General features: G+C 50.5%; 61 protein-coding genes (1 of these 61 only partly in view). 37 read left to right on the top strand and 24 right to left on the bottom strand.

The genetic code is table 11. The annotated features are described in order from the left end of the window. From ACTHRH_RS14875 to ACTHRH_RS14865, 3 genes are all read left to right on the top strand, one after another. Nucleotides 1-810 carry the 3' end of a heavy metal translocating P-type ATPase gene (locus tag ACTHRH_RS14875; RefSeq protein ID WP_440416293.1) on the top strand. It extends 1,620 nt beyond the left edge of the window, so the window shows 810 of its 2,430 coding nt (coding positions 1,621-2,430); its start codon lies off the left edge, out of view; the stop codon is at nt 808-810. 115 nt (nt 811-925) lie between these two features. Continuing rightward, nucleotides 926-1,939 (top strand): Gfo/Idh/MocA family protein, encoded by a 1,014-nt coding sequence (locus tag ACTHRH_RS14870; protein ID WP_440416291.1) that lies wholly within the window; start codon nt 926-928, stop codon nt 1,937-1,939. A 246-nt stretch (nt 1,940-2,185) separates the two neighbouring features. After that, nucleotides 2,186-2,407, top strand: a complete 222-nt coding sequence (locus ACTHRH_RS14865; RefSeq protein ID WP_379288639.1) for a DUF2905 domain-containing protein — start codon at nt 2,186-2,188, stop codon at nt 2,405-2,407. Nucleotides 2,408-2,450: 43 nt separating this feature from the next. Here the strand turns inward: ACTHRH_RS14865 and ACTHRH_RS14860 are convergent, their stop codons facing one another. Both ACTHRH_RS14860 and ACTHRH_RS14855 read right to left on the bottom strand, forming a co-directional pair. Continuing rightward, nucleotides 2,451-2,627, bottom strand: coding sequence for a hypothetical protein (locus tag ACTHRH_RS14860; protein ID WP_379288636.1), 177 nt, complete (start codon nt 2,625-2,627; stop codon nt 2,451-2,453). Nucleotides 2,628-2,894: 267 nt separating this feature from the next. Continuing rightward, nucleotides 2,895-3,341 (bottom strand): Hsp20/alpha crystallin family protein, encoded by a 447-nt coding sequence (locus ACTHRH_RS14855; protein ID WP_440416288.1) that lies wholly within the window; start codon nt 3,339-3,341, stop codon nt 2,895-2,897. Between the two features lie 326 nt (nt 3,342-3,667). On the opposite strand from ACTHRH_RS14855, the gene ACTHRH_RS14850 reads away from it, so the two are divergent. From ACTHRH_RS14850 to ACTHRH_RS14830, 5 genes are all read left to right on the top strand, one after another. Next, a complete protein-coding gene (locus ACTHRH_RS14850; RefSeq protein ID WP_144932086.1) occupies nt 3,668-3,895 on the top strand; it encodes a spore germination protein in 228 nt (75 codons plus the stop codon). Further along, the gene (locus ACTHRH_RS14845; protein WP_144932084.1) at nt 3,892-4,095 is read left to right on the top strand and encodes a spore germination protein GerPB; all 204 of its coding nucleotides are present in this window, start codon (nt 3,892-3,894) and stop codon (nt 4,093-4,095) included. Before ACTHRH_RS14850 ends, ACTHRH_RS14845 begins: the two co-directional genes overlap by 4 nt. 72 nt (nt 4,096-4,167) lie before the next feature. Continuing rightward, entirely contained in the window at nt 4,168-4,770 is a 603-nt protein-coding gene (gerPC, locus tag ACTHRH_RS14840) for a spore germination protein GerPC (protein ID WP_440416285.1), read from the top strand. Next, complete coding sequence (locus ACTHRH_RS14835) at nt 4,767-4,946, top strand: spore gernimation protein GerPD (protein WP_144932080.1); 180 nt, start codon at nt 4,767-4,769, stop codon at nt 4,944-4,946. The genes gerPC and ACTHRH_RS14835 overlap by 4 nt, the downstream gene beginning before the upstream one ends. A 5-nt stretch (nt 4,947-4,951) precedes the next feature. Next, nucleotides 4,952-5,314 (top strand): spore germination protein GerPE, encoded by a 363-nt coding sequence (locus tag ACTHRH_RS14830; protein WP_440416283.1) that lies wholly within the window; start codon nt 4,952-4,954, stop codon nt 5,312-5,314. A 122-nt stretch (nt 5,315-5,436) separates the two neighbouring features. Here the strand turns inward: ACTHRH_RS14830 and ACTHRH_RS14825 are convergent, their stop codons facing one another. Continuing rightward, complete coding sequence (locus ACTHRH_RS14825) at nt 5,437-5,709, bottom strand: hypothetical protein (protein ID WP_150959546.1); 273 nt, start codon at nt 5,707-5,709, stop codon at nt 5,437-5,439. Nucleotides 5,710-5,860: 151 nt separating this feature from the next. On the opposite strand from ACTHRH_RS14825, the gene hisJ reads away from it, so the two are divergent. The 7 genes from hisJ (at nt 5,861) to ACTHRH_RS14790 (ending at nt 15,842) form a co-directional block, all read left to right on the top strand. Next, nucleotides 5,861-6,706: a histidinol-phosphatase HisJ gene (gene hisJ / locus ACTHRH_RS14820; RefSeq protein WP_440416281.1), complete on the top strand. Its 846-nt coding sequence runs from the start codon at nt 5,861-5,863 to the stop codon at nt 6,704-6,706. Between the two features lie 204 nt (nt 6,707-6,910). Further along, the gene (locus tag ACTHRH_RS14815; protein ID WP_440416279.1) at nt 6,911-7,927 is read left to right on the top strand and encodes a LacI family DNA-binding transcriptional regulator; all 1,017 of its coding nucleotides are present in this window, start codon (nt 6,911-6,913) and stop codon (nt 7,925-7,927) included. A 178-nt stretch (nt 7,928-8,105) separates the two neighbouring features. Continuing rightward, nucleotides 8,106-9,710, top strand: a complete 1,605-nt coding sequence (locus tag ACTHRH_RS14810; RefSeq protein WP_440416277.1) for an ABC transporter substrate-binding protein — start codon at nt 8,106-8,108, stop codon at nt 9,708-9,710. Nucleotides 9,711-9,834: 124 nt separating this feature from the next. After that, on the top strand, nt 9,835-10,740 hold the full coding sequence (locus tag ACTHRH_RS14805; protein ID WP_260981920.1) for an ABC transporter permease: 906 nt from the start codon (nt 9,835-9,837) through the stop codon (nt 10,738-10,740). Nucleotides 10,741-10,754: 14 nt separating this feature from the next. Continuing rightward, nucleotides 10,755-11,648: a carbohydrate ABC transporter permease gene (locus tag ACTHRH_RS14800; protein WP_144932070.1), complete on the top strand. Its 894-nt coding sequence runs from the start codon at nt 10,755-10,757 to the stop codon at nt 11,646-11,648. Between the two features lie 15 nt (nt 11,649-11,663). Then, on the top strand, nt 11,664-14,690 hold the full coding sequence (locus ACTHRH_RS14795) for a heparinase II/III domain-containing protein (protein ID WP_440416275.1): 3,027 nt from the start codon (nt 11,664-11,666) through the stop codon (nt 14,688-14,690). A gap of 93 nt (nt 14,691-14,783) precedes the next feature. Beyond that, complete coding sequence (locus ACTHRH_RS14790; protein ID WP_144932066.1) at nt 14,784-15,842, top strand: Gfo/Idh/MocA family protein; 1,059 nt, start codon at nt 14,784-14,786, stop codon at nt 15,840-15,842. Nucleotides 15,843-17,135: 1,293 nt separating this feature from the next. On the opposite strand, the gene ACTHRH_RS14785 is transcribed toward ACTHRH_RS14790, so the two are convergent. After that, nucleotides 17,136-17,417, bottom strand: a complete 282-nt coding sequence (locus ACTHRH_RS14785) for a hypothetical protein (RefSeq protein ID WP_144932064.1) — start codon at nt 17,415-17,417, stop codon at nt 17,136-17,138. Between the two features lie 171 nt (nt 17,418-17,588). Between ACTHRH_RS14785 and ACTHRH_RS14780 the strand changes: the two genes are divergently transcribed. The 4 genes from ACTHRH_RS14780 to ACTHRH_RS14765 all read left to right on the top strand — a co-directional run bounded on the left by ACTHRH_RS14780 (nt 17,589) and on the right by ACTHRH_RS14765 (nt 21,158). Beyond that, a complete protein-coding gene (locus ACTHRH_RS14780; RefSeq protein ID WP_440416272.1) occupies nt 17,589-18,890 on the top strand; it encodes an enolase C-terminal domain-like protein in 1,302 nt (433 codons plus the stop codon). Between the two features lie 235 nt (nt 18,891-19,125). Next, entirely contained in the window at nt 19,126-19,794 is a 669-nt protein-coding gene (locus tag ACTHRH_RS14775) for a tetratricopeptide repeat protein (protein ID WP_440416270.1), read from the top strand. A 200-nt stretch (nt 19,795-19,994) separates the two neighbouring features. After that, on the top strand, nt 19,995-20,420 hold the full coding sequence (locus ACTHRH_RS14770; protein WP_150959554.1) for a DUF86 domain-containing protein: 426 nt from the start codon (nt 19,995-19,997) through the stop codon (nt 20,418-20,420). 87 nt (nt 20,421-20,507) lie between these two features. After that, on the top strand, nt 20,508-21,158 hold the full coding sequence (locus ACTHRH_RS14765; RefSeq protein WP_144932056.1) for a helix-turn-helix transcriptional regulator: 651 nt from the start codon (nt 20,508-20,510) through the stop codon (nt 21,156-21,158). Between the two features lie 121 nt (nt 21,159-21,279). Here the strand turns inward: ACTHRH_RS14765 and ACTHRH_RS14760 are convergent, their stop codons facing one another. Together ACTHRH_RS14760 and ACTHRH_RS14755 are read right to left on the bottom strand one after the other, a co-directional pair. After that, nucleotides 21,280-22,056 carry an MBL fold metallo-hydrolase gene (locus ACTHRH_RS14760; RefSeq protein WP_440416267.1) on the bottom strand — a complete coding sequence of 259 codons (777 nt, stop codon included), beginning with the start codon at nt 22,054-22,056 and terminating at the stop codon, nt 21,280-21,282. Beyond that, entirely contained in the window at nt 22,049-22,717 is a 669-nt protein-coding gene (locus ACTHRH_RS14755; RefSeq protein ID WP_440416265.1) for a bifunctional 4-hydroxy-2-oxoglutarate aldolase/2-dehydro-3-deoxy-phosphogluconate aldolase, read from the bottom strand. The genes ACTHRH_RS14760 and ACTHRH_RS14755 overlap by 8 nt, the downstream gene beginning before the upstream one ends. Nucleotides 22,718-22,988: 271 nt before the next feature. Here ACTHRH_RS14755 and selD point away from each other — a divergent pair, with 271 nt between their 5' ends. The 8 genes from selD to ACTHRH_RS14715 all read left to right on the top strand — a co-directional run bounded on the left by selD (nt 22,989) and on the right by ACTHRH_RS14715 (nt 30,167). Then, complete coding sequence (gene selD / locus ACTHRH_RS14750; RefSeq protein WP_440416263.1) at nt 22,989-24,038, top strand: selenide, water dikinase SelD; 1,050 nt, start codon at nt 22,989-22,991, stop codon at nt 24,036-24,038. A gap of 26 nt (nt 24,039-24,064) precedes the next feature. Next, a complete protein-coding gene (gene mnmH / locus ACTHRH_RS14745; protein WP_440416261.1) occupies nt 24,065-25,135 on the top strand; it encodes a tRNA 2-selenouridine(34) synthase MnmH in 1,071 nt (356 codons plus the stop codon). Nucleotides 25,136-25,433: 298 nt separating this feature from the next. Next, nucleotides 25,434-25,880 (top strand): DUF948 domain-containing protein, encoded by a 447-nt coding sequence (locus ACTHRH_RS14740; protein WP_440416259.1) that lies wholly within the window; start codon nt 25,434-25,436, stop codon nt 25,878-25,880. A 14-nt stretch (nt 25,881-25,894) separates the two neighbouring features. After that, nucleotides 25,895-26,254 carry a YtxH domain-containing protein gene (locus tag ACTHRH_RS14735; protein WP_144932044.1) on the top strand — a complete coding sequence of 120 codons (360 nt, stop codon included), beginning with the start codon at nt 25,895-25,897 and terminating at the stop codon, nt 26,252-26,254. A 161-nt stretch (nt 26,255-26,415) separates the two neighbouring features. Then, nucleotides 26,416-26,838 carry a disulfide oxidoreductase gene (locus ACTHRH_RS14730; RefSeq protein WP_440416257.1) on the top strand — a complete coding sequence of 141 codons (423 nt, stop codon included), beginning with the start codon at nt 26,416-26,418 and terminating at the stop codon, nt 26,836-26,838. Between the two features lie 73 nt (nt 26,839-26,911). Beyond that, nucleotides 26,912-27,922 carry a polysaccharide deacetylase family protein gene (locus ACTHRH_RS14725; RefSeq protein ID WP_440416255.1) on the top strand — a complete coding sequence of 337 codons (1,011 nt, stop codon included), beginning with the start codon at nt 26,912-26,914 and terminating at the stop codon, nt 27,920-27,922. 157 nt (nt 27,923-28,079) lie between these two features. Then, nucleotides 28,080-28,889 carry a glutamate racemase gene (gene racE / locus ACTHRH_RS14720; RefSeq protein WP_150959561.1) on the top strand — a complete coding sequence of 270 codons (810 nt, stop codon included), beginning with the start codon at nt 28,080-28,082 and terminating at the stop codon, nt 28,887-28,889. 75 nt (nt 28,890-28,964) lie between these two features. After that, entirely contained in the window at nt 28,965-30,167 is a 1,203-nt protein-coding gene (locus ACTHRH_RS14715; RefSeq protein ID WP_144932036.1) for a M14 family metallopeptidase, read from the top strand. A 10-nt stretch (nt 30,168-30,177) separates the two neighbouring features. On the opposite strand, the gene ACTHRH_RS14710 is transcribed toward ACTHRH_RS14715, so the two are convergent. The 3 genes from ACTHRH_RS14710 to ACTHRH_RS14700 form a co-directional block, all read right to left on the bottom strand. Then, nucleotides 30,178-30,516 carry a L,D-transpeptidase gene (locus ACTHRH_RS14710; protein ID WP_379288594.1) on the bottom strand — a complete coding sequence of 113 codons (339 nt, stop codon included), beginning with the start codon at nt 30,514-30,516 and terminating at the stop codon, nt 30,178-30,180. 87 nt (nt 30,517-30,603) lie between these two features. Further along, entirely contained in the window at nt 30,604-31,011 is a 408-nt protein-coding gene (locus ACTHRH_RS14705) for a DUF3054 domain-containing protein (RefSeq protein WP_144932032.1), read from the bottom strand. Between the two features lie 57 nt (nt 31,012-31,068). Beyond that, complete coding sequence (locus ACTHRH_RS14700) at nt 31,069-31,563, bottom strand: MarR family winged helix-turn-helix transcriptional regulator (RefSeq protein WP_144932030.1); 495 nt, start codon at nt 31,561-31,563, stop codon at nt 31,069-31,071. 259 nt (nt 31,564-31,822) lie between these two features. Between ACTHRH_RS14700 and ACTHRH_RS14695 the strand changes: the two genes are divergently transcribed. Then, the gene (locus ACTHRH_RS14695; RefSeq protein WP_144932028.1) at nt 31,823-32,068 is read left to right on the top strand and encodes a hypothetical protein; all 246 of its coding nucleotides are present in this window, start codon (nt 31,823-31,825) and stop codon (nt 32,066-32,068) included. A 9-nt stretch (nt 32,069-32,077) separates the two neighbouring features. On the opposite strand, the gene ytvI is transcribed toward ACTHRH_RS14695, so the two are convergent. After that, nucleotides 32,078-33,163, bottom strand: coding sequence for a sporulation integral membrane protein YtvI (ytvI, locus tag ACTHRH_RS14690; RefSeq protein WP_440416251.1), 1,086 nt, complete (start codon nt 33,161-33,163; stop codon nt 32,078-32,080). A 170-nt stretch (nt 33,164-33,333) separates the two neighbouring features. On the opposite strand from ytvI, the gene ACTHRH_RS14685 reads away from it, so the two are divergent. The 7 genes from ACTHRH_RS14685 to ACTHRH_RS14655 all read left to right on the top strand — a co-directional run bounded on the left by ACTHRH_RS14685 (nt 33,334) and on the right by ACTHRH_RS14655 (nt 38,658). Beyond that, a complete protein-coding gene (locus ACTHRH_RS14685; protein WP_150959564.1) occupies nt 33,334-33,636 on the top strand; it encodes a HesB/IscA family protein in 303 nt (100 codons plus the stop codon). A 23-nt stretch (nt 33,637-33,659) separates the two neighbouring features. Further along, nucleotides 33,660-33,887, top strand: a complete 228-nt coding sequence (locus ACTHRH_RS14680; protein ID WP_144932022.1) for a DUF1450 domain-containing protein — start codon at nt 33,660-33,662, stop codon at nt 33,885-33,887. Nucleotides 33,888-34,222: 335 nt separating this feature from the next. Further along, the gene (lepB, locus tag ACTHRH_RS14675; protein ID WP_440416248.1) at nt 34,223-34,744 is read left to right on the top strand and encodes a signal peptidase I; all 522 of its coding nucleotides are present in this window, start codon (nt 34,223-34,225) and stop codon (nt 34,742-34,744) included. 204 nt (nt 34,745-34,948) lie between these two features. Then, nucleotides 34,949-35,641, top strand: coding sequence for a BclA C-terminal domain-containing protein (locus ACTHRH_RS14670; protein ID WP_440416246.1), 693 nt, complete (start codon nt 34,949-34,951; stop codon nt 35,639-35,641). Nucleotides 35,642-35,911: 270 nt separating this feature from the next. Next, on the top strand, nt 35,912-36,730 hold the full coding sequence (locus tag ACTHRH_RS14665; protein ID WP_150959568.1) for a DUF2935 domain-containing protein: 819 nt from the start codon (nt 35,912-35,914) through the stop codon (nt 36,728-36,730). A 99-nt stretch (nt 36,731-36,829) separates the two neighbouring features. Next, nucleotides 36,830-37,516 carry a response regulator transcription factor gene (locus tag ACTHRH_RS14660; protein ID WP_150959569.1) on the top strand — a complete coding sequence of 229 codons (687 nt, stop codon included), beginning with the start codon at nt 36,830-36,832 and terminating at the stop codon, nt 37,514-37,516. 2 nt (nt 37,517-37,518) lie between these two features. Then, nucleotides 37,519-38,658 (top strand): sensor histidine kinase, encoded by a 1,140-nt coding sequence (locus ACTHRH_RS14655; protein WP_379288584.1) that lies wholly within the window; start codon nt 37,519-37,521, stop codon nt 38,656-38,658. On the opposite strand, the gene ACTHRH_RS14650 is transcribed toward ACTHRH_RS14655, so the two are convergent. From ACTHRH_RS14650 to ACTHRH_RS14615, 8 genes are all read right to left on the bottom strand, one after another. Then, complete coding sequence (locus tag ACTHRH_RS14650) at nt 38,642-39,859, bottom strand: DUF418 domain-containing protein (RefSeq protein ID WP_440416243.1); 1,218 nt, start codon at nt 39,857-39,859, stop codon at nt 38,642-38,644. The two genes, ACTHRH_RS14655 and ACTHRH_RS14650, sit on opposite strands and share 17 nt — an antisense overlap. Before the next feature lie 103 nt (nt 39,860-39,962). After that, the gene (locus tag ACTHRH_RS14645; protein WP_440416339.1) at nt 39,963-40,697 is read right to left on the bottom strand and encodes an ABC transporter permease; all 735 of its coding nucleotides are present in this window, start codon (nt 40,695-40,697) and stop codon (nt 39,963-39,965) included. A 2-nt stretch (nt 40,698-40,699) separates the two neighbouring features. Further along, a complete protein-coding gene (locus ACTHRH_RS14640) occupies nt 40,700-41,413 on the bottom strand; it encodes an ABC transporter permease (protein ID WP_144932008.1) in 714 nt (237 codons plus the stop codon). Further along, complete coding sequence (locus tag ACTHRH_RS14635) at nt 41,410-42,324, bottom strand: ABC transporter ATP-binding protein (protein WP_144932006.1); 915 nt, start codon at nt 42,322-42,324, stop codon at nt 41,410-41,412. The genes ACTHRH_RS14640 and ACTHRH_RS14635 overlap by 4 nt, the downstream gene beginning before the upstream one ends. A 153-nt stretch (nt 42,325-42,477) precedes the next feature. Continuing rightward, on the bottom strand, nt 42,478-43,845 hold the full coding sequence (locus ACTHRH_RS14630) for a HAMP domain-containing sensor histidine kinase (protein ID WP_379288578.1): 1,368 nt from the start codon (nt 43,843-43,845) through the stop codon (nt 42,478-42,480). Then, nucleotides 43,842-44,516, bottom strand: a complete 675-nt coding sequence (locus tag ACTHRH_RS14625; RefSeq protein WP_440416240.1) for a response regulator transcription factor — start codon at nt 44,514-44,516, stop codon at nt 43,842-43,844. The genes ACTHRH_RS14630 and ACTHRH_RS14625 overlap by 4 nt, the downstream gene beginning before the upstream one ends. Nucleotides 44,517-44,694: 178 nt before the next feature. Continuing rightward, nucleotides 44,695-46,833 (bottom strand): DNA topoisomerase III, encoded by a 2,139-nt coding sequence (locus ACTHRH_RS14620; protein ID WP_440416238.1) that lies wholly within the window; start codon nt 46,831-46,833, stop codon nt 44,695-44,697. A 922-nt stretch (nt 46,834-47,755) separates the two neighbouring features. Further along, on the bottom strand, nt 47,756-48,931 hold the full coding sequence (locus ACTHRH_RS14615; RefSeq protein WP_150959575.1) for a THUMP domain-containing class I SAM-dependent RNA methyltransferase: 1,176 nt from the start codon (nt 48,929-48,931) through the stop codon (nt 47,756-47,758). Between the two features lie 121 nt (nt 48,932-49,052). On the opposite strand from ACTHRH_RS14615, the gene ACTHRH_RS14610 reads away from it, so the two are divergent. Further along, nucleotides 49,053-49,688: an O-methyltransferase gene (locus tag ACTHRH_RS14610; protein WP_144931996.1), complete on the top strand. Its 636-nt coding sequence runs from the start codon at nt 49,053-49,055 to the stop codon at nt 49,686-49,688. A gap of 143 nt (nt 49,689-49,831) precedes the next feature. Here the strand turns inward: ACTHRH_RS14610 and ACTHRH_RS14605 are convergent, their stop codons facing one another. Next, entirely contained in the window at nt 49,832-49,981 is a 150-nt protein-coding gene (locus tag ACTHRH_RS14605) for a hypothetical protein (RefSeq protein ID WP_186328131.1), read from the bottom strand. 238 nt (nt 49,982-50,219) lie between these two features. Continuing rightward, the gene (locus tag ACTHRH_RS14600; protein ID WP_144931994.1) at nt 50,220-51,434 is read right to left on the bottom strand and encodes an MFS transporter; all 1,215 of its coding nucleotides are present in this window, start codon (nt 51,432-51,434) and stop codon (nt 50,220-50,222) included. A 248-nt stretch (nt 51,435-51,682) separates the two neighbouring features. Here ACTHRH_RS14600 and ACTHRH_RS14595 point away from each other — a divergent pair, with 248 nt between their 5' ends. Further along, nucleotides 51,683-52,729: a spore coat protein gene (locus ACTHRH_RS14595; RefSeq protein WP_440416235.1), complete on the top strand. Its 1,047-nt coding sequence runs from the start codon at nt 51,683-51,685 to the stop codon at nt 52,727-52,729. A 139-nt stretch (nt 52,730-52,868) separates the two neighbouring features. On the opposite strand, the gene ACTHRH_RS14590 is transcribed toward ACTHRH_RS14595, so the two are convergent. The 4 genes from ACTHRH_RS14590 to ACTHRH_RS14575 all read right to left on the bottom strand — a co-directional run. Further along, a complete protein-coding gene (locus ACTHRH_RS14590; RefSeq protein WP_440416233.1) occupies nt 52,869-53,840 on the bottom strand; it encodes an ABC transporter ATP-binding protein in 972 nt (323 codons plus the stop codon). A gap of 45 nt (nt 53,841-53,885) precedes the next feature. Continuing rightward, nucleotides 53,886-54,677 carry an ABC transporter permease gene (locus tag ACTHRH_RS14585; protein ID WP_440416231.1) on the bottom strand — a complete coding sequence of 264 codons (792 nt, stop codon included), beginning with the start codon at nt 54,675-54,677 and terminating at the stop codon, nt 53,886-53,888. Beyond that, on the bottom strand, nt 54,674-55,450 hold the full coding sequence (locus tag ACTHRH_RS14580) for an ABC transporter permease (protein WP_144931986.1): 777 nt from the start codon (nt 55,448-55,450) through the stop codon (nt 54,674-54,676). The genes ACTHRH_RS14585 and ACTHRH_RS14580 overlap by 4 nt, the downstream gene beginning before the upstream one ends. A 443-nt stretch (nt 55,451-55,893) precedes the next feature. Further along, the coding region (locus ACTHRH_RS14575; protein WP_440416229.1) for a hypothetical protein at nt 55,894-56,424 on the bottom strand (531 nt) is incomplete at its 5' end.

Here is a 56,424-nt window from a genome sequence, read left to right as displayed (position 1 = left end):
TCGGAGCATCCCTTGGCGGAAGCCATCGTGGCGGGAATTTCCGAGCAAGGGATAGCGATGCCGGAGGCACAGCAGTTCGAAGCGGTTCCCGGATACGGGATCCGTGCCAAGGTCGAAGATCGAGACCTTCTGGTCGGGACTGTGAAACTGATGGATCGGTTCGGCATATCCATTCCTTCCGAAGCGATAGAGGAGAAGGAAAGAATGGAGAACACCGGCAAGACAGTCATGCTTGCAGCCGCAGATGGACGTTATGCGGGCATGGTGGCAGTGGCCGATACGCTCAAGGAGACCTCGCGGGAGGCTGTAGCGCGGCTGCGGGAGATGGGGCTCACCGTCATTATGCTCACAGGCGATAACGAGAGAACGGCTCAAGCGATTGCCAAGCAGGCAGGGATAGACCGCGTCCTGGCCGAAGTGCTGCCTGAGGAGAAAGCAGAGCAGGTGAAGAAGCTTCAAGCAGCCGGGGAGAAAGTCGCTATGGTCGGGGATGGCATCAACGATGCTCCGGCATTGGCGACAGCGGATATCGGCATGGCTATCGGGACCGGAACGGATGTCGCTATGGAAGCTGCGGACGTAACGTTAATGAGAGGCGATCTGAGGAGCATACCAGACGCCATCTATATGAGCCGCAAAACGATGAATAATATCAAGCAGAATCTGTTCTGGGCATTGGCCTACAATTCACTCGGCATCCCGATTGCGGCAGCGGGTTTCCTCGCGCCATGGGTAGCCGGAGCCGCCATGGCACTTAGCTCGGTATCCGTAGTATTAAATGCTTTAAGATTGCAGAGGGTAAAGCTGTAACCAAACTCGGGAATAAAATAATCAAAATCTTTTAAGCCGGTCTCCATATAGGGGATCGGCTTTTTTTCCAACTTATGCTACTATGTAATGGAAATCTGATGCAGGGGGGATAAGTATGTTGAAAATCGGAATGGCCAGCTTCTGGCATGTGCATGCCGAGGATTATGCCCGCCAGGTAGAAAACCATCCTCATACGCAAATAGCTGCTGTCTGGGACGAAAATCCAAAGAGGGGCCAAGCGGCAGCGAATGCCAAGGGAGTCCGGTTTTACGAACGTTATGAAGACATGCTGGCACAAGTGGATGCGGTTGTTGTGGATGCGCCTACGACCATGCACAAAGAGGTAATTGTTGCCGCTGCTGAAGCCGGCAAACATATTTTTACCGAGAAAGTCATTGCCCCGACCTGGCAGGAAGTGAAAGCCATTCTGGAAGCGGTCCGGGCTAACGACGTGAGGCTGATGGTTTCTCTGCCGAGGTTATATTTCGGATATACCTTGGCTGTCCGCGAGTTGGCGGCACAGGGGCTGTTCGGCCAAGTGACGCTGGTCCGTTCCCGCTTATCCCACAACGGTGCTATTCCTACGAATCAATCCGCGACAGGCTGGCTTCCCGCCCATTTCTACAGCAAAGAGGAGTGCGGGGGAGGAGCCATGATCGATTTAGGCTGCCACCCGATGTATTTGACCCGTCTGCTGCTAGGAATGCCGGAGACCGTCGGCGCCACCTACGGGTACATAACCGGAAGGGAAGTGGAGGATAATGCCGTCAGTGTCCTGCAGTGCGGCAACGGAGCCATCGGGATCGTCGAAGCGGGCTTTGTTAACCGCTTCTCCCCGTTCGCTCTGGAGGTTCACGGAACCGAAGGCAGTTTGCTTTATTCTTCCCATGACGGGAAAATGATGTTTCGCAGCAGCGTTAAGGGGGAAGACTACGCTAAGGAATGGCAAATCCGCGAATCGATCCCTCAGGATGCCCCGACGGCATTCGATCAATGGATTGAGCATATCCACAAGGGAACCGATGCGGAGGAGAATATTCAACTGGCCGTTGATCTAACCAAGCTGATGGAGGCGTCGAACCGGTCTGTACAGGAAGGTAGGCCGATTGCAATCCGCGATTTGAATTGACAAGGGTTTTATAGCACGGTCAAATATTCGTGAGAACTTGGCCAGGCAACCTGCATTCGTTAACTCCCCCCGAAGCGGCCAAACCATTCAGACCCAAATTCGGGCCGTTTCAGGGGGAGGTCCCTTATCGATGTTGTTAGGGAAAGTCATCTATGCATAAACGGGCCAGAACGAAGGAAACAAGAAGCAGCGTAACCGTCCCTGGTCGAATTTTCAACACACTATGTTATGAAAGGAGCGCTACCGATGAATCCGGCAGCCAAATGGATGATTATTGGCGGTATAATCCTGATTGTATTGGGCTTGCTTTGGCAAGTCGGGGGGCGTTATTTGAATCTGGGCAGGCTTCCTGGAGATATCGTCGTGGAGAAAGAAAACTTCAAATTTTATTTTCCGGTTGTCACCTGTCTGCTAATAAGCGCGGCGGGCTCTCTCATTCTGTATCTGATCCGCATGTTTAACAAATAAAGATCGCTTCCCGTTCAAATAAAAAAAACGGATTGCCCGTACTTCAGTCGGACAATCCGGGTCTGCATTCCGTCCCTTCCTCGCTTCTCGTATAGGCGATGAGATGAACATGCTCCCCCATCCGGCCCCGGATTTTGTCTTCCAGCTTTATCAAATCGTTCAGAAGCTCGTCATGCCCGTCGAAATCGGTAAGCATATATTCTTTATTGTTCTCTGTCATTGAATGGTTCAACTCCTTACGGAAGAATTGTTTTTTTCTTACAAAAGGATTGTTATTGGCACGATAAACTTCCTCTAATACCGTATTCTTCTTTTTTGCCACATTAGAAAGCTTAAGTTCATTAAAGCATTAAAATGGAACAAACTTTCTAATTGGCATAAAAAGCCACCTCTAATACCGGGTTATTCATCTTCGAAGAGGCTTCGTTAGGAGCTTTTTTTATTGTCGCCCCCGATTTCTTCAATTATTCTGATTGCCCGTAGAATTTTAACGGATGCGGATTCGGATTTCATTAAAGAAGTCCCCTTCATAGTCCTTGGGCATGCGCACCTGCAGCACTCCTTTTTTAAGGACGGCCTTGGCGGATTCCCCTATCACACTTTTGGGAAGGCGGACTACTCGGCTTTTGGCAGATAAGCCGTTGAGCTTTAATGAATTATGGCCGACGAATAGCTTTAGGTTACGCGGGTTAATATGGTCCGGTATTTTAATTTTGACGATAAGGTCGTCTTGGGATTCCACCAATTCATGCTCCAGTCCGTTTTGGCTTTTAATTTTTCCCGGTCCTTTCAGGATTTGCTTAACATAGTTCTCCACCCAAGAGGACTCTGCTTGCGCCCGTTGTTTTAAAGCTTCCGCCATGAATGGAAGAGGCCCCCCGAATAACTTCTCCAGCGACTTCCAGTCGAACGAACCGGAGTTTCTATCGCTCATTTCCGTATTCTCCTTTCTGTCCGTATATTGATTTCCTGAGCAAATCGTACACCAGGCAAACTTGGGTCTAGGCGGAGGAAGCTGATCACTGCAGCCTCATCATTCTTCTAATCAGTATACGGGCTTGATGCCCAAAAGGGCACTTAATGGTTAACGCCTAACGCTTTTTTTTCTGGGATAGATTGCCGGTTTAAGGTGTTCTCCTTCGGATTGCAGCGGCAAGGCAATTATATGAACCTCTGGGTATTTATCTACATACAATAGGTTATATGCAAATGACTTCTTCAGGGAACCGTTCCAATTGAGCCGAAAAGGAGGTCAAATCCGTGCCTTCCATCGTCGGAAACGTTAAAATACTAAGCGTTGACTCGGGAGGGATAGTCCAATTCGGTGATGCTGTCTTTCTGTCACCCGTCAGCACATCAAAAACATTTGCCGGTGCAGGCTCCTTCATAACGGGCGATCTTCCATTAACCAACAGCGGAATAAGCGCTACGAATACCAATGATCCTGATTTGGTCGATACGTCTTCGGCGAAGGCGGGATCGGGATGAATTTGACTGTTCATCAGAATATAACTATTCATACGATTCGAATCGGGGCGGTTACTAATTCTTCAGTCCTGCAAATAGGCAGTGCGGGAGTGATTAAGTCGCTGTCCAATCTGTACAACACCGGGGGATTTACCAAGCCCGCTCCGGAAGTGAGTGCGGTATCCTCCGTTTCTCTAGTCCCTCTGCCCGGGCCTTCATGACGGGGTAGGTTCGTTCAGAGGCATGGCCTGTTCCATGTACCGCATACATTAAATAAACGGGAGGTGTGCGGGATGTATAACGATCCTCGGCTCATGAGGTGGCTTCAGGATGTATATAATTTCTTGGCCCGGCAGCAGGAGAAAATGGAGCGCATGGAAGAGATGATTATCGAGATTCGTGAGGATATACGTGAATTTAAAAGCAACAAAATGACACATGTGGAGAGAATAGAGTACCATTTCGACCAACTGAAGGTAGAGACACTGGAAGGAACTTTGAACATAGGGTTAACTCCGAACGGCAAAGGCATTGAAGAATTAGCCGTTCCTTCCAACGGGGAGCCCGGAGGTGAGGAGGGAGAGGATGTCCCTTTTTTCCCCAAGCTTAAAGAGCAGTTGGACCGCTATATTGATATGGAGATTCCCAGAGAGGTCAGCAGCTTCGAAGCCCATTACGGCGTTCAAGTGCCGGATGAGGTACGATTTGCCATGATTGAGGACATACGTCGGCAGGTGGGGCCGAGAATAGTTGTTTACATCCAAAGGCTGCATAAGGATTCGTCGGATGACTCCGCCGTTGAGAAAGACATATTAGACAGGGTCAAGCGGGATATCCGGTTGGCCATTGAGCAATATTTTGAAAAACAGTATGGGAAGGGCAGTGAGGAAACATGAAGATGACTGTGGTTAATAAGGAAATCAAAGTAGGACAGATAAGGGTAATTGGTGTTACAACTTCTTCGGTTTTATTGGTGGGAGACACGGAGAGGATCAGTCTCGCTTCCGCATTCGATACTCCGCCCGAAGCTTTCGTCGTGGGGCCGTTCGTACCATTATCCGCTGCAAGGTAAAGTTTATGAAGCAGGCCCGAATTTCCTTGGTTGGTTTCTTCAAGGTTATTGAGATTAAACTGAGCTCCATTGTCCAGTTTGGGGATTCGCTCTGCTTGACGCCGGAAACGAAGGTTCTGGCAGTGCTGCGCAGCCAGTCCTCATATTACGGGGATGAAGGAGATTTCAATTACCCGATATTCACGAATCCTATCCCCGGCCCATCGCTCGATGAAGAGCTTGAGATGGAAATCATTAACGAATCCCCTTATATCAAGGTTGAATCGATCAAAATTATTGGAGTCTCAGCTTCCGGAATAGTACAGATAGGCTCTAACCAATGCATCGATGCCGAAAGCAGGATCAAGCATATTCGCCAAATGATCTGAGAAGACCTTCCTCTGCAGATGGGAACTGCCGCAGTAGAAGCAGTCGAAGCGGCCGCCGCCGGTACGGGCGCTGCAATCGGGAACGGACGAAAGGGGGGATAGCGGCACACCTGCTGCAATTTCTATAGCATTTTGTGCTTGCGCAAAGTACGGATCAGCTTCCAATAAGTATAGTCTTTCTGGGAATATAGACTGCGGACATCCTGCACCCATTCCGGAATTTCTTGGGTTACCGCGAGCTTCTGCATAGATTTGACCGTTCCTTTTAACTCATTCCGCTTTTTCTCCAAATCTTTGCGAATGGACAGAAGAGACTGTTTAAGCTCCAGTACTTCTTTTTTGGATAAAGGGCGGTTTTTCTTCTTCGGACTTCCATTTTCCACACTTTCACTCAAGGATGTTCATCTCCTTCAACGATATATTTCATTGTATGCGGCCTTCGCCCGCCTGGTATAGACGTAAGCCCAGATTTGAATATGTCCTAACGGGGTGATATCCTAATGCTAGATACAAGCTAGAGAAGAATAGACAAAGGAGCATTCGCCAATGAATTCGATTCTTAAATGGGACGGTCACACCCATACCGCATTCTGTCCTCATGGCACCTCGGCAGAGCTCGGACTTTATCTCGACCGGGCGGTTCAACTGGGATTTACCCGTTATACGGTCAGCGAACATTCTCCATTGCCGAAGCACTGGATGAAGAACGAGCAGCTGCAGCGGGAGCTGGCTATGGAAGCGAGCGAGCTGCCGGCATACTTTGATTATGTAAAAAATTACAAGAATCGCTATGAAGGAGTACTGGAAATTTGGACCGGAATGGAAATAGATTATTTGCCCGGCAAGCCCCAGTATTCTCTGGAATTGGCCGAACAATGCCATCATGAGGTGGAGGATTGGGTGGTCTCCCTCCATTTCCTGCCTGGCAAAGATGGAATGAGATGTATAGATTATACACCGCAGGACTTCGAGGAAGGATTAATCGCCTACTACGGCTCGATGGAGAAAGTAGTAGACGAATATTATAATGAGCTGGAGCAGGCAGTGGCCTTGGCGGCCAAACTTCCGGGCAGCCGCCGGTTGGGTCATGTCAATTTGATAGAGAAGTTCCATAAGGCGCTTCCTCCGATCGATCCGGATCAGATCCGGAAGCGGCTGGACGGGCTTCTTCCGAAGCTGGCCGAGGCAGGCGTGGGCATTGATGTCAATACTGCAGGCTTGAGAGTTCCGACCTGCGGCCAGCCGTACGTTCCCGGATGGTTTATCGGCAGATGTCTGGAAATGGGGATTCCGCTTGTTTTCGGATCGGATGCCCATCGTCCGGAGCATGTCGGCGAGGGATGGAATTACTATGAGGAATCCATTGCCTCCTTCCGATCGGCCCGACCTTAATGTTGACGGATAGTCGGAAGGGTTGGAAGCCGATAAATATAACTAGCGTTCTAAGTCAGTAAAGTGATCTTGGTAGATTTGCGCTTGTTCTTTTTACAAAGTGCCCGATATTGACCGCTTCCTTCCGGCCTTTCTTTCATGTATAATGTTTTTCGGATGGGTCCGTCTTTGATATAACGTCCGTTATTGAGGAGGGAATATCAGATGGAGGAGGGAGGTTGCAAAATGACCGTCACGAAGAAAGATATAGCGGATTATTTAGGTATTTCCAGAACAGCGGTGTCTTTGGTTCTCAATAATACGCCGAACAGCACTGTTTCAGAGGAAACGCGAAGGAGCATTCTGCAGGCCGCTAAAGAGCTCGGTTACCGGGACAGCGAAATTCACCCCAAAATATGCTATATTCTGTATAACCGCGAACCGGACGACCCCTTGTATATTCACGACCTTCGGGTGATCGAAAATGTAGCAAGCCAACATGGGTACAGGCTGATTTTCATGAATGTTCGCTCCAGTACGAATGATTTCAACATGCTTTCCAAGTATCTTGGAAACAAGGAGGTTTCCGGAATCGTTCTGACCGGAGATATAGATGACGACATTTTGGATATCATGGAGGATGCGGCAGTTCCTTATGTTGTTTATAGCGGTGTGTCCTCGAATAGAACCGACGTGAATGTCATTGTTACGGACGTGGTCAAAATTGCATATGAGGCAACGAAATATTTGACGGATCTGGGGCATGTCCGAATTGCCTTGTTCAGCGGCAGCCTGGATACGTTGGTTCATCAGCAGACGTTGGCCGGCTACCGCAAAGCGCTGGAGGAGGCCGGAATACCCTATGATATCTCGTTAGTCCAGGCCAGTAAGGAAGAGGATGGATACGAGCTGGCCTCTAGAATGGAAATACTGGAAATTGACTACTCCGCCGCTTTTTGCGTTAACACCGTCATTCAATTCGGAGCGCTGCAGAAGCTTAAGGACCTTGGATTTCAGGTTCCCAGGAAGATCAGCCTCGTCGGCTGGGGATATTCGGAGCTTGTCAAGATGAGTGTTCCGAATTTAACTACGTTATATATCGGTCCGGAAGAGAAGGAAATTGTTGTGAAACGGCTGATTGAAATTATCAATGAAGGGGATAAGGATCGCCGTACCATTTATTTGAAGGATACGGTCATCCACGAGGGCGGGACAGCCGCTTTATACCGTTCGGGAAGTTGAGTTAAATGTTATTTATAAGGCAGGAATAGCGAAGGGCGGAAACGCCCTTTTTTGTTTGCATCGGCAAGCACATAACAAATGTTATTTTATTATTGACGATAAATATAACGCGTGTTAATATGATATGGAAACGATTACTCATTCCTTTTTTAGTAAGAATTGACAAGGGGGAAGGTTTATGCAAGGTAAATGGGGGAAAGCGGCATCTGTCCTTATGGCGGGAGTAGTAGCTGCCAGTTTGACGGCATGCGGCAAAGAAGAGAAGCCGGCGGCAAGTCCGAATGCAAGCCCGGGCCCGAGTTCGGAGCCTTCTGAAAGCGCTGCACCGAAAACAGTTTCGCTGGATTGGCTTACTTATCAGTACGGTCCGGTGGACAACGATGCGCCGATTAAGAAGTTCGTGGAAGACAAATTTAATGTCAAGCTTAACATTTGGTATATGGACGTCACCCAAAGGGAGCAGCTTCTCGGCACGAAGCTGGCTTCTGGCGAAATTCCGGATTTTATGACCGTTTATTCGGGGGCGGATTTGCAGAAGTTCTATACCCAAGGGGTAACGGTAGGCTACACGGAAGAAGAGCTTAACCAGTATATGCCCAATTATAAGAAGCTGGTGGACTCTTACGATCCGAAAATTTGGGATTACGTGAAATATGACGGGAAATATATAGGAATCCCGAGCATTAACAGCGACGGTGTATACAGTCTGGCCACAGCCTGGAGGCAGGATTGGCTTGAGAAGGTAGGCATTACGAAAGTGCCGGAGACGCTTGAGGAGTACAAGGAAGCCTTGGTGAAATTCCGTAACGATGATCCGGACGGCAACAATAAGAAGGATACTTACGGGATGTCCAATTCCGGAATGACGAATGTTTACGGCGCTTACGGAGTCTACCCGGAATTCTGGACGATTCGCGACGGACAGATCGTCTGGAGCGGAATTCTTCCCGAAACGAAGAAGGCATTGGAAACGCTGAGAGAGTGGAAGCAGGAGGATTTGATCAGCCCGGAATGGGTTATCGGAGAGAATACCGGAGGCTATTGGGCGATCTCCCATGACTTTGTCAACGGCAAAATCGGAGTATCCTCCCACGGTTCTTATTATCACTGGTCTCCAGCCGATCCGGAAACGAATTTCCTGGGCGGCGATAACACCAAGATGCTGGCGGAAGTGACCAAAGGTGAAGGCAAGATTGCCTACGGCAAACCTCCGGTAGGGCCGGACGGCAAATTCGGAAACATAACGCCTGGTCTGGTCGGAGGTACTTATATGGCGTTCGGTAAAGATGCCGCAGATGATGAGACGAGACATCGGATTATGCAAATTTGGGATACAGTTTACGGAGATTTTGACACCTTCGTGAAAGTGAAATATGGCGATAAAGGTGTACACCATGACAATGGTCCGGACGGACATACGATCGTTATGAAGGAAGGCTTCAAGACCAATGAGGAAATGGCGAAGATCGGAGCGCATATTACATTCTCTCCTTTTGCCCAGCCTGAGTTCTCGAAGAAGCTGCAGGATCCGAAACGGGTCGGAGCCAACGATAAGTACTTCAAGTTCGAGGGAGCCGGCTATGAGAACGCAGTGAAGTCCCCGCTTCCGTCCGACAGCAAATATTCCAAAAACCTGATCAAGCTTCAGCAGGATACGTTCACCGCGATCATTAATGGAGAGAAGCCGTTGGAGGAATTCGATAAATTCGTCGAGGAGTGGAAGAGCTCTGGAGGAGACCAGTTGACCAAAGAAGCTAACGAATGGTATCAGTCCTTGAAATAATCCAGATTCATAAAAGCGGCCAGCAGGTGGTTCTTTGGCCGCTTTTTCCGTTAGGAGTGAGGGTATGAACGGGAAAATAACAACATCAAGCACGCTTCCTTCTCCAAACATGAGACCGGGAAGAATGAGAACGTGGCTTAAATCCTATTGGAAGCATAAATATTTGTTAATTATGCTGCTGCCATGTTTGCTGTATTTTATTATATTCAAGTATTTGCCGATGTACGGAATCATTCTGGCGTTTAAAGAATACCGGTTCATTGACGGGGTGTTCGGCAGCCCCTGGAACGGAATTCAAAATTTTGTCGATCTGTTTACAGGCAGGGATTTTCCGAAGGCTTTCCGCAACACGATCATCATCAGCTTCTACAAGCTGGTGTTCGGATTTCCGGCTCCCATCATTTTGGCGATTCTGCTTAACGAGCTGAGAGTCATTTTGTTTAAAAAATTCGTCCAAACCTTAAGCTACCTGCCCCACTTCTTATCCTGGGTCGTCCTGGCAGGGATTTTCATGGAAATTTTCTCGCCTACGCGTGGAGTCGTCAACTATATCATCACCTCGCTGGGAGGAGACGCCATCTTCTTCTTCGGTGACAAGAACTGGTTCCGGACACTACTCGTCAGCACCGAAGTCTGGAAAGGTGTCGGATGGGGCTCCATCATCTATCTGGCTGCGCTGTCGGGAATCGATCCTTCCCTGTACGAGGCGGCTATTGTAGACGGAGCCAACCGGTGGAAGCAGATGATCCATATCACTCTGCCCTCCTTGATCCCGGTCATTACGATCATGTTTATCTTTGCCGTCGGAGGCATTATCAATGACGATTTCGACCAGGTGTTCAACTTCTATAATCCGGCTGTATATGAGGTGGGAGACGTGTTAAGCACCTATACCTACCGAATCGGGATCACCGAGATGCAGTACGGGCTGGCGACGGCCTCCGGATTGTTCATCAACGTCATCGCCTTCGTGCTGATTATTATAACGAACACGATCGTCAAGCGATTCAGCGACTACGGCATCTGGTGAGGAGTGATTAAACGATGTCCATGACTATAGGTAAGAAATCGTTCGGGGAGAAAGCGTTCGACACCTTTAACGTCGTCTTTCTGACTTTGTTTGCTTTCACGGCCGTTTACCCCTTTATCGATGTACTGGTGGTTTCCTTCAGCACACCGGCTGCGGCGAACGTTTACGGCTTGAAGCTGTGGCCCAGAGAATTCTCGGCGGAGGCGTATAAAGCCGTCTTCGACAACCGGATGATTTGGGTCGGATACTATAACACCGTTTATCGGACGGTGCTCGGAACATTCCTGAACGTTATTTTCACCGTTCTGTGCGCCTATCCGTTATCGAAGAAATATTTGCCCAACCGCAATCTGTTCACCATGATGATTGTTTTCACCATGTTTTTCAGCGGCGGCCTGATCCCCAACTACTTGCTCGTCAAGGAGCTGGGATTGCTGGACAACCGGATGGCGCTCATTCTTCCGGGACTGATCGCGGCTTTCTCGATGATCATTGTCCGGAATTACTTCATGTCGCTACCCGAAGAAATAGAAGAGTCGGCGAAGATGGACGGAGCGAACGACTTCCGCGTCTTGTTCTCGATCGTGCTTCCGGTCTCCAAGCCTATCATTGCTACGATTGCGCTGTGGTATGCGGTCGCACACTGGAACGCCTGGTTCGACTCTCTCTTGTATATTTCGAATCCGGAGAAGACGGTGCTCGGGAATGTGCTGCGCAAAATTGTCATTGAAGGCTCGGCGCAGTTTCAGCAGTTCGAATCCTACGATCCGACGAGGGAAAATGCGGTGACGCCGGACATTATCAAGGCGGCAACGATTATGGTCGCCACGATTCCGATTATTTGCGTATACCCGTTTGTACAGAAATATTTTGTTAAAGGCATCATGATCGGTTCTCTGAAAGGATAGAAAGGGAGTGAAACGATGACAACCGTCCGGCCGAAGCACGGATTTTATTTTACGGTTCAGGATGTAGAGCAGGCGAAGCGCAATCTGGACTCCCATGCCTGGGCGCGGGAAGCTTATCAAGCCTGGAAAAGAAGGTGCGACTCGTTCCTGGAGCTCGACGACCAATTAATCTATGACTGTGTCCTGAGCATGCAGGACCAGACTTTTGCTTATGGAATTGCCGGCTGTCCCGATTGTGGACAGTCCTTTCCCATGAATCTGGAGGAGCAGCGGCCCATGTTCTCCGACATTAGACAGTTTCCCCGCAAGTTGCTGACCTGTCCCCACTGCCGGATGACCTTCCCTAATGACAGGTATCCGGATACTGGTCACGGGTTCGAAAAGAACGGCAAAGGATATTATCCGGTAGGCATGTGGAATTTCTTTATCGCGGGCGATTGGTTCGGCGGAGTCCGAGATCACGAAGGAATGGTTACGAAGCTTACTTATTTATACATGCTGACGGGAGAAGAGCGATATGCGCATAAAGCGCTTGTACTGCTCGATGCTTTCTCCGCGATACTGCCCGGCACGATCGGGCCGCGGGATTTCACCCCGTTCGGCAGTGATTTTGAAATCGGCCGGCTGCATATGCTGACAAGCATCGTGCATCGGATCAAAGTATGCATCGCCCACGATTACGATTGGCTGTACCGGCTGCCCGAGCTGGACAGCCCTTCTCCCGCCTTGAGCCGATTGGGCAGAACGGGGACGATGCGCGCCTGCATCGAAACGATGCTGAATGATTACATGCTGACCGAGCCGGGAGGACCGGTCTACGATCTGAGCGGCGGCAATCTTACGAACCTGCAGAATCATGAATCCGACGGAGTGAGGGCTATGCTGGCCGTCGGGCTAGTACTGGATAATGAGGATTATTTGCGGTGGGGAGTGCAGGCGGTCGAAGCTTACTTCTATAACGCGATTGGCCGGGACGGAATGTATTATGAAGGCTCCTATGGGTACAGCCTGTTTACCGGCTCGGTTTTTCTGGATGTAGCCCTGCTGGCCATGAGAGCATCCGGCGAGGAGCAGCTTAAACAATTTCATCCGTTTGACTGCAGCCGGTTCTTCCAATTTTCCGTTCGCAACCATCTCGATGTGTTATGCCAGGGACATCTTCCCTGCTTTGGGGACTGGGGCAGAGATACCCGTCAAAGCACAGAGCCGGACCGCAAGCTTCTGGTCGATACTTACCGGGCGGCGTCGTTCTTTAACCAGTTTTCCCCGGACCCGGACATGAAGAGGGAAGCGATGGAATGCATGGAGAAGCTGTACGCTGCGGCGGTTCCGGAGTTCGGCGGCCGGGGGATTGATTTATTCTTTGCCCATCCGCCGAGTCCCCGGACAGACGGGTTAGAACGGACGAGAGGGAATACAGTCAAGGGCCAGTTCGGCTTGGCGATTGCCAGGGATGCCAACGATACGACCTTATTGATGAGAGTAGGGCAAAACAACACCCACGCGCACGACGATGTCCTCGGCCTTAATTTTTATGCCCACGGCAAAGAAATTTCGGCCGATATAGGCTATGGCATTTATGGAACGAACGGCCATTTCGGTTGGGGGACGAAAGCGATCGCCCATAACACCGTTGTCGTCAATCGGGACCGAGAGTTAAAGCGGGGGCAACTGTACAAGCCGTTCGCCGGCGGGGAATGCTCTGTTATTTACGAGGACGGTTACTTGTCCGCGATTGAAGGCCAGGCTCCGGCATTGTATGATATCGATGCTTACCAGAGAATGGCCGCTGCCGTTCCGATCAGCGATCAGGCTTCGTACATAGCCGATTTTTTCTATGTTCAAGGCGCGGAAATGTGTGACTACGCTTTCCATGCCTTTCACGAGGACAGTGAATTAGCAGTAGACGGGGTACGGCAGGCAGCGGAGCACTGGACTCTGGCCGGGGTGTATGCGGAGGAGAAGCCGTATTTCGATTATCCGGACAAGAGCTTCGGGGAGCGGCTGTCGACGGGCGAGACATTCACCCATGCGCTGGACGGGGAGAAGCTGCAGGCCTGGACTCCCGAACCGAATAACGGCTATGGGTACATCTATGCCGTTCGGGAGCATGCAGCCGAGGGGCGGACTGTAAGCGCCACATGGACCTCCAGCCAAGGCGGCGTGCTGAACTGGCACGGGATTTGCGGGCCGCAGGACCGGATATTGAGCGGACAATGTCCGAGCTTAGAAGGAACGGTCCAGCATCCCGTGCTCATCATCCGCAGCGAGGAGCGGGCCAAGCAGTATGCAGCCGTTTATCAGGCTATCAGCGCGGATGAGGCCGGGCCGAAAGTGACCGGATTGGAGCCGCTGAAGGCGTACGGTAAGCTCGTTACCGCCTTCCGTGTGAAGCTGGACAACGGCTTGGAGGATTACTGGGCATACAGTCCGCAGGATCAGATGATCAAGGTTGAAACTCCCTACGGCGAATGGCGGATCGAAGGCCGCTGCGCCTGGATGCGGTTGGACGAAGAGGGCCGGATGACCGCCCAGTCGCTCATTCGGGCCGATCATGCGGAATTCCGGGAGGCCACCGGGCAAGCGGAAGCGCGGAAGTGGCTGCCGGTGGAGCAAGTGGACATTCATGCGGATACCATCTGGGTGAAGGCCGATCAGCCGCGGGAGCTTCCTCAATATGTGAAGATCCGTTCCGGTGCAGGTCCCGCTTCCATATATCCTGTACGCTCCATGCATCAGGATGCAGGGCTGCTGAAAATTACGTTGAAGGATTCGGTCATTTTGTCCAAAGGGATTGTCCGGCAGATCGTGGATGGAGGAATCGATACGGTTTATCCTCTGCCGCTCGGGTTCGACCTTTCCTCCGAAGGTGTGACTCCTTTCCGGGGCAAAGCGATGAAAGGCTATTCCGGAGGAGAGGCAATCATTACCGGAGTGGATCATTTGAAGCGATTGCGAGTAGACATCGTGAAGCCTCTTCATTTGGAGGAAAAATTCGACATTGTCGACGTACAAATTGGAGATTTTATTCAATTTATCTGAGAAATCGCTCCCGAAATGATGAAAATTGGTTGAATCCTGCCAACGTTTGGGCTAAATTAAGAGAAGATAGATTATGATGGGAGAGGATTTGTGATGGAGAAAATGAAAATTGGCGTCATCGGTGCCGGGTCCATTTCGGGAGTGCACTTGGAGGCATACCACAACAATCCGGAAGTGGAAATTTATGCGATTTGTGATTTGAACGAGGAAAGAGCCAAGGCGAAGGCCGAGAAATACGGCGCATCGAAAGTATTCACCGATTATAACGAGCTTCTGGCCCTGCCGGAAATCGAAGCGGTCAGCGTCTGCACCTGGAATAATTCCCATGCTCCCATCAGCATCGCGGCTTTGAACGCCGGCAAGAATGTGCTTGTCGAGAAGCCTCTTTGCAAAACAGTTGAGGAAGCTCTGCAGGTAGAAGAAGCGGTCAAGCGCAGCGGTAAAGTGCTGCAAGTAGGTTTCGTCAGACGCTATGGAAGCAACACGAAGGTGCTGAAGGAATTTATCGACAACGGCGACCTTGGAGAAATTTATTATGCCAAGGCTTCCTGTCTGCGCCGATTGGGGAATCCCGGAGGCTGGTTCGCGGACAAGGAGCGTTCCGGCGGCGGTCCTCTGATCGACATCGGTGTCCATGTTATTGATCTGGCTTGGTATCTGATGGGCAGACCGAAGGTGCAGTCGATCACCGGAAATGCTTATAACAAGCTTGGAAATCGTAACAATGTGAAAAATTTGAGCTTCTACCGTGCTGCGGACTACGATGCGGACAAGAATACCGTCGAGGATGCGGCCAACGCCTTGATCCGTTTCGAGAATGGGGCTTCCCTGATGGTCGATGTCAGCTTTACGCTGCATGCGAAGAAGGACGAATTGACCGTGAAGCTCTACGGGACCAAAGGCGGAGCCGAAGTGGAGCCGGAGCTGACGATCGTTACCGAGAAGTACGATACGATTTTGAATGTGTCTCCTCAGGTCGATCATCCGACATTCGATTTTGCCGGGGGCTTCCAGAACGAGATCAACCACTTCATCGACGCTTGCAAAGGGCGCAAAGAAACGCTCAGCCCGGTACAAGACGGCGTCGAGATGATGAAAATTCTCTGCGGGATTTATGAATCCAGCGAGCAGGGCAAAGAAATCCGATTCTAATATTGAATTTCAAGGACTTATACAGCATACTTCATCCGTCGGCCTGTGGCCGGCGGATTTTTATTACCCCATGAAGGGGAAAATTATACTACATTTTCGATTGGCTTTATTATACAGAACCCTTTTCTTGCTCTTAGTTAGTTAAATCAGAGATGCTGCATCACCTCAACGGTACCTCTTCAACGCACTCGTTAGCTTCTCGTCAGCACCTCGCTAGAGCTTCGTCAGTCCCTCGTTAACTCCTCGTTAGCATCTCTCCAGCACATCGACAGTCCCACGTTAGTACCTCGTTAGTTCCTTGACAGACCGCCCCCCTTCTTAGGTTATCTAGCCGACCCCCTGTTCCTATGCATCTCTTTGCCAAGATATTGGACTGTTATCCCCTTGTCTCAGAAAGGAACAATGTTTCAAATTATTCTGCTGGTTCTCATCCATTTTCTACCCGGAAGCTACTATGAGAAAGGGAAAGAGACGAAGGGAGGTGAGAGGCATGAATCCCCGGTTTAAAGGAACTGAGCAAATGGGATAACAGTCAAAAGAAGGTGAAAGGCACGAAATCACCGATTATAAAGAAACTGAGTAAATGGGATAGCAGTCAAAAGAAGGTGAAAGGCGCGAAATCTCCGGTTTAAAGAAACTGAGTGAAGGGGATAGCAGTCAAAAGGAGGGGGAAGGTACGAATCTCCGATTAAAAGAAACTGAGTGAAGGGGAAAGCAATCAAAAGAGGAAAGAGGTATAAAGCCTCCTTGAAAGACACTGAGTGAAAAGGGGTAACGACCAAAGCAAGCTTGATTGTTAACAAAGTCAAGCCGCGATGTACGGACAGACTTCAAGGACTCGCAAAAATGCAGGTCTTTTTGGGGATTTTGTGTAAAATCAGCAAATGACGAGCAAATGTGCAGGTCTTTTTAGTGATTTGGCCGATTTTCGGGATTTTCTTGAGAAAGACCTGCAGAATTGTTGGTCTTTCCGGGCTTTTAGCTAAATTCCGGAAAAAGACCTGCAGAATTGTTGGCCTTTCCGGGTTTAAACGGTTTCCTGGAGAAAGACCTGCAATTTCTCGTCTTTGCTGTTGTAGGCCATGCCTTCTTTGACGTACAAAAAAGGCGGTGACACATACTACGGGCTAACTATCCGCCAGCCATCCTACGGCCAACAACACGAATGAAACACCGGAAGCGCGGGCCATGGCGGCCGGCCGAAACACAACTGTGCGAACCGGGGCGGGGGACTCTGTATAAGCATTTAAGACCGGCACCCGAACGGGCCGGCCTGTTTTTCGCCTAACGAGATTAGGAACGGGATGCGTTTGTCGTATGGGTCTCGGCAAATTCCGAATATTTCCTTTCCTTCGACTCCCAATAGCCAATTCCGAACAGGACGGCGATGATCGGAAAAACAACGAGCCGAATGATCGCGAATTGCCAGAACAGATCGTGCATGGAAATAAGTTCCAAGAGTGTAAGGATGACAGCCGTGGAAAGACCGAAGCCCAGTATGCAATAATTAACCAGAAATTTGGACTTTCCCATTTGCCGTTTCTTTTTCCACTGAAGAGCTTGACGTTCGTTCATAACGGGACCCCTTTCTATCTCCTACCTATTTATTGTAACCCGCCGGCAATTTCTAGGCAATTCTACTTTGCAACAACTTTGTGCCAAAATCGTTAGTTGTTGATATACTTATAATTAACTAACACGATCGGCACCTATGGACAAATATGGGGAGAAGGGTGAAATTCCATTATGAGGATCGTTCAGACGAAACATGCGGTAGTTCAAGAGGAACTGCTGGCCCCTTTTGGCTTTAAAGGAGGTTACATAGATGAACTGTGGCAGTCCGTTGTCCTGCTGGCCAATGAAACGGGGGAGATTGGAGCAGGAACCGGCGTGCAAAGCGTGCTGTGGTCGGATGCCGATGTCTTTACCCGGCTGGGCGGGCAGAAGGGCAACGAAATCATGGCCCGAATGACGACGGCAGCACTGGATGCAGCCCGGGGTAAGGAATTCAGCGATCCCTTTGCCCTTCTGGAGCATGTTCTGCCGCAGGTTTATGAATATGGTCGGGGGCATAGCCACCCGGATCTTCGCTTGACCTTTGCTCTCAATTCGTTGGTTCCCGTTGATTTTGCCTCGTGGCAATTATTTGCCCGGCAGAGCGGGATATCCTCGTTCGATCAGCTCATCCCGGAGGAGTACCGTGCTCCTTTGTCCAGCAGACATTCCGCGCTGGCCAGTACTCCTCTGATTCCTTATGGCATGCCGGAGGAAGAAATCATCCGTTTGCTGGAGGAAGGCTATTTCGTGTTGAAAATCAAGCTGGGAGCGGATCCGAAGCAGAATGGCGACCGAAGCGAGATGCTCGAGTGGGACAAACAGAGACTGGAAACCGTCCATAGGTTGGCCGGCGAGAGGTCAAGCGAATTTACGGAGAGCGGGAGGATCGTCTACTATTTGGATGCGAACGGGCGCTATGATCATAAAGATCGGCTTCTCTCATTATTGGAGCATGCCGACCGCATTGGAGCGTTGGAGCGGATCGTTCTGCTGGAAGAGCCCTTCCCGGAGAACGATGAGACGGAGGTAGCGGATCTCCCCGTTCGCATTGCGGCGGATGAGAGCGTGCACAACGAAGAGGACGCGCTGGCCAGAATAGAGCTTGGCTACGGAGCTATTGCTTTGAAACCGGTAGCCAAAACATTGAGCGTCAGCCTGAAAATGGCCAAGCTGGCGCATGAACGGGGCATTCCTTGCTTCTGCGCGGATTTGACGGCAAATCCGTGGATGGTCGATTGGAATAAGAATGTGGCTGCCCGGCTGAAGCCCATTCCGGGACTTAAGACGGGCCTGCTGGAGTCCAACGGTCACCAGAATTACCGGAGGTGGGAGGAGATGCGCCGGCATCACCCTCACGGTCAAGCCGAGTGGACCGAATCCACCCGGGGAATCTTCCGGTTGACTGAGGCTTTCTACTCGGTGAACGGAGGGATACTCGACCGCAGCGAAGCCTATGAGCAGATCGCCACAGAAGGAGACCGGCGCGGGTAGGGGATAGCCGGGATACGGCAGTATTTATTCATGACGAACTTTATGTCCGGAACCTTAAACGTACTTCTATGAAAGAAACAGCCCGATTTTCCTTCGCTGGACGGGTTCATATAAGGGATTGTTGAAAAATGATAAAATCTCCTTTTGGGTGAGGCAGAGTTTCTTTGATATAATAAAATAGTTGTGAAAGAAATAGCTATCGGTCTGCGTTAGGGAAGATTAGGAGGAGTGACTATTGAGAAACATTTTTGTGTTTGCACTGCTCTGGTGGCTGATAGGCAATCCATTCATTGCCATTATCATTCTTTTCGTGGTTCTCTACTGGCTTGACCGTAAGTTTCTGGGACTGTCGCCCAGCATTACCAAGCCGTTTCGGCAAAGCCGGAGGCTGCGTCAACTTCGTCAGGAGCTGCGGCTGCAGCCGCATCAAACCAGCGCCAAGCTGGAAGCCGCCTATCTGCTTATCGGCAAGAAGAAATATAGGGAAGCACTGTCCTATTTGGAAGAAATCGAGCCCATGATGGAGGAATCGGCAGTTGTCCAATTTGGCATCGGACTGTGCCGGTTGAAGCTGGGAGAACTTGAGAGCGGAGAGCGCAGCATGCTCCGCAGCATTGAGCTAAATCCGCGCATCCGCTACGGGGAGCCTTTTCTAAGACTGGGTGAAGCGTTTGCGGAATCCAAGCCGGACCAAGCGCTGGCTTACCTGGAGCAATTCAGGGAGGTTCACTCCTCCTCCTGCGAGGCATATTATCGGCTTGGACAGCTATACGACAGGCTCGGACGCCGGCAAGAAGCCCGCCAAGCCTATGCGGAGACATTGGATATCTACCGGGGACTGCCGAAGTATAAGAAACGATCGGAACGGCGATGGGCGCTGCTGGCCAGGATGAAGGGCGGCTAGCTTCGGTTTGTCGGGCATTCCTGCAACGTATCACAACCTTTTTTTCAGCCCAGATGGCTAATAACAGAATGACACGGGAGATGAATTTAGATGTCCATGGAATATCCGATGCAAGCGATCGTTCTGATTGTCGTAGTTGCAGTCACCTTCGTATCCATGTTTATATGGACTAAAATGAAAAAAAGAAAGTAGGCTGTCAAATGTACTATATTAACAGGGAGCAGCTGGAACAGCTGCTCGAATTTTTGCCCGTCATCAGCGAGGCATGTGAACAATTGAAGGATAATTGGAATGGAACCTTACTGGATGGGTTAGCTCAGGAACGTATTCTTCATCTGGCGATTGAGAGCGTGACCGATGTCGGCAGCCTTCTGATCGACGCGTTTATGATGAGAGACGCCAGCAGCTATGAGGATATTGTAGAAATTTTGCTGGGAGAAAATGTGTTTGCCCGTGAAATCGGGGAACCGCTGATCGAACTCGTCAAGCTGCGCAAACCGCTTGTTCAGGAATATATGAAGCTGGATCGGGATGGATTACATCCGTTAATCGGTGACCTGCCGGCTATATTGAAGGAGTTCGCTCCTTCCGTCCGGCAGTTCGTCCGTAAAGAGCTTGGTGAGTAGGCTGCCTTTAGATACTCAACATTTTGGTTTGTTTAATTTACTATCCGCTTCAAATGCGATACAATGGCATTACAGGTGGTGATCAGGATGAGTAAAGAGCAGGAATCATCCACTCGCAGATTGCTGTTGACGATGATGAAGACGGACGGTCCAATGAGCGTTAGCGAAATGGCCAAGCAGTTGGGAATAACGGAGATGGCTGTTCGCCGTCACTTGAATACATTGGAGCGGGACGGTCTGGTCGAAACCCGGTTGTCCCGTCAGGCAATGGGCAGGCCGACGCACTTATACTCGCTGACAGAATCGGCAGATGAATTCTTTCCGAAGAACTACCATCAATTAACGTTAGATCTGCTGCATGAGCTTGTAACCGAGGACGGCGAGGAGAAGATCGGACGTCTGTTCCAGCTTCGCAAGGAGAAGCTGCTCGGCAAGTACCGCGAGCAGATGGAGGGTAAATCCTTGTCGGAAAGAGTGGCTCTTCTGGCAGATATACAGAATGCTAACGGGTATATGGTGCAGTGGGAGCACAAGGAAGACGGGTTCGTATTTACCGAGTTCAACTGTCCCATCTCACAGGTAGCCCGGCAATATAACGAAGCATGCAGCTGCGAGCTGGCGTTGTTCGAGGGATTGCTGGGAGCGGAGGTCAATCGCACGGAATGCATAACGAGCGGCGGACGCAGATGCACCTATCTGATCGGAAAGCAGCCGGTGAAATCAGTCTCGGAAGGTTAAGAGAAGCTTCTCCTGTTTTTCATAATCCAGAAATTAAAGACAGCCCGATTCTTCTGCAGGCAGGAGGGTTCAGGCTGTCTTTCTTGACTTTAGCAGGGAAGAAAATACTTCATAGAGGCAACTAGCAGAGCTCCAGCCGGAGCCCTTCGTGAGCGAGCTTGCATCGTTCCGGCAATTCGTAGCGCTCTGATTCGTTCAGGTCGATGCCATGGGACAGATGAGTGAAGAACACCCGCTCCGGGTTCATTTCCTCGACAAGCTGCAGAGCTTCCACGATATCATAGACCGATCGCGTGTCCGGATCCGCTTCCTCTTTATAGAAATTTGTCCCGAGAATAAGCAGCTGGAGGTTCTCGAGAGGCCGTTTCTCCTCCGGGCTCAGCCGAATCGAATCGGGACAGTACACCCATTGATATCCGGGCCTGGAGAAGTGATAGGCATAGGAAAATCCATTCCTGCCATGGCATACCCTCCAGGGAAAAATCCGCCACTCTCCGAACGAAAATCCGTCATCCACTTCTTGGTATACAAGCTGATTCTCCAGCCAAGGGAAGAAGCCGCGAAGTGACTGCAGCACTTCGGCAGGAGCGTATACATGACCTTTCTTCCGGCGCCACCGGCACAAATCGGCATATTCCGGAAGACCGCCGATATGATCGTAATGGGCGTGGGTGATCAATAAATGATCGAGGTCTCTCATTCGCATCCGTTCCATCTGACTTCCCCAGGTGGGACCGCAGTCGATGATCATTTGCCCCCCTCCACATTCCAGCAGGACGGAGGAACGGGTCCGCCTGTTGAGGCCACCCGTTCTTGCCTCGGTGCATACCTCGCAGTCACAATAGACTCGCGGCACTCCCATGGAATCACCGGTGCCCAGGAAGGTCAGCCTATCCATTAGCCTCATCCCCGTTCATTGTGCTGGCTGCCTGAATTTGCCGGGTTAAGCGGGCGGCCTTATCACGAAGCGCGTTATAATTGCCGTTGTCCATTTCCTTCAGGCTGATAAGGGAGCTGCCAACTCCGACGGCATAGCAGCCTATGTTGAGGTACTCCCGCACATTATCCTCGCGAATCCCTCCGACCGCAATCATGGGAATGCGGTTTAGCGGAGCCATCAGCTCCTTCAGATAAGGCAAGCCGAGTCCCGAGCTTGGGAAGATCTTAATTGCTGTCGCTCCGGCTTTCCATGCGCGAACGATTTCCGTCGGAGTCATCGCCCCGGGGAAGATGGGAATCCCTTCTTCGGCGGCATAGCGGATCACGTCTTCATCCGTATTGGGGGTAACGAGGAAGGATGCTCCAGCCCGAACGGCCTCTTGCGCATCATCCGAATCCAGCACCGTTCCGGCCCCTATGTACATCCTGTCGCCCAGCCTCTCTTGCAAATCTTGAATCATCATGAGAGCATCAGGGGTATTCAAGGTCACTTCCATAACCGTTATTCCGCCTTGAAGCAGTGCTTCCGCTGCAGGTACAATCTGTTCGCGTTTGACCCCTCTGGCAATGGCTATCAGCCGTGTTTTCTTAATTTGCTGCAGGCCTTGCTCGCGGTTCATCGTATCCCTCCTTGTTGGCTTCTTCTGCATTATACCTTCTGCCGATATGCTCGATCAAACGGTTTCGGGAAACGAAATCTCCCATTTCTTTAGCTGCTTTTTTGTGATACGCTCAATAAAGAAAGCTCCGGGCTTCTTGATGGCCGGCCTGTATCTATTGCGACAAATCCGGGTCAGGAGAGCCATTTTACCGGAATTAAACCGTTTATTTGTTATCGGGAGAGATTCCCGGATACAATGATAATAGAAGAAGGAAAGGATGAGAGCTTCCATGAGTCAAGAGGAACGGATTAAATTAACTTCATTATCAACTAAAGGAGGCTGCGGCTGCAAAATCGGACCGGCCGATCTTGCACAGGTGCTGCGTGGATTGCCCCAGTCGGAGTCTAATCCGAACCTGCTGGTCGGCCTGGATACTAGCGATGATGCGGGAGTGTACAAGCTGAACGACGAACTGGCGCTTGTACAAACCGTTGATTTCTTCACGCCGATCGTCGACGACCCGTATTCTTTCGGACAGGTGGCCGCGGCCAATGCCATAAGCGATATTTATGCGATGGGCGGCAAGCCTCTGACGGCCTTGAATATCGTCGCGTTTCCGATTCGCAAGCTGGACAAGCAGGTGCTGACCGAGATTTTGCGCGGAGCGGGGGATAAGATGAAGGAAGCCGGAGTAACGCTGGTCGGCGGCCATTCCATCGATGATAACGAGCCCAAATTCGGGCTGGCGGTAACCGGGGTGATCCATCCGGATAGAGTCAGAACCAATGCCGGGGCGAAGCCGGGAGACCGGCTCATTCTGACCAAGCCTATTGGCGTAGGGATTTTGACCACCTCCATCAAGAAGGACCTGTTGAGCGAGGAAGAGGTAAACCAGGTGACCCAAGTGATGACTACCCTTAACAAGAAGGCCGCAGAGACGATGGAGCCCTACGCAGTTAATGCTTGTACGGATGTAACGGGCTTCGGCTTGTTGGGTCATGCATACGAAATGGCCAATGGAAGCGGGGTAGGCATACGCATCGATCACAAGAGTGTACCTGTGCTCCCCCGGGTCCGTGAGCTGGCCGAAGCAGGCCAGGTGCCTGGCGGCACCAAAAATAACTACGCCCATCTGGAGGGGAAGGTTACCTTTGACGAATCGATAGACCAGATCGGACAATGGATTCTATGTGACGCCGTAACATCGGGAGGCTTGTTGATTTCGGTTCCCGAAGCGGAAGCCGATGCTCTCCTTCAGAAGCTGTTGGAGGCGGGAGTGGAAGCGGCTCTCATCGGAGAAGTGACGGCAGACCATCCGGGAAGGATTATCGTTCAGTAGATGCATACTAGATGAGGTGACCTCTGATGTTTCAAGATATAACGATAGAACAGCTTTTGGAGCGCCGCCAGTCGGACGAGCTGCTCCTGATCGACGTTCGCTCCCCGAGCGAATTTGAGGAATCTACCATTCCCGGAAGCTTGAACATTCCGATCTTTACGGATGAGGAACGCAAGGAAGTAGGAACCCTTTACAAGCAGGTAAGCATACAGGCTGCCAAAGATAAAGGATTGGAGATCGTATCGCGGAAGCTTCCGGCTTTTATCAAGCAATTTGAGGCGCTGGGTGAGCGTCCGAAGGCCGTATTCTGCTGGCGGGGCGGGATGCGCAGCAAGACGACTGCAACCGTGCTGTCATTAATGGGGATCCGGGCTCAACGGTTGGTTGGCGGGTATAGGGCGTACCGGAAATGGGTCGTTTCTATGCTCGATTCTTTTCAACTAACCTCCAAATGTATTGTTATTCATGGCTATACCGGAACCGGTAAGACGGAAATTTTGCGAGGACTGGCCAATCAGGGCTTCCCTGTGCTGGATTTGGAAGAGCTTGCCGGCCATAGAGGCTCAATCTTCGGCCATATCGGCAAAAAACCGAGCAACCAGAAAAATTTCGAATCCATGCTGATCCAGGAGCTGCTGAAATATAAGGATGCGCCTTATTTGCTGATGGAGGCCGAGAGCAAGAGAATCGGCAAAGTGGTTCTGCCCGATTTCCTGGTGGAGGGAAAGAAGAGGGGCGAGCATTATATGATCGAGCTTCCCTGGGACGTTCGGGTTAGGAACATCCTTAACGATTATAAGCCGGAGGAGCACAAGGAAATGTGCATGGAAGCTTTCCAACGGATCAAGAACCGCATCCATACGCCGGCTGCGCAGCAGATCGAAAACTGCCTCAAGGAAGAGCGGTACGGCGAAGCCGTCTCCCTGCTTCTAGAATATTATTATGATCCGCGTTATGACCATGCGGGACTGCAATATAACGGTGAAAGCAGAAGTATTCAGGCAGGCTCCGTTCAGGAAGCGACAGACAAGATTGCGGCACTGCTGCGGATGCGTACCGACCGGGCAAATCCGGTTCGGGAGCAGGTAACTAAATAAGCCTAAGCCCCACTTATCACAATTACGGCCCAAAGCCGGAATTTTGTCACCACATAGGAATTCTCAAGTTCTTTTCAGTGTTAATGTGTTGAAGATCGAGGATTCCTATTGGCATAACAAGCTGCCTCAAATACCGGGTTATGCATCTTCGAGAAGCTCCGTTAGGAGCTTTTTTTTATGAAAATTTGAATATTTGCGAAGTTTTTCCTGTTTTGCTGTGTCAAAATGAAATTACTAACTTATAATATTAGTAGTATATGGGCATCAACCCATCGGCGGAAGGAAGGGAGGAGTTCTATTGGCTGCTTGGGAGATTTGCTTGGCGGTCATTACAGCCAGCATCGTTGTTCTTGTCTTTTATTTAGTCCGTACTATTCAAACTGCGAAAAAATCATTGGAGATTACGCAAGAGACATTGCAGAAGGTTCAACAGGAGCTGGCTGAGGTTAGCAAGGAGACAACCCGCCTCCTTAAATCCACTGAAGCGGTAACGAACGATATTCACGAGAAATTGAGGACTCTGGACCCCGTCTGCCGTTCGATCGGCGAGACCGGAGAAGCCTTGCGACAGGTAACGAATTCCGTCCGTCAGGTTTCAACGGCGGTCGCCACCTCCGCGAATACCGCTCAGAAAGCCATTCAGAGCAGTCGGGTAACCGATTTGATTGAATGGGCCGTATCCGGTGCCCAGCTATGGTCAGCCTGGAAGGAATACAGAGGGTCCAAGAACAAATCCAAATCTTAAGGAGAGTTGATACCATGTCTAACAAAATGAACGGAAAAGATTTTTTGGTGGGAGCCATGGTTGGTAGTGTGATTGGCGCGGTGACGGCTTTGCTGCTGGCTCCGAAATCCGGACGGGAGTTGCGCAAAGATATCGCGGATCAGGCGCAGCAGTTAAGCGACAAAACCCAGAAAATCGCCGGCAATATCGGGCATCAGACCAGTGAATGGTTCGGTAAGGCTAAAGAAGTAGCGGGTACGGTAGTGGAAGAAGTGAAGGCCTGGAAGGAAGCCGGCAAAGAAGTGGCTGTGACCGCTTTGGAAGAGGCGGAAGGGAAAGTGGCGGAAGAACGGGCGAAGCTGGAAGCGGATATGGAGGAGAGCAAGAAAGAATAACGATTGCTAGAAGAAGGGGCCGGCAGGGCCCTTTTTTTAATATAAATGTATAAGTTTTGCATGCTTATTCCGTTCTTAGTCTTAGATTGTGAAGAAACAGAGAATCTGGTAAGCTTGGATTATTCATATGTTTCTATGAGGCTTATGCGGGAGGAAATTACATGTACTGGAGAAAGTTCGTACTCAACAACGGTCTGCATTTGAGCTTTGCGGTTGCGCTGGTAGCGACGATGGGAAGCTTGTATTTATCCGAAATTCTCCGATACGAACCATGCAAGCTTTGCTGGATACAAAGAATTTTCATGTATCCGATGGTAGTTTTGTTTGCTGTCGCCACGGTCAGGAAGGATTATAAAGTGTATACTTATGCTCTGCCGCTAGCGATCGGAGGAGGCCTATTCTCAATCTATCATTATTCCATTCAGAAGATTCCTTTTTTACAAGATTCGGCCGCTTCATGTGGTCTGGTTCCCTGTAATACCGATGCGCTGGATTGGTTCGGCTTCATTACCATTCCGCTGCTTGCTCTTATAGCTTTTATTATCATTGCCGTTCTTCAATGGCTTATCCGTAAAGCTCAATAAAGGCCTGTGAGATATCCGCTTCAGCAGGATGATTTTACTAGAGGTCTGCTAGAAGTCACAACCAGAGGTGATTATGATAAAGATCAAGTTTACAGCCTATATAGCCGTACTCGTAACTGCGTCAGCGTTATTGCAGGCCTGTTCCGGAGCAAGCCGTCCCGCTCTGCCGGAGGATACTCCAACAGTTACAGCAAGCCCTTCGCCAAGACCGTCCGAAGCTCCTGCGGAGACGCCTGCTGCTTCACCATCGCCGAGTCCGTCCGTCACGCCGGAAGGAACTCCCGAGCCTTCGGATACACCGGAGCCTGCTCCGACCGAATCGCCGAAGCCTTCTCTCACGCCCGCACCCACCCCGCAGCAGACGGCCAAGCCAGAGCCTTCTCCGGCTCCGGAAGACCCAAGCCGCAAAGCGGTCTCCTGGTACTATATGAAGAAGGGCAAGGGGGAAGTGCCCGGATTTCCGTCTGAAACCAAGCAGTATAAACCGGAGCACAGGGTAATCTATGTCGGAACGGGCAAGAAGGTCTATCTTACCTTCGATACGGGCGGACCGCTCGGGGATGTGGATAAGATGCTGCAGACGCTCAAGGACAATGATGTTAAAGCGAATTATTTCCTGGCCGGCTATAATGTGAAGAAGCATCCGGATTTCCTTAAGAGGCTTGTAGAGGATGGGCATTTGGTGGGCAATCATACGATGACTCACAAGGACCTGACCACCCTGACGGATGAGCAGGTGAAGCAGGACCTGGAGGAATATGAACGCATGTATGAGGAAATTACAGGTGAGCCGATTCCGCGCTTCTTTCGGTTCCCTTATGGAAAATATAGCATGCATCTGCTGGATCTAGTTTCCGGGATGGATTATTCCTCGGTATTCTGGTCTACGGCAATGAGAGATTGGGAGCCCAGGGAGAATGGGGCCGAAGATCCGTATAACGACATAATGAATAATCTGCATGACGGCAATATTATTTTGATGCATCAAGGCTCCGAGGAAAATATTGAAGCGCTGGACCGCATTATTAAGGCCATCAAGGAAGAAGGCTACGAATTTGGGCTTCTGACCGATTTTGAGCAGTGAACCGCAGGCCGCAGGCCGATAAACCCCTTCCCTTCGGCGGGAACAGGATGATCCCGACAGTGTATTTGAATGCTACAGACAAGGACGCTTTGGAAGTCACTTACATAGTCTATAAGGAAAGCAGCTAGTTATTTTACAGCAAAGGAAGCGTATAAATGTGCAGCGTGCCATAGCTATATTGGATTCCGGGGTGGGGGGATTGACTGTCGTCAAGGAAGTGATGAGACAGCTCCCAAGGGAAAAAATTATTTATTTCGGCGATACGGCCAGAACCCCTTACGGGCCCCGTTCATCCGAGGAAGTCGTAATGTTTACCCGGCAAATCGTTGATTATTTATTGCAATTCGGGCCGAAGATGATTGTCATTGCCTGTAACACAGCTACCGCTGTAGCGCTTCAGGAAGTCCGCAAATCCGTCTCGGTCCCAGTGGTAGGAGTCATACACCCGGGGGCTCGGACCGCGATCAAAACAACACGCACCGGGATAGTCGGCGTCATCGGAACCGAAGGAACGATTCGAAGCGGTGCTTATGAGCAAGCCCTTCAGGAAATTTCCCCGCAGACGGAAGTGTTAAGCTTGGCCTGCCCGACCTTCGTTACGCTGGTGGAACGGGGATTGTTCAACGGGGAAGAGGTGCGTAAGGAGATTGGATGCGTTCTGGAGTTGTTCCGTAAGCAGCCTATGGATTGCCTCATTCTCGGATGCACTCACTACCCGTTCCTGGCTGACGTGATAGGAGAGGTCATGGGGCCGGAAGTATCCTTAATCAATTCCGCGGAAGAAACCGCCCGGGAAATAAGCACCATCTTGTCGCACAGCGGACAATTGGCTCTAACGGGTGAGCAGCCTATCCATCAATTTTTTTGCAGTGGGGACCCGAAGCTCTTTCAGAGGATTGCTCAAAGCTGGTTGGAGGAGCAAATTAAAGTCACACCCATTGTATGGCAGGTTTCCCGACTCTATTAATTTAGATTCGGGCATGAAGGATATAATTTTATCATATGTTTAGGGCATAGGCCATCTTCTGTGGAGGTGGGGTTTATGCCCTTTTCTTATGTCGTGCAAAAAGGTGATACGCTGTACCGGATAGGACGAAAATACGCGCTCTCGGTACCGGCTTTGCTGGCGGCCAACCCGCAATTATCGGAGCAGGACTACCTGGTTCCCGGGCAAGTCATCGTGATTCCAGACCGGACAACGAATCAGTACGTTATTCAGGCGGGAGATACCTTCTATTATATTGCCCGCCGGTTTAATATCGAGCTGAATGATCTGCTTGCGGCGAATCCGGGAATCAACCCGCGATATTTGCGCATCGGACAAACTATTGTACTGCCCCCTGGCCGTGGAATGTCCATTGTGAATACGAATGCGCCTTACGGTTATAGGGAAATGATGGAGGACTTGGAACTGCTGAAACAGAGGTATCCTTTCCTGGAAATCGTTGTGATCGGCTATAGTGTCATGGGAAAACCGATACCGGCCGTTAAAATTGGCGGGGGAACGAGAAGGGTGCACTATAACGGGTCCTTCCATGCCAATGAATGGATCACGACCCTGCTGCTGATGAAGTTTATCGAGGAATACAGCTCGGCATATGCCGCTGGAGGAAGGATCAGGGGGAGGGATGCCGCTGAATTGTACCGGCAGACTTCTCTCTGGATCGTGCCTATGGTTAACCCGGACGGGGTGGAGCTGGTTCAGGAAGGAGTCACCCCTCAGCATCCGTTCTACCGGGAGCTGCTGCAATGGAACGAAGGATCGTACGATTTCTCGGGCTGGAAGGCAAATATTCGCGGCGTGGACTTGAACGACCAGTATCCCGCGTTCTGGGAAGTGGAGAAGGAACGACGGGAAGTCCCCGGACCCGGGCCGAGAGATTATCCCGGAACGGCGCCGCTTACGGAGCCGGAGGCCATCGCTGTTGCCCAATTTACGAGGAATAACGATTTTCGTCTGGTCATCGCCTTCCATACCCAAGGAAGAGAAATCTACTGGAATTACCGCGACCTGGAGCCGCCTGAATCGGAGGGAATCGCCGAGCGGTTCGCACGTGTGAGCGGATACCGGCCGGTCAGGCTGACAGGAAGCGATGCGGGTTATAAAGACTGGTTCATTCTGGAGTTTCGGAGGCCCGGATTTACGGTAGAGGCCGGGCAAGGAACGAATCCGCTGCCCATCAGCCAATTCCCGCAAATCTATAACGATGTGATCGGGATCATGCTGGAAGGGCTTGTCGTGTAAGAGGGGCCGATCAAGGCCGAATGGTCACTTCAGTACCGATTCCGACCAGGCGGGCAAGCTCCAGCACATCCTTATTATGCATTCGGATGCAGCCTTTGGACACCTGCTGCCCAATGGAAGACGGCTGGTTCGTTCCATGAATGCCGTAATGGGGCTTCGACAATCCCAGCCAGAAAGCTCCGTACGGCCCTCCGGGATTGGCTTGCTTATTAATAATCGTGAAATGTCCGACTGGTGTAGCGGAGACGATTTTACCGATACCGACGGGAAATTCCCGGACGACTTGGTCATTCTCCAGCAAGTACAGCTTCCGGTCGGACAAATCAACAATGATGCGATAGGCCGGCACACGATCTCCTCCTTATCCTAATCAAGCAATCCTGTGCTTGTCATCAGTCTATGTTTGGAGGAGTGCCCGGGTGCATGGAATTACAGTTCAAGGGCGTGATATTCTTCGATATATCCACACGAAGCATAGACGCCATGCGGCCAGAAATAAATAGACAAACACAAGAGCAACAGGCGCAAAGGTAGTGAAAGCCGGTTTGTTATATAAAATCCAGCGCAGAGCTAACGCCAGAGGATGGGTAATGATCCACGCGCATGCGGTAACGATGGCCGCTTTGCCGTATCCGGAATAAGCGGTGCGGCGGTAAGCTCCTGTCCATAAAGCGATGACAGGCCATACCAATAGATAGGGCATCGCAACGATGACTACGTCCCAGAGAGACAAGCCCATCCTGTGCTCCAAACCTCCCAGCATTGTAAATAAGAGAAGAACGGCCCAATCTCCTGCCAGAAGCAAGAGAACAGCCGTCCTGGATCTTTTCTTAACGTGCTTCATGGTTTGCTTTCTCCTCCCGGGAGGCTGCCAATAAGACCGGCGAAGGCTCTGAGCGGGCTAAGAATCCGAATCTTGAATGCCTCCGCCTCGACGCAAGGTGATCAGTGACTTTAGCTTGGCAAACACCTCAACCGCTTTCCCCATTTCTTCCTCCGTCAATTCGCATAGATATTCACGGAACCAGGCACCTCTTGCTTCGCGAATTTGATTGACCGTTTCCCGCCCTTTCTCCGTAATGGAGAAGAGCACGACCCTCCGGTCTTGCTCTGAGCGCTCCCTCGTAATAAATCCCATATTGACCAGCTTGTCGGTCATCCCGGTTACGGCCCCGGAAGTGATTCCTATGTGACTAGCTATATCCGTAGCTTTGCAGTAAGGAATTCTGGATAGAAGAATCAGCAGAAAAATCTGCCCATCCGCCAATTGGACCTTTCCTTTGATTTGCCGGAGCTCGTGTCCGACAAGATGGACGAATTCACCGGCCAAGCCCTCCAATTGGTCCAGTAACTCATTCTTTCTAGAGTTGTGCTTGTCGTTGATCCGATGAGTCATAACTTCACTCCTTAACTGCCCGCTAATAATAAATCGATAAATGACTTGCGCATGGGACGATCCAATACAACCGTCGGAAGAAACGTTACCTCCGCAGCCGACCTGCCTCACGATTGCAGCCGGTAAAGTACTCGGCTAAATCATAAGGAAATTGCCATATGATGTCAAGTGATAGGATAGAAGCAATAAAGATGTCTAAACATTTCCGAGTATGGCACAATAGACATAGGAAGGAAATCCCGGCCAGGAGGGAAAATTCATGCGCAAGCTTCTGTCTCTAAAGCATTGGTCCCATGTCTTCCGAAAAGTATACCGTCTTCTTGCTGCCTCCCAGGTTCCCCTGAGGGTGAAGCTGCTCTTTCTCATCCCGGTATTGCTGTATTGGGTGCTGCCTGATGTACTCCCATTCATGCCGCTGGATGATATCGCCGTTACTATGCTGGCAGCGAACTGGTTCGCCGACCGAATAGGCAGCAAATATTTGGGCCCGGACAAGACGGAGTAATCATTGCCCTTACTCATATTCTTCTTCGGGGAGACGGATCCAGCTTTTTAAATAGCCCTGCTCATACAAAGCCTTAAGAGTAATAATAAGAATCGGCGACAGAATCAGGCCGGCCACGCCGAACAGAGACAAGGAGATAATCATAAAGGAAAGCATCGTGAAGGCTGATACTCCCAGCGTATCTCCGGTGATCTTGGGCTCCAGCAATTGCCGGACAATAATGACGGTGGCGAACAGGACCGTTAACCAAATCGCCATGGTCGTCTGGCCGACGATAAATAAATAAATGATCCAGGGGATGAAAACGGTCGATACGCCGAGCAGCGGCAGCAGATCAAAAATAGCCATCAACAGCGAAATCGAAAAGGCATTCTTCACTCCAAGCACGAGCAGGGCGGCGAAGATGACGATGAACGTGACCGAAATCATTTTGAGCTGGGCCTTTAAATAGCCGCCGATTCCGAGCAGAACGTTCTCCTTGATGAACTGGAAGGCCTTCTTGAAAGTTTTGGGTGTATGGGTTTGGGCAATTCGTTTCCAGTTCTCGCTTTCAATGCTGAGAAAATAGGCCAGAATAATCCCGATCAGGAAATTGACGAGAAAGGTCGAGACGGAAGTCAACCCGGTGAACAGGGCATTTAAGAAGCCGGTAGCTAATTTACCTCCCCTTTCAATAATGGTCGAGGAGAATTCCTTGGCTCTCTCTATCCATTCCGGGGAGACATTGCTCAGCTTCTCCTGCCAGAAGTCTACGTTGTTAACGATTTGTTCCTGAAGGATACGCTGATAAACCGGAATTTTCTCTACAAGATTGTAAATTTGGCTCGTGAAGATCGCGCCGAGTCCGGTCAGGATGGCAAGAATGACGAGAATGAACACCAGGGTGGAGATGGTGGAAGCGATCGACTTTTTCACTCCCTTGCGGTGCAGGAACTTGGCCAACGGTTCAATAATGACATAGATTGCCAGAGCGAAAAAGATCGGAGTCGCAATTTTGTACAAATAGCTGAACAGGAGCATGAACAAGTAAATGGTAATGCCTATCAAGGCGATGTCAAAGATGGTTTTGTAATATTTTCGATAGAACGACTGCATGACAGTGCTTTCACCTCGTTATATTAAGGGTGTTAGATCCGGCAACAAGATACCATAATGTTATCATAGCCGAAAAAATCGATAGTTACCACATGGAAAGACATGATACAATAGCAGTATGGGCAATTAGGTTATAATTTAGTTACAGGCTAAATGAGAGGATGAAAACTATGAAATGTAAAATTACCCGCAATGCGGCTAAAAAAATTTTGCAAGAACTGAACAAGGAAGAGAACAAAGAGCTGAAACTGAGGGTCCTGGTTACTCACAAGCATGGAGACCACGCCCACTACGGCCTCGATTTGGACAAGCCCGGGGATAATGATGAAATCATCATGACCGATAAAGAGATTGAGGTGCTGCTGGACCGAAACGAGCCGTTGCTGGATGGAGTAAAGATCGATTATTTGTATCTTCCTCAGGAAGGTTTCGTTATTACCAACCCGTCCAAAGGCAACCACGGAGATCACTAGCGCTTTAGGAGGTAGAGCCAGGGATGGCCAGGAACGATATTCGAATATGCGAGAAATGCAGACACACGAAAGTGAAGACGCTTGTCCCCAAGCTGGAGAAGCTTGCACCCGGTACGGAAATTAAAATCGGCTGCAAATCGTACTGCGGCCCGTGTATCCGGAACGCTTTTATTTTTGTCAACGGTCGCTACGTGACCGCTCCGACGGAGGATGAAGCGGTGGAGAAAGCGAAGAAATACATCAGGACATAAATCGGGAGAGCCTTGCGCACCCATTGAAAACCGCCCGAATCCGAAAGAATATACTTACGGAGACGGACGGTTTTTATTTATATATAAGAAAGTATAAGTTTTCATCTATACCGGTTCTTATATTTCATCGGTAAACGCGCCCGTCCTAAGGACGGCGATAGCCGTTTATCCTTGATATTTGAGTTTTTCTATGAATTCCATGGCAGTTATATGGGGTTAAGTGAAGCCTTCTATCCTATTTTCCGGTGTTTGCCGCTGCAAACTTTACAATGACGGCCAATTTCTACTATAGTTAGAGAAACTAACTTTAAAGACAGGGTCAGGAGGGAATTCCCGTGCAACGAATTACACGACTTATGAAATCTTGGATGCCGTTTGTTTTGCTACTGGGTATTATGCTGTTTGTCAGAACGAATGTGGGACAGGCTGCCTACATACCTTCGGAATCCATGCTGCCTACCCTCAATGTGCACGATATTCTAATCATTGACAAGACGGTCAAACCGGACAAGTTACAATTTGGAGACATAGTTGTCTTCTACCCGCCGGAAGAAGCTCAGCTCGACAAAAAGCTCATTAAGCGCCTGATCGGCTTGCCGGGAGACACTATAGAAATAACGGAAGGAAAGCTTTATCGCAACGGGGTAAAGGTAGAAGAGAGCTACATTAAGGAATCGATGCAGTATTATTTCGGCCCGGTAACTGTTCCGGATGAGCATTATTTATTCCTGGGCGACAACCGGAATGAGAGTCTGGATTCTCATCTGTGGTCGAACCCGTTTGTGGAGAGCAAACGAATTATAGGCAGGGCGGTTTTTCGGATCTTTCCTTTCGACCAAATCGAATCGATTCCTTAGCCGGATTATTGTTGGGGCAGGCCGTGATAACTCCCCGGTGCAAAATTCAACCGGTGTGCTGACGGCGGATAGACGTATCTATGATCATTATCAGCCTATTTTTGGTAGAAAATAGATTCCTGTCTACCAAAAACTAGTTATAGGTCCAACCCTAAAACAGAGTCAACTCATAAGATAAACCAGTTCCATAGGGAGGTGTCTTCATTGAGTTGTCTCATAGTCCGCAAGAAAAAGTCCGTTAGACTATGTCCGTCGTCAAAGGGAGTTTCCGGCGTTAGTGAAAAAAAGGCTGAAAAATTGCGCGAGCTGCGCAAATTACGCGCGGAAATAGCCGCACTCCGCAGACTGCGGAGGCGGCGCGGCCTGCAAGGTCCTCCGGGCCCGCAAGGTCCGCAAGGTCCAATCGGTCCGCAAGGCCCCGCCGGTCCCCAGGGCCCGCAGGGAGTTCCGGGAACCCCTGGAGCACCCAGTACGAACGGTTTGTCGGCCTTTGCCCATTTCTTCAGAACTTCCACTCTTATTGATATTATCGGACCAGGGGCTGCGGTTCCATTCAACAATACAGGATCTGTCGGAGGAACGGCTATCACTCTCGCCACACCGACCGACATCGTTATCTCTGAACCGGGCAGCTATCGTGTCACCTTCATTGTGAACACCGCGGGAGTATCGTTGTTGGGATCGTTCTCTCTTGAACTGGATGGCGCTCCGGTTCCTTCTCCGGCCGCAGTATTTACTCTGGTTTCCGCAGGACTGCCTGTTTTGGGAGACGTCATTATCAATGTTCCGGCAGGAACCCACATACTTCAGCTTGTGAACACAGGCCTTCTGGGAGTATCCTTGGTAGCGCTGAGTGCGATCAGCGCAAACATCGTCATCGAAAAGCTGACTCCTTAATTCGGAATGAACTCCCACAAGGATTCAAGATTAAGAGAATAATGAAGATTGCTTCGATCATAACTCCACTACTAAGTAGTGGGGTTATTTCTCTTAATTGCAATATATGTTAGAAGGAAGAATTGGTGTCCGCGAAAGTGCGATTTCTTCGAAAATCCACTGCCGCTGAGCGGCCCGTTTAATAGATTCATTCGTCATATTTCCGCGCAACCCAACATATTTTTCATTGGAAGCTTAATTCGTTCCAGCATGAAGGAGGCGGAAGATAGGATGGAAGATATTCTGGCGGCGGATCGTTCAACGGATGTGCTGTTCGAACACCGTTTTTGGCTGCAGGTGTTGGGGGATCATGCGCGCTTCATCTATGATTCCCTTACGGTGGAGGAAGGGAAGGCTCTAGGTGCTGCAAAGTATTTTATCAAGACGTTCGATGAACTGCTTAAGCAAGCCCGATCCAACCTGAATGCGAATGACATCATGAAGCTTAACCAGACAGCTTATTGGAGAGCCTGCGAGCTCCGTGCTTTCAAGTTGAATTTGCTGGAAAGATTGTTGATGAATGATATCCGGTTTCACTTGCCTCCAACCTTCGTCAATCATATGGTTAATGAATTAGAGGAATACCTGCGGATTCTGCAGGCGATTATGACTACCGGGAAAGTCCCCGCTTTCCATCCGGTGCATCTTCATCTGCTTTGGCTTGTGGATGCGGTAGGGCATGCCGAATCGATTCAGAGCTCCCTGGATATGGTGGAAAAACGGTTGATTGCCAAAAGCGGCGCCTTCGCCCATCATTTCTCGGATCTCTACAGCAAAGCGGTAGAGATGGCCGGCTATTTGCGTACCAATTTGCGAAGATTCCCGGCATTAAGCCGATTTAACAAAGAAGTCGAACTGGAGATGACATTGTTCCGCGAGTTTCTTCAGGAATTGGAGAAGATGGACCTCAATGCGGAGCTCCTTGGAACGCTGCAGCCGCTAATGGCGGATCATATGGCGCGGGAGGAATGCTATTATCTGATTAAACTTGCCCAGGTTTCCGATACGAAGTCCCCTGCCTGCGACCCTACGAAACCGAGAGTAGAGTAATCGATAAAATAACCCCGCCCTTCTCCCATATGCTATACTTTTCCTTGAGAGAACAAGCTGTGCAGGACTGGCGGACAGTTCGATAGGAAAGGAATGGCTATGAAAGAAAAAATACTTATTGTGGACGATGAACATGAAATCGTCGATTTTATACGCGATGCGCTTCTGGATGACGGTTATGAGGTCGCGGCCGCTTATAGCGGAGAGCAGGTATTCGAGCAGCTTGCGGCCCGGCCGGATTTGATCATTCTGGATGTGATGATGCCCGGTATGAACGGATGGGAAGTATGTCATGCCATTCGTGGAAGAGTATCGTGCCCGATCCTGTTCCTGAGTGCCCGACATGGCGAGGAGGACCGGATTAGAGGCCTGATGGTCGGCGGGGACGATTATATGGTCAAGCCTTTCAGCATCAAGGAGATGAAAGCCCGCATCAAGGCTCACTTACGCCGTGAGCAAAGAAACCGTACAGACAGGAGCCGCCTCATTCTTCATGACGGCGAGCTGGCCCTCGATACCGAAAGCTATGAGCTGTATATTCGGGACCAGCGGATTTCACTGACCGTTCGTGAATTCGAAATCGTCCAATTCATGCTGATGCACCCCAATCAGGTGTTTTCCCGCGAGCAAATCTATGAAAAAATATGGGGGTTGAATGCGGAGGGAGATTCTTCGACCATTACCGAACATATTAAAAAAATCAGGGCGAAGCTGGCTGATGCCGATCCGGATAGAACTTACATCAGTACCGTATGGGGAATCGGCTATCGGTGGGGGAGAGGCTGATCATGAACAAATTTACGTTCCGCAGCCAATTCACCATTGCCTTGATCCTCACCCTGATATTGAGCATTATCTGTACCGTGGCGGTATGGGGGGGAAGTCTCAAATTTCTTATCCACATGATCAATGTTATGAGTTTGTCGAACAAAAATATCGAGAATTTCCCGGAGGTCGCCCGCGTCGGTTTTGTTATCTTGTTTGTACTAGGGAATATGGCGGCCCCCTTCGTATTTATCCTGCTATTCACCATTCTGTTTGCCCGAAGAATAGGTAAGCGGCTGGTCCCTCCGATCGTTCAGCTAATAAACGGAGCCGGCCGAATCCAGAGGAACGAGCTTGATTTCACCTTGTCCGTCATGGGGGGCTCCAAGGAATTAGTGCAGTTGACCGAAGCCTTCGAGGAAATGAGAAGCTCCCTTCATCAATCCCTGTCCGCCCAGTGGAAGATGGAGCAGGAACGCCGGGATATGGTGGCGGCTATTGCGCATGATTTGCGCACCCCCCTGACGATTATACAGGGACACGTGGACAATTTGCTGGAGAATAAAGCTAAGCAGGCTGAACGTCTGGACAGCTACCTGCTGACGATTCGCAAAAATACGGACCGGGCGGTTCGCTTGCTGGACGATATGGGCATCGTCTCGGAAATCGATCAGCCGGATTTTTCTTTGTCGGTTCGTCCGCTGGACGTGGTTGTTTTTTGCCGAGAAAAGGCGGAGGAATACCGGACCATTTGCTCTGCCAAATCATTGCATTTCCAAGCGGAAATACAAGTCGCGGACGGGTGCGACGGTTGGTTCAGAGCTGATGGGCTCCGATTGGAGCAAATGCTGGATAATGTCATCGGCAACAGCATTCGTCTAACTCCGGAAGGAGGGAAGATTGAATGGCGTGTGGAAATCCTCCCGGAATCCGTCGTTCTGGAGGTGAGCGATACCGGCCCGGGCTTCGCCGAGGCCGATCTGCTCCATATGTTCGAGAAGTTTTATCAAGGGGACGCATCCCGTTCCATTCACAAAGGTCATGCGGGGTTAGGATTATATATCGTGAAGACGCTGGCGGAGAAGCACGGAGGGAGTGTATCCGCCGGAAACCGCCCGGGAGAGGGAGCTTATGTGCAAATCCGGATCAGCGCGCAGACGTAATCCCTTTTTTTCGTAACGGTGAAATGGAGAGATAGGTAGCCATCCTCCAGACCCATTCCAGAGGGCCCATCCGGAATTTGCGAAGCCATAGAGCGCTCAGCACCATTTGCAAGAGAAATACGGCTATCGCCAGCAGCGATCCCGCCAATGGCCCTGCCTGCCCGTACAGTCCCAGGCCATAATGGTAAAAAATCAGCGTACAGAGGACGGATTGCAAAATATAATTCGTGAACGCCATACGGCCGACATTGGCCAGCGGTCTTAGCGCTCTTTGCCATGACGGCTTCTGTATAAGAAGCGCGAGTCCTGTAATATAGAACAGGCCGATGGACGGATTACCGATCAAATAGCGGATCACGTCCAGTCTATTGATCCATCCGCCGGCATTCGTTCCGACAGTCTGCTCCAGAACAATGGGGAGGAGTGTGGATACAAACCCGAAGCTTCCTGTCCAGATGCAGATTCGAATAAGGACAGACCGATTGCCCGATAGATTATGAAATAATTTCCTTTTGGCGATATAGGATCCCATCAGAAACAATCCGAGGATTTGCGGATAGAAAGCAATTTGATTCAATGCACTGGCATACCAATCCGACACTCTCTGCCGCTGAATTTCCCCAAAAGTGCCACCGCCATAAATCGCTTGATCCCTCTCAATCCATTGCAGGACAAGCTGTTTAAATTCCGGGCTTAGCCGGGGGGGGGCTCCGGCGTTCCCTCCGCTAAACAGCATCAGCGCGGGAATCAGCATTAGGAAGCTGACAGACCAGACCAGCAAGGTTTTAGGCTTGCATTTGTGGAACAGCAGCAGAATGAATCCCAACAAGGCGTAATGAACGAGAATATCTCCGAACCAGATAAACCATCCGTGAATAAGTCCGAAGATCAATAACGCCAGCAGTCTCCGCAAATATAACGGGACAAATCTTCTGCCCTTCTCCAAGGCACGGTCTTTAAAAAGAATCATGCCGTATCCGAACAAGAAGGAGAAGATGGCGATGAATTTACCGTCAACCATTATACTAAGGATCGACTTGGCCGCCTGGTTCCAGAAGTCCGGCCAGAGGTTGATCTGGAATTGAATCGCCTGCAGGGAGCTGCTGTAGAACGTCATATTGACCAGCAGGATGCCGAGTATAGCCAATCCTCGGGCGATATCCAGCAGTTGGATTCGTTCGTTGGCTGCAACGGGTTGCATAGAAATCATCCTTCCATATTAATGATTTGCATGCCGGAGAGGGCTCCGGCCGCAAATTCATTGTAAGGACCATTTCTAAAGAATCTATAAAGAAAAGCTTCAATCAGACTTCTTTATAGCGAAAATAGGTCAGGCCGGACAGGAAAAAGAGAACGAACCCGCCGACGATGACGAAGAGCAGCGTTTCCAGCGATACATTGAACGCCCCATACTTGTCCGGGGAGACCGACAGCATCGATAAGACCGGCTGGGCCCACGGATAGTACGGTCCATAGGTTGAGGAATTCACGATAAGCATATTCGGAATCGTGAAAATCACATTGATCGCCAGCGGAGCCGCAAAGCTTGCCCAGGCAGTCGATACGAACATTTGCAAGGCGGCCAGAGGCAGTGTAGCCACCCATCCTGCAAAAATGCCGGGACCTATCAACTCCCAAGGAAAAGCCTCTCCAATCCCGCGCGCATACCCGGCGGCCAGCAGCACGAGAAGATATAAGAGCTGCGTAAGAGCCGGCAGCAGGATCACCACGAAGAATTTGGCCGTATATAGCGTGCCTCGGGACAAGGGAAGGGTGAGAAGCTGCTTCCAGCCGCCGGCAGCGTGCTCGTAACGGCATACGAAGGCGGCAAAGACACCCGTCAATAATGGAAGAAACATAAAAGCATGCAGACTGGCTGTCATCGTAAACAAGTACAGCCAAGGAGGCAGCGTTTCATCTAAAGGAAGTAACAATCCGGTGAAAGTCGATATGGCGGGACTGATAAAAATAAGCAGCCATATGTTCGATTTGCGCATTTTCAGCCATTCCGAGCTAAGCACCTTCAGAAAGGTCCTCATCATTAATTCACATCCCGTCTAGCAAAATGGATTGAACCGAGAAGAAAGATCATCAAGCCGACAGCCAGGCCTGTAATTACCGAATATTCGGGAATATTTGCTTTGTTTTCCAACAGAGGCAGCTTCCACATAAACCAGTCCGGAAAGGAAAAAGCCCATGGGGACAGAATTGCACCCGCTATGCCGAACGTTAACGGAAAGGCTTGATTTTTCATGATTACCGACAACCAAAGCTGCAGAGCCAATATCGGAAAGGCGGCAATAAACGGGTAGAAGCTGATCTTGGCTACATCCAGAATGGGGATATCCATTCCGAATTTCAAAAGCAGGCCGAGCCCGATTGTCCCTATGGCGAGAAGTACGCAGGAAACGAACAGCAGAGCGATACACAGCGTAAATTTGGCGCTAAACACCGAGAACCGTGAAATCGGCAGTGCCAGAAGCTGTTTCCATGAACTCATCTGATGCTCAATGTTGGCAATCATCGAGGCCAAAATCGTCATTCCCAGCAGCAAAGTAACGGGGAGCAGATGTTGTATGTCGGTAAGAAATCCTCCCCAAAGATCGGACGCATGAATTTTGGTCAAGTAATCATAACGCAGGCCGTAATTAGCGGCTTGCAGGGCTATGACCCCGAACGGGCCGAGGAAAATCAGAAACCAGATCGCTTTTCTGCGGATTTTGAGAAAATCGGCCGCCAAGACCCGTCTCATCATAAGCTGTTCCCCTCCCCGACCATTTCGAGGAAAATGTCTTCGAGAGATCGTTTCTGTTCCTCTACCCGGTATATCGAATGACGGGCAAGCACCAGCAGTTCGACAACCTCGGCCACTTTGCTCTCCGGTATACTGTCAAGCAGCAGCGCTCCTTCCTGCAATTCGACATGACACCCCGTCGAGGCTATAATCCGCCGTCCGTGCTCCGGATCGGATAGGACTATGCGGATCTTGCTTTTGGTCCGTTTCCGAAGATTGTCGATGCTATCCTCGAACAGCATGGAACCGTTGCGGATAATACCGACCCGGTTAGCCATTTGCTCTACTTCGCTCAACAGGTGACTGGACACGAGAACGGTAATCCCGTGTTCTCCCGGCATTTTTTTAATGAGCTCACGGACTTCGAGTATGCCTGCGGGGTCCAGGCCGTTGGTCGGCTCGTCCAGAATAAGAAGCTCCGGGTTACCGAGCAGTGCCGCAGCGATGCCAAGCCGCTGCTTCATCCCTAACGAGAATCCTTTGACCGGACGTTTGGCTTCCTGTTGAAGCCGGACAATGGACAGCACTTCGTCGATCCGTGTCTTCGGTACATCCAGGATCCGGCGTAAGGCCTCCAAATTTTCGTAGGCGGACAAATGCCCGTAGTAAGACGGATATTCGACTAAAGAACCGATTTTACGAAGAATGGACAGCTTTTCCTTGCGCAAGTCCTTGCCGAATATTCTGATGGACCCGTGAGAGGGCTTGATTAATCCAAGCAGCATGCGGATGGTAGTCGTTTTGCCCGCTCCGTTCGGACCGAGGAAGCCGTAGATGTCGCCTTTGTTGATTTTTAGGCTGACCTGGTCTACGGCTTTTTTCGACGGGTAGTGCTTGGACAGGTTATAAGTTTGGATAACGAAATCACTCATTGTGCTCACCTCGACCTTAATCTTAACGGCCGAAGGTTAAAGTCAGGGGGGTCTGTTGTTTAAATTTCGTTTAAAAAAATGAGGTGAACTAACGAAAAGACAAAGGGGGGGGAGCCGAAGCGGCTCCGGGAAAAGCGGATATGGAGCGAAGGGTTATATATTCCGTTTGGGATACAGGGAAATAACGGTACCCTCCGATGAACTGGAGACGTCCCAATTCAAGTTCATTTCCTTGACCATGATCGAGACGATCGTCAGGCCGATTCCGGCGCCTTTGTGCCCGGATGCCGCCCTCATTCCGGGGCCTCTATCTGCAATGACGATAGCTGTAGCCCCGTTCCTTACTTCTGCGCGTATACCGACATATTGCCCTATTCCGGCATGTCGGACAACGTTCTGGAGCAGATTATCCAGAATGCGGATGAACCACTGAGGATCGACCATCCATATCGCGGCCTTGTCCGGCAGATCGACTTCCACCTGGATCTGCTCCTTCTCAAAGACCGGATACCAGGATGCTATGGAAGTGCGGGTCAGGCGGATTACGTCGCTTTCTTCCATTTGCAGCGGGTACTTCCCGGCGGACAGGAGGGTGTAGGACATTAGATTTTCAATCAACTGCGCCAAATATTCAGTTTTCTCTTCAATGAGAGCAAGCGATTGTCTGCCGGATTCCGTCAACGTCTCCTTGTGCAAGGAATAGGCATGCCCCCGGATCGTCGTCAGCGGGGTTCGGATGTCATGCGATAAGTTGGCGATGAGCTGCTTGCGCAGTTCTTCTTCCTCCTGTTCCCGCTGCCGGCCGCTCGTTAGTTGTCCGATCATATGATTAAACGAATGCTCCAGTTGGCTGATTTCATCCTTCTTGTCCACTTCAACGGGCCGGGGTATGCCGGCATCGTCAGGGAGGGTCATCGCTTCCTGAAGCCGGATTAGCCGTCTGCGGATTTTGTAGAAGAACAGCCAGGATGCAAACAGGAAGAAGACGAAGATGGAGCATACAATCGCGTACAGAATACGGTTGTCCAGCGTGGCCAGCCATTCTGTTCGCATCAATGAACGCGGAATCTGAATGACCATGAAACCTTGATTCGAGTCCCGGCCGAGCAGTGCGACAACGGTGAACGGATCGGCTTCAATCCCTCTGTTGTCCTTCATGAACCGTATAATCTCCCCCGGCATCCATCGTTTCGGAAGGCCTTCCTGTTCGGGAAGCATCAGCTTCGTCTCGCCCGCGGCATCGACCCAGAACATAGAGGCGAGAGGATATTGCTCCTTCAGTTCTTGCAGCCGCTGACCGATAGCCGCCTCCGACTGCCCGTCAAGCTGTGCGGCTTCGCTATGCCACATTTGCTCGATGGTTTGTCCATTTCCATAAATATTGTCGCGAGAGGACGGTTGGGTAAATAGTTGCGGCGAGTAGTAAAGAAGGCCGGCGAGCGGGACGAGAACCGGCCACATGCACAAGGCGATCAGCACGATCAGCAAATACCGGGCTAACAGAGAATGACGGAATTTCATGATCTTACCCGGTATCCGATGCCCCGAATCGTCTCAATGATTTCCGGGTTGCCGGGATCCCGCTCGATTTTTTCGCGCAGATAGCGAATGTGCACCATTAATGTTTTATCCCCTTCCAGATAGGGCTCCCCCCATACCGCCTCATATATTTGCTCTTTGGTCAGAACTTGATTAGGGTGACGCAGTAAATAGGTGAAGATTTGAAATTGTTTGCCGGTTAGTACGATGTCTCCCCCGGTCCGCGTATCCAGAAACCGGTTTTCTTCCGGATAGATATGGAGATGGCCGAGCTGGAGGAAGGAGGGGGTCATTTTGCCATAACGCCTAAGCAGCACTTCTATTCTAGCGGCCAGCTCATCGGGATGGAACGGCTTGGTTACATAGTCGTCCGCGAACTGCAACCCCTGCAGCTTATCCTCGATCGAGGACCGCGCTGAAATCATCAGGACAGGCGTATCGGGATACTCCTTCTTCAATCTTTGGCCGATGGAGAAGCCATCGAGCCCGGGAAGCATGACATCCAGCAGGACGAGGTCCGTATCCGGCATGTGATTCGCCGCTTGTTCTCCGGAAGTCAGCCAGATCACCCGGAAGCCGCGATCTGTCAAATCATCGCTAACCCACCTGCCGATTTCCTGGTCATCTTCGAGATATAAAACCTGTTTGCTCATCTTCTATCAGGCCCTTTCCATGCATCTGTTAAAATTATAGCATGTTCCGATAACCGGAGCAGCGTAAGCGCCTTGGAGCCGATCCTCCCAGTTCAATTAAATAATAAGCTCCGCCAGCGAACGTGCAAACAAAAAATCCCCGCCTTCCTTAAAGAGGAAAGCGGGGAAAGCTTGAATCTTATTTCTCGGATTGCTTCTGGAGTGCCGCCTTTAACGCATCTCCAAGACTGTTCGACAGGCCTTCGTTATCACTATACTGCTGAATCAGCTTTCGGTTCATTCTGGCGGCCGCCTTGCCTCCGCCGCTATCGCTTAATGATTCTACAATATTGCACGGACGGCATTGGACGTATTTGCCGGCTTTCCCTTCGTGAATCTCCATCTTCTTGTGGCATTGGGGACATCTTTTGTTAACCAGCTTCGGTTCTGCCGCCCGGCGAAATCCGCATTCCCGATTCGGGCAGACGAGCATTTTGCCGCGCTTGGTCTTTCTTTCCTCCATATTTTGTCCGCATTCCGGGCATTTCTTATGGGTTAAATTATGCGGTCTATATTCGATCGTGCTTTGCTTAACCTCACTCACCATCCGAATGGTCTGCTTCCGGATATTTTCCAGGAACCGCTCCATCTGTCCCTGCCCTTTGGCAATTCGCTCCAGCTCGATCTCCCATTGGGCGGTCAATTCGGGAGAACGAAGCTCCTCGGATGCGAGCTCGATCAACTGCCAGCCTTTGCCCGTCGGAACCAGACTGTTACCTTGGCGCTCAATCGTATCGGTGTTGAGCAGCTTCTCAATAATATCCGCACGGGTGGCCGGCGTACCCAGGTTATGCTTCTCCATCTGGGTGAGCAGGGTCGCTTCCGTATAACGGGCCGGAGGCTTGGTGAAGCGTCCGGTTTCCTGGCAGCGCTTGACCGTAAGCTTGCCCTGCGGCTTCAATTCAGGCAGAAGCTGGGAAGAGGGTTCATCGGAAGACGCATCGTTATCGCCATCCTCTTCATTAAAATCGCTTGCCCCGTACACTTCCTTCCATCCGGTCTCCTTCATTTGCTTACCCGTTGCCCAGAACGTCTCTTTCTCCACCTCGATTTGCACCGTTGTCTGGTCGTAGCGGCACGGAGGGTAGAACAGCGCCAGAAACCGGCGGACGATCAAATCATACAGCTTCCGTTCTTCGTTAGACAGAAGGTTGAGCTGTAGGGGCTGCTCGGTCGGAATGATGGCGTGATGGTCGCTTACCTTGCTGTCATCGACAATCCGCTTCGTCACGAGAGGCTTCTGCAGCAGGGGCCGGGCCAACGGCGCATATGGGCCTACGGCAACGCTTTGGACTCGGCCTTTCAAGGTAGAGACCATATCCGCAGTGAGGTACCGTGAATCCGTCCGCGGGTAAGTGACTAGCTTATGCTGCTCATACAGGCGCTGCAGGACGCTAGAGGTCTGCTTGGCGGAGAAGCCGTATCGTTTGTTGGCGTCCCGCTGCAATTCCGTCAAATCGTAGGCCAAGGGCTGCGGAATCGTTTTTTCCGTCTTCTTAATCTGAATGATTTGTCCGGTGCGGCCCTGAACCTTGTTGCGGATCGCTTCGGCCTGCGACCGGTCGAAAATTCTCGGCTCTCCCGAACCGGGCTTGCGCCATATGCCCTGGAAGCTTCCAAAATCGGCTTGCACAGTCCAATACTCAACCGGCTGGAACTTGCGAATTTCGTTCTCGCGCTGAATAATGGTGGCCAGTGTCGGAGTTTGCACCCTTCCCGCAGCCAACTGGGCATTATATTTGCTGGTAAGCGCCCGGGTAATATTCAGGCCGATCAGCCAATCGGCTTCGGACCGGCACACAGCTGATTGATATAGTCGGTTGTATTGTGATCCCGGTTTCAACTGGGCGAAGCCTTCCTTGATGGCGCGGTCGGTCTGCGAGGAAATCCACAGCCGTTTAAACGGCTTTTTCCAGCGGATCAATTCCATAATCCAGCGGGCAACGAGCTCTCCTTCTCTTCCGGCGTCGGTAGCGATGACCAGCTCCTTCAGGTCGTTCCTCCGGCTGAGCCTTTCGATAGCTTTGAACTGGTGAGAGGTTTCGCGGATGACCTTCAATTTCATTTTGGATGGAATGATCGGCAGGTCCTCGAGTTTCCAGGTGGAGAACTTCGAATCATAATCCTCCGGCTCCGCTAAGGTGACGAGATGTCCCAAAGCCCAGGTAACAACGTAGTCCGCACCTTCATAATGGGACTTGTGCTTCTGGCGGGCACCGAGCACGCGGGCTATTTCTTTGGCAACGCTTGGCTTTTCGGCAAGTACTAACGTTTTCATCATGGCTCTCCTTAAACGCTTATGTTTCGGCATTTCAGCCTTAACTCTGTCAGCCCATTGTAACAAAAGGAGCGGACTTTGGACAAGGAGGCGTTTCTTCGCTTCGTTCTTTCCGATTTCAGAGACTCAGAGATGGGGAGGCCGGATTTGTGCGCAAATGTCATAGCTAACTCGCTCGCTGAATTGCTTCTTCTGTGCCCATTGGACTATTATCCCTTCGGCTCAGAAAATTCCACGCTAAAGGACCTGATACATTTACGAGAAAATGAAAGGATTGAGCGTTCTCAGAGAACGATTTCTGACTCAAGGGGATAATCAATCGAAGGGCCGGGAAAAGAACATCCGGTTAGACAAACCCGGAGAAGGATAAGGAGAAAGGGGCATGGACATAAAAACGGCATGACCGCTAAGTAACCCGATCATGCCGTAGTTTGACACTCGACTCGGACGTTTAACTTGAAAAACCGTCTATTTCGTTTTCTTCTGGTGCCGTACTCGCCGAATGGCGTATCTAACTGGATTTCATGCAGTTAGTTTGCTCCTCTTGGAGCGAAAGACGGTAACTAAGTGGAAAAACTACAGCTAGTTTGTGCAAAAAAGGCGATTTCAGCAAAAACCTTCAATATTAACTGTAGTTTTTCCATTTACTTCAATCCTTTTCTCCCATTCGCTTGAATTTACCTACATAAATTACAGTTAAATCGCCCAAGACCAATTAGAAAGCAATGGTTTTCTATTTGTGCGGCATATACATTCTTACCTTTAAATCGATTTTCGCTCTGCGAGAGTAAAGGCTCCGTTAGGTTTTTTTAACACAATAGAATTATAAGTTTCTGTATCCTGAATAGCTTCAAATTCTAAGGCGATAAAAACCTCGTTAAAACGCGGTCGTTCACCCACGAAATACTCCAACAGCAGTTTTTCATTGCTGCAGATCGTTCTGCTCCGATGCTGCCTCCTTAGGTTTGCGGGGAGGAAGGGGACCGAAATATTGAAATAAAGTACATTCGATCCGCCCGTTAAACAGCTTGCGGCGTTTGGTCGGGGGCTGCGCCCAGTAATGCTCAAGCTGCTTGGTCGGACTGAGCACGAATGCCGACCAGGTAGGCAACTCATGAAAGACGGAGCCCAACTGTCGAAGTGCTTTTTCCGCTGCGGAGCGATCTCCCAATCTCTCGCCGTATGGAGGATTGGTGATAATGCAGCCGTAATCGCCGTTCGGCCGGATTTTGGCTACGGGAGTGACTTCAAAGCGGAGTTCCTTGCCTACACCTGCGCTTTTGGCCGCGGCTTTAGCCACTTCGATGGCGCTGGGATCGATGTCGGAGCCGGTAATTTGCAGCTCTATGTCATCGCGCACCAGGTCATAAGCTTCTTCCCGTGCCTGCTGCCATATTTGATCCGGCACTGCGGGCCAATGCTCGGATGGGAATGAACGCCGGATTCCCGGAGCGATATTCCAGCCCAACAGCGCCGCTTCGACCGGGATGGTGCCTGAGCCGCAGAACGGATCATACAGCGGCCTCTCCGGATTCCAACGGCTCAGGAGAAGCATGGCCGCGGCCAAGGTTTCCTTAAGCGGAGCTTCGGTGACCAGCTTCCGGTAACCCCGCTTATGCAGGCTGGGACCCGTCGTATCCAGGGTCAGCGTGGCAATGTCATTCAGAAGCGATACTTCAATAACATATCTTGCGCCGGTCTCTTCGAACCATTCCTTCCGGTAGCGCTGCTTCATTTTCTCAACGATTGCTTTCTTGACAATACCTTGGCAGGCCGGCACGCTGGACAGCTGCGATTTATGGGAGCGGCCCTCGACCGGAAATTCCCCGTTGGCCGGAATCCAGGATGGCCAGTCCAGCGCTTTCGTTCCTTCGAACAGTTCATCGAAAGTAGTCGCCCTAAATTCGCCCATTCGGATCAGAATGCGGTCGGCCGTCCGCAGCCATAGGTTGGTTCGGCATATGGCCAGCTCATCTCCTTTGAAGATGATCCTGCCGTTCTCCACCATCATATCTTCATACCCGAGCTCCTTGAGCTCACGGGCAACTATAGATTCCAGGCCCATAGGACAAGTTGCGATTAATTCGATCTCATTCACCCCATTTGTACAATCCTGTTTGCCGTATTGTTCTTCCCTATAAAAAACCATACAATACTTAAGTATAGGATAATCTGCCCTGCGTGACAAACACTTCGAGGGACAAGGAGGATGACAGAATATGAGTGCTTTGGATGAAGAAAAATATGCGGAGTCTCTGCTTGGGCCGGACCCGGATCTGGAAAGGGTGCTCGAGAGAATTCGCAAGAAGGATATGCCGGAAGTCTCCATTGCACCGGGGTATGGCAAGCTGCTTACGATACTGGTGAGAATAAGCGGAGCCCAACAAATTCTTGAAATCGGAGCATTGGGAGGATACAGCGGAATATGTCTGGCGCGCGGTTTGGGAGATGGTGGGCAGCTGGTTTCTCTGGAGCTGAAGCCCGAGTATGCGGAATTGGCCCGGTATCATATGGAGGAAGCCGGTTTAGGGGATAAGGTTGAATACCGCATAGGAGAGGCGCTGATTTCTCTGGAGGCACTCGCTGTGGAGGGGAGAACCTTCGACTTTTTCTTCATTGATGCGGACAAAGGAAATTACCCTGCCTATCTGGACTGGGCCATAAAATTGGCCAACCCGGGCGCGATCATCGTAGGAGACAACACTTTTATGCGGGGAAAAACGGTTAATCCCGAAAAACAAGGAAATTCGGTCGTCAAAATGAGACAATTTAACGAAAGAATAACCTCGGATGAACGGCTGGAAGGAGTGCTCTTGCCCGCTTATGACGGCTTGGCCATAGCCCGGGTCAAATAGAGGCTTGTGCAGACAATTTTAAAGTAGGAAGCCGCTTCATCTCTATCCGCATACTTAGGAAGCGGCTTTGTTTTACTGAGAATCGAGATCCGCCTCTCTTAATGATGAATCCCCTTACATCCCTGTACTGATTTTCTTTCTGTCTAAGGCTGCAGGGCCGGCTTGATCTTCTGGGCGTTCATTTCATGGAAGCTGCTTTCCTGGACGGATTGCGGCTGAATCAGGCCGATATAAAACAACAACAGCTCCGCACAAAGAAAGGTCACGAGCATTTTCTTTATGTTAATTTTCATCATGCGTTCCCCTCTCTAAACCCTGATTAACATTCCTACTTACATAGACCATTTTAAAATCGATTTCGTTTCATTTATTTTTTAAAAAAGTTGATAATCTTTACAAAATCCATCTTTTGTCACAAAATCGTCAAAATTTTCCTGTTTCAGTTAACTAGACGATCGCATTGGGCAAAAAAATACCCCTCCGAAGGAAACAGCCTCGGTGGGGTGATGATTTACAAATGCAGGATAATGGTCAGCCTGCGTCCTTATCGGCGGAGGCCGTTTTACGGAAGAGGGTTTTCTTGACCCAAAGCACATTTAGCAGCAGAAGTACGGCAGAGACGATAAACAGTCCGCGAATAGTGATCGTGGCCGTCAGAATTCCGCCGGTAATCGGCCCGATCAGATTGCCCAGACTTAACGTGCTTGTGTTGAAGCTGTAAGCGCGGCTTTCCATGCCGTCAGGAGTATATTGGCGGATAATGGCGTTAACGGAAGGAAGCAATCCGCCCATGAAAATTCCGAGGAAAAACCGCGAAATCAGAAGCTGCCATACATTCGTTACCAGAGCCTGCGGAATACAGGCGATCGCAGAGCCGATAAGACAGACTCCCAATATTTTCTCGGAGCCCAACCGGTCTCCCCAACGTCCAAGAATAGGGGAGGAGATCATGTTGGAAAATCCATTGACCGAGCCAACCAATCCGGCCATAAATGCCAGCATTTCGGGTCGTCCGTACAATTCCTGAACATACAAAGGCATTTGGGGCATCGGCCCGAGCAGCGCGAACTGGATCAGGAAGGTTACACAGAAGAGCGCGGGAAGCTGGGGAATTTTCCCCAACTGTCTAAGTCCGGCGAATACGGATACCTTCGGCTGAACCTTGGCTTCTTCTTTGTTAAAGTCTTCTTTCACAAGAAATGCGGCCAGCAGGGAGGCGATAAAGAGCATCACCCCGGTCAGATAAAAAATCGGTCGATAACCCATCGTCGATGCCAACAATCCGCCGAGCAGGGGTCCAAGAATAGTACCCGCCATCCCGCCCGACTGAACCATTCCCATAGCGAACCCGATTCTTTCCTTCGGCGTGTTCGCCGAAACCAGAGAAATCGCCGCAGGGACAAATCCCGAAATTGTTCCGTTCAGCATTCTCAGCAGCAGCAGATGCCAGGCGTCCTGCGCAAAGCCCATCAGTACCATGACAATAGCCATTCCAAATCCGGAGCGGAGCAGCATCATTTTTCTACCATAACGGTCCGCCAAACCGCCCCAAATCGGCTGAAAAATAAAGGAGGTTACAAAATTCGCAGCAAAGATCATTCCCGCCCACAGTGAAAGGTGGCTCGGATCCGACATTCCCATCTCTTGCAGGTAAAGAGGCAAAAAAGGAATGATCATCGTCATTCCCCCCATAACGAAAAACTGTCCGAACCACAGGACAAGCAAGTTAATCCGCCATCGTTCCAAAGTAGCTCGCCTCTTTTCTGTCCATTCCTTCAGTAAAATATTATTATATCAAAAAGCAAAAAAGATACGAAGCGCTAACGTGCCGGGAATGAAGGAGGAATAAAGAGGGATTGCACACCTCGCGAGCTCTATTCCACAAAGAGGGGAGCTCATTCCGTCATTTGGCCTCAGAGAGTACGGAATGGGCAGGGAATTTTGGGGGAATAGTAAGCTCTGGACAAATATCCCTCGAAAAGGAGTGCATGGCCATGCCTTTTGGCGCACATGAAACGATGGAAGCTCATGAAATGTTGAATGAAAAGGTTAATCTCATTAATCATTTCTCGATGTATGCGGAGCAATGCGAAGATCAGCGGCTCCGGCAGATGCTCCAGGCACATCTGAACACGGCGATTCGTCACTACGATCAGTTAGTCGCATACACACATGATTACTCTGCCGCGCAGGGCGGACCCCAGGCTTATGGCATGCCCCCGTCTTCCCCGCAGCAGATCAAATACGGGCTGCATCAGCCCATTCCGCAAATTCCGCAAATGCATGGGCGTCTTAACGATAAGCAAATTTTATTTGCGATGCTGTCCTTTCATAAGCAGTCGGCCAAATCACATATGGCGGCATCTCTGGAATGTGCGGATCCTAACCTGCGGCAAATGCTGATGGATGGGGCAGTGACCTGCTCGAATCAGGCTTATGAGGTCTTCTTGTTCATGAACGAGCAGGGACAATATCAAGTACCGACCATGAATGATCATACGGCCAAAACATTCCTCCACAGCTATAAGCCGATGGAAATGGGAGGGTATGCCGGCGATCCTGCGGGAAGCTCCATATCCGGCGCATACGGCTCGTATCCGGCTTCCAATCGGCCTGGCATGACGCATTCCTCTCCGTATGCCTCCTCAAGTCAGACAGGCACGACATATTCGGGCCCGGTCATGAGCGGATACGGAGCTAATCATGGCGGCGGAGCGGGCTCCTTAGCGATGACTTCCGCAGGCTCTCCGGCAAGGCTGTCCTCCGGCTCTGCATCGGGACAGGGTTACTCCTCCTTGGCATCCGGAACGTCTGGGGCGGGGACTTCGATGACATCGGGAGCCGCAAATTCGGGAGCGTCTACAGTGACGTCCGGCTCTTCTACGGGGGCCGGATCCTCTCCATCTTCCTCATCCGCGGCCGGGGCTTCTATGGCTGGAGGCGGAATGTCTTCGGCAGCGCAGCATAACGGTTCCGGGATGAGCTCCGTTTCTTCAGCAAGCTCCCCCGAAACGGAGGATTCCGCAGGACATCAGTTTTAGTTATCACGGTACGGTAAAATCATAATAAAAGCTCCCTCTTCGCCGATGCGATATGAGGGAGCTTTTGCTTTAGAACAGGAGGAGGGAAGGGGGAGGAGAAGCAAATTTGCCGGGTCACGACCGTTTTCTAGCCTGCCTTCTAATAAACCCTATGGATAACATCCTCGAAATCCGGCTCCTCCATATGTACATCGTCCACTTCTCCCCACTGGTTAAGAATCCGAAGGACCTCCATTGCGGTCGTTTCCTGTCTGTTGCATTGTATGGTAAGCGCCGATTCCTCACGCTCAAGGATCGTAAAGGGCAGATCGGCGGTGGAGCCCTCCTCGGCGAAGGATTGCCGATAGCTTACTTTAATGATTGTAGGAAGCCCGATTCGGTCCCGGAGCTCCTGAATGCTTCCGTTATAAGCGAGGGTTCCGTGATTGATCACGATAACCCGCTGGCAGAGCTGTTCAATATCGTCCATATCGTGGGTCGTCAGCAGAATCGTTTTGTTCAGCTCCCGATTAATTTTCGCCAGAAATTCCCTTATATTGCGTTTCGCAACTACATCGAGTCCGATGGTCGGCTCATCCAGGAACAAGATGTCCGGGTCATGAAGCATGGAGGCCGCCAGATCGGCCCGCATTCTTTGTCCAAGGGACAGCTTGCGGACGGGGGTGGAGATAAATTCATCCAACTGGAGGATCTCGCTTAACAGGGCAAGCCGGGCTTCCTTGATCCGATGATCCAGCTTATACATTGCCGCCAAAATTTCAAACGAGTCCTTCACCGGAAGATCCCACCACAACTGGGTCCGCTGTCCGAAGACGACTCCCAGGTGGCGGACGACTTCCCTGCGGTGCTTTTGCGGACTAAGGCCGAAAATCCGCACTTCCCCGGCGGAGGGATGAAGAATGCCCGTGAGCATTTTGATCGTCGTAGATTTCCCCGCCCCGTTCGGACCGATATATCCGACAAATTCCCCTCTGTTCACCCGAAAGCTAATATCCTTCACGGCGAACTTTTCGGTAGACTCCCGAGATAACAGACTGCGTATGCCTTGGAATCGTCCTTCTTTAACGACCGGAATTTTGAAGCTTTTACTGATTCGCTCAACCTCGATCATTGTTGAACTCCTTTCATGTCGGTTTTTGTACGGAGCAGCCCTGATTTAATTGCCGGTACTCTGATATTTGGACAGTCCCATTCGCCAGAAGCGGAGACCGAGCCATAGAGCGAATGCAGCCAGAGCAGTCGTCAGTACAAGCACCCACAGCCCGTATTGTCCCCGAAGAATATACAAGGAGGGGATATAGTTGACCAGCCCGACCGGCAGAATCGAGACCAGGAGGAGCTGCAGCCACTTCGGGTAGATCAGAAGCGGATAGCGGGCGGCCGTATGCGAGGCATCTTCCGTAATATTCTGTAAATCCCGGACACGGGTAATCCAGAAGCCCATAGTGGCCGAGACCAGACCGATCGTAAACAAGACAACCGCCCCGCTTAAAATGATAAGAACGGTCAGAGGGATGGACGCCACAGTTATTTGACCGGCGGCGAATAATCCTTGCATGGAGATAACCAGAATAATGATCCCCTGCAAAAATTCTCCCAGCAAGATCGTAAAGTTCTGGGTCATTAACGCGAGCAGAATGGGGATCGGGCGGATCAGCAGCTGATCCATCTCTCCGCTGACAAGATAACGCTCGATATGGTGCACATCGGAAGCCAGGCTCCGGTAAATGGACTTGGAGAGGATAAGGACGGAATACAAATATCCGACCTCATATAAGCTCCAGCCCTTGATATTTCCGAATTTGTCCAGCAGGATGGCGACCAGCAAAAATTCCACGACATTAATGAAAGCGGCCATCAGCGAGGAGAAGATAAAATTGAATTTGTACTGCATCCGGCTTCGAATGCTGGCCCGGATTAGTATCCCGTACAGCTTGAGCATGCTCATCCTCCCTGCACCTCCAATTTGCGCCGGACGATGGCGGTCGCACTAAGACAAATCGCGGTCAGCCCTGCGCACCAAAGAATCGATCCGAGCAGAACGATGCCATTATCGTATTCCAGATAGATGCGGGCAGGATAATACTGCAAATAAGGATAGAAGGAGTAACGGCTGATGGCTTTCAGCCAACCGGGAAGCCATTCGATCGGAATGAGGAAACCCGACAATAGAGTGGAGAGAGCATAATTCACCCAGGAGAACCAGCGGGATTCCGTTGTCCATAAGGCGCAAACTCCGATTAGATATTGGATGCAGATAGATATGTAGGCGGCGAATGCAACGGCCGCGGCGGTCAACAACCAGGTAACGAACCGGTCCGGTAACTGCATGGAAAGCAGGACGGTGTAAGCCAGGTAGACGGGGAATGCTTTGTAAACGAGATGATAGCCGATTTGTCCCCATTCCCGCGACATCATCATGTAGAAGAGATGGACGGGCCTCATCATGTCAATGGAAATCTGGCCGCTTCTTACACTTGCTTCCAACCCCAGTCCGTTGGTGACAAAAACGGTCAGAGACAGAATCGTTTGATTGAAGGCGATATAGCTGATCATACCGGAAATTCCGTATTCGCCCAGATTCTGATTCTCTCCTATCCCGACCCAGATCGAAACATAGATAAAGCCAAAGATGGCGCTGGCAAACGTATTCAGGGCATGAGAGCCGCGATATTGCAAATTGCGTGCATAGGCTTTGCGGGCCAATACGTGGAACAGCATGTGGACCTCCTGTTCATTGGTTTTGCTTTCTTGCTTGTCCCGGCTAATAGCCGTTGTTATCCCGGATGGGATGGGGACTGTGTAGATGCGAAAAGCCTGGCTTCCGAAGATGAAATAGAGGAAGAAGGGCGCAGCAAAAAAGAGCGCAAGCCAAAGCCGTTCCAGCGGAAAGCAAGAAAGGAGTTGCACTATTTGTTGTGAAAATATCAAGAGGAAATGAAGACTGGTTATTTAAAGCGGAAACTTGTTGTTGATGATTGAGTCTTACCAAGAGGCTTCTTGCATCTTCGGGGCGGAGCATGCCCTTATGCGATGCGCGGTATATATGCGTAGATAAAAAAAGTGAGAACGGCCATTATTATATCAAAAGAAGGGGGGGCTGACAATGTTTTTTTGGGGGAGATAATCATCCGCTTCATCGGACGGATTCCTGGAGGTAATTGTTAACCGATCAAGGTCAGACCGCATGACGGACATTCTTTATCCGTTATCTTAACCCTTGTCCTGCAGGCCGGGCAAAGCTCCATTTCTGCGGGAATTGTGTCCGAAGCCTTTTTGCTGCTTAAGGACTTCAGTTTTCCGTACAGGCGGCCGACCTCTATTCCGTCAATTTCCAGCACCTGAAGCTCCTCCGTATAAAACCAGTGAATGTTCCCAAGCTCATCGCAAACGGCGGCAGCGGGAATTTCCCCGGCTTCCTCATGCGGAAACAGGTTGCCTCCGAACAAGCTCGGCCGGGCCGCTTTATAAGCGCCAAACCCGGTCCCTAACAACAGATAACGCTCTCCGCTCGGTTTATGCAAAACGACAACAGCCATCTCATTCTCCTCCGATCCCATTAGTTCCTTATAAACCCGGATAATGACTATTACGTTAATATTTTTGATTTGTTTCGATCTGGACAGTGAAAAGTTCTTGTCGAAAAATTCATGGGAATAAAGGTTAAAGGTGCATACAGGAAAAGTAACCCAATC

The organism is Paenibacillus sp. SAFN-117, from assembly GCF_051966115.1.
Classification (GTDB): Bacteria; Bacillota; Bacilli; order Paenibacillales; family NBRC-103111; genus Paenibacillus_L; species Paenibacillus_L residui.
This window is presented reverse-complemented; position numbering and strand designations above follow the sequence as displayed.

Coding starts and splice junctions, on each gene's coding strand:
- ACTHRH_RS14785 (WP_144932064.1), bottom strand. CDS start 17,417: ATGAACGAACGTCAAGCTCTTCAGTGGAAAAAGAAACGGCAAATGGGA.
- ACTHRH_RS14870 (WP_440416291.1), top strand. CDS start 926: ATGTTGAAAATCGGAATGGCCAGCTTCTGGCATGTGCATGCCGAGGAT.
- ACTHRH_RS14860 (WP_379288636.1), bottom strand. CDS start 2,627: ATGACAGAGAACAATAAAGAATATATGCTTACCGATTTCGACGGGCAT.
- ACTHRH_RS14770 (WP_150959554.1), top strand. CDS start 19,995: ATGTACTATATTAACAGGGAGCAGCTGGAACAGCTGCTCGAATTTTTG.
- ACTHRH_RS14835 (WP_144932080.1), top strand. CDS start 4,767: ATGAAGATGACTGTGGTTAATAAGGAAATCAAAGTAGGACAGATAAGG.
- ACTHRH_RS14805 (WP_260981920.1), top strand. CDS start 9,835: ATGAGAACGTGGCTTAAATCCTATTGGAAGCATAAATATTTGTTAATT.
- ACTHRH_RS14635 (WP_144932006.1), bottom strand. CDS start 42,324: ATGAGTGATTTCGTTATCCAAACTTATAACCTGTCCAAGCACTACCCG.
- ACTHRH_RS14800 (WP_144932070.1), top strand. CDS start 10,755: ATGTCCATGACTATAGGTAAGAAATCGTTCGGGGAGAAAGCGTTCGAC.
- ACTHRH_RS14580 (WP_144931986.1), bottom strand. CDS start 55,450: ATGCTGTTCCACGTATTGGCCCGCAAAGCCTATGCACGCAATTTGCAA.
- ACTHRH_RS14755 (WP_440416265.1), bottom strand. CDS start 22,717: ATGAACCGCGAGCAAGGCCTGCAGCAAATTAAGAAAACACGGCTGATA.
- ACTHRH_RS14765 (WP_144932056.1), top strand. CDS start 20,508: ATGAGTAAAGAGCAGGAATCATCCACTCGCAGATTGCTGTTGACGATG.
- ACTHRH_RS14715 (WP_144932036.1), top strand. CDS start 28,965: ATGCCCTTTTCTTATGTCGTGCAAAAAGGTGATACGCTGTACCGGATA.
- ACTHRH_RS14595 (WP_440416235.1), top strand. CDS start 51,683: ATGCCTTTTGGCGCACATGAAACGATGGAAGCTCATGAAATGTTGAAT.
- ACTHRH_RS14620 (WP_440416238.1), bottom strand. CDS start 46,833: ATGAAAACGTTAGTACTTGCCGAAAAGCCAAGCGTTGCCAAAGAAATA.
- ACTHRH_RS14680 (WP_144932022.1), top strand. CDS start 33,660: ATGGCCAGGAACGATATTCGAATATGCGAGAAATGCAGACACACGAAA.
- ACTHRH_RS14810 (WP_440416277.1), top strand. CDS start 8,106: ATGCAAGGTAAATGGGGGAAAGCGGCATCTGTCCTTATGGCGGGAGTA.
- ACTHRH_RS14830 (WP_440416283.1), top strand. CDS start 4,952: ATGAAGCAGGCCCGAATTTCCTTGGTTGGTTTCTTCAAGGTTATTGAG.
- ACTHRH_RS14640 (WP_144932008.1), bottom strand. CDS start 41,413: ATGATGAGACGGGTCTTGGCGGCCGATTTTCTCAAAATCCGCAGAAAA.
- ACTHRH_RS14700 (WP_144932030.1), bottom strand. CDS start 31,563: ATGACTCATCGGATCAACGACAAGCACAACTCTAGAAAGAATGAGTTA.
- ACTHRH_RS14650 (WP_440416243.1), bottom strand. CDS start 39,859: ATGCAACCCGTTGCAGCCAACGAACGAATCCAACTGCTGGATATCGCC.
- ACTHRH_RS14705 (WP_144932032.1), bottom strand. CDS start 31,011: ATGAAGCACGTTAAGAAAAGATCCAGGACGGCTGTTCTCTTGCTTCTG.
- ACTHRH_RS14605 (WP_186328131.1), bottom strand. CDS start 49,981: ATGAAAATTAACATAAAGAAAATGCTCGTGACCTTTCTTTGTGCGGAG.
- ACTHRH_RS14590 (WP_440416233.1), bottom strand. CDS start 53,840: ATGATCGAGGTTGAGCGAATCAGTAAAAGCTTCAAAATTCCGGTCGTT.
- hisJ (WP_440416281.1), top strand. CDS start 5,861: ATGAATTCGATTCTTAAATGGGACGGTCACACCCATACCGCATTCTGT.
- ACTHRH_RS14790 (WP_144932066.1), top strand. CDS start 14,784: ATGGAGAAAATGAAAATTGGCGTCATCGGTGCCGGGTCCATTTCGGGA.
- ACTHRH_RS14585 (WP_440416231.1), bottom strand. CDS start 54,677: ATGAGCATGCTCAAGCTGTACGGGATACTAATCCGGGCCAGCATTCGA.
- ACTHRH_RS14855 (WP_440416288.1), bottom strand. CDS start 3,341: ATGAGCGATAGAAACTCCGGTTCGTTCGACTGGAAGTCGCTGGAGAAG.
- ACTHRH_RS14760 (WP_440416267.1), bottom strand. CDS start 22,056: ATGGATAGGCTGACCTTCCTGGGCACCGGTGATTCCATGGGAGTGCCG.
- ACTHRH_RS14845 (WP_144932084.1), top strand. CDS start 3,892: ATGAATTTGACTGTTCATCAGAATATAACTATTCATACGATTCGAATC.
- ACTHRH_RS14795 (WP_440416275.1), top strand. CDS start 11,664: ATGACAACCGTCCGGCCGAAGCACGGATTTTATTTTACGGTTCAGGAT.
- mnmH (WP_440416261.1), top strand. CDS start 24,065: ATGTTTCAAGATATAACGATAGAACAGCTTTTGGAGCGCCGCCAGTCG.
- ACTHRH_RS14655 (WP_379288584.1), top strand. CDS start 37,519: ATGAACAAATTTACGTTCCGCAGCCAATTCACCATTGCCTTGATCCTC.
- ACTHRH_RS14735 (WP_144932044.1), top strand. CDS start 25,895: ATGTCTAACAAAATGAACGGAAAAGATTTTTTGGTGGGAGCCATGGTT.
- selD (WP_440416263.1), top strand. CDS start 22,989: ATGAGTCAAGAGGAACGGATTAAATTAACTTCATTATCAACTAAAGGA.
- ACTHRH_RS14780 (WP_440416272.1), top strand. CDS start 17,589: ATGAGGATCGTTCAGACGAAACATGCGGTAGTTCAAGAGGAACTGCTG.
- ACTHRH_RS14815 (WP_440416279.1), top strand. CDS start 6,911: ATGGAGGAGGGAGGTTGCAAAATGACCGTCACGAAGAAAGATATAGCG.
- ACTHRH_RS14725 (WP_440416255.1), top strand. CDS start 26,912: ATGATAAAGATCAAGTTTACAGCCTATATAGCCGTACTCGTAACTGCG.
- ACTHRH_RS14645 (WP_440416339.1), bottom strand. CDS start 40,697: ATGAGGACCTTTCTGAAGGTGCTTAGCTCGGAATGGCTGAAAATGCGC.
- ACTHRH_RS14865 (WP_379288639.1), top strand. CDS start 2,186: ATGAATCCGGCAGCCAAATGGATGATTATTGGCGGTATAATCCTGATT.
- ACTHRH_RS14630 (WP_379288578.1), bottom strand. CDS start 43,845: ATGAAATTCCGTCATTCTCTGTTAGCCCGGTATTTGCTGATCGTGCTG.
- ACTHRH_RS14610 (WP_144931996.1), top strand. CDS start 49,053: ATGAGTGCTTTGGATGAAGAAAAATATGCGGAGTCTCTGCTTGGGCCG.
- gerPC (WP_440416285.1), top strand. CDS start 4,168: ATGTATAACGATCCTCGGCTCATGAGGTGGCTTCAGGATGTATATAAT.
- ACTHRH_RS14730 (WP_440416257.1), top strand. CDS start 26,416: ATGTACTGGAGAAAGTTCGTACTCAACAACGGTCTGCATTTGAGCTTT.
- ACTHRH_RS14685 (WP_150959564.1), top strand. CDS start 33,334: ATGAAATGTAAAATTACCCGCAATGCGGCTAAAAAAATTTTGCAAGAA.
- ACTHRH_RS14660 (WP_150959569.1), top strand. CDS start 36,830: ATGAAAGAAAAAATACTTATTGTGGACGATGAACATGAAATCGTCGAT.
- ACTHRH_RS14695 (WP_144932028.1), top strand. CDS start 31,823: ATGCGCAAGCTTCTGTCTCTAAAGCATTGGTCCCATGTCTTCCGAAAA.
- ytvI (WP_440416251.1), bottom strand. CDS start 33,163: ATGCAGTCGTTCTATCGAAAATATTACAAAACCATCTTTGACATCGCC.
- ACTHRH_RS14665 (WP_150959568.1), top strand. CDS start 35,912: ATGGAAGATATTCTGGCGGCGGATCGTTCAACGGATGTGCTGTTCGAA.
- ACTHRH_RS14625 (WP_440416240.1), bottom strand. CDS start 44,516: ATGAGCAAACAGGTTTTATATCTCGAAGATGACCAGGAAATCGGCAGG.